Source organism: Roseovarius sp. D0-M9 (assembly GCF_037083805.1).
In the GTDB taxonomy this organism is placed as follows: Bacteria; Pseudomonadota; Alphaproteobacteria; order Rhodobacterales; family Rhodobacteraceae; genus Roseovarius.
The window spans coordinates 1-47,342 of the sequence record NZ_JBAPKZ010000030.1 but is presented as its reverse complement, the minus strand read 5'-3'; the positions used below and the strand labels follow the sequence as shown (position 1 = coordinate 47,342).

At 61.5% G+C, this 47,342-nt stretch carries 48 protein-coding genes and 1 pseudogene; 43 read left to right on the top strand and 6 right to left on the bottom strand.

Annotation, left to right across the window (positions count from 1 at the left end):
* Positions 1 to 118: 118 nt before the first annotated feature.
* The 3 genes from V8352_RS16925 to V8352_RS16915 all read left to right on the top strand — a co-directional run bounded on the left by V8352_RS16925 (position 119) and on the right by V8352_RS16915 (position 5,345).
* On the top strand, positions 119 to 2,398 hold the full coding sequence (locus V8352_RS16925; protein WP_336425482.1) for an AAA family ATPase: 2,280 nt from the start codon (positions 119 to 121) through the stop codon (positions 2,396 to 2,398).
* Positions 2,385 to 4,307 (top strand): UvrD-helicase domain-containing protein, encoded by a 1,923-nt coding sequence (locus V8352_RS16920; protein WP_336425480.1) that lies wholly within the window; start codon positions 2,385 to 2,387, stop codon positions 4,305 to 4,307. Before V8352_RS16925 ends, V8352_RS16920 begins: the two co-directional genes overlap by 14 nt.
* 438 nt (positions 4,308 to 4,745) lie before the next feature.
* On the top strand, positions 4,746 to 5,345 hold the full coding sequence (locus V8352_RS16915; protein ID WP_336425479.1) for a hypothetical protein: 600 nt from the start codon (positions 4,746 to 4,748) through the stop codon (positions 5,343 to 5,345).
* Between the two features lie 25 nt (positions 5,346 to 5,370).
* Here V8352_RS16915 and V8352_RS16910 read toward each other — a convergent pair whose 3' ends face one another.
* A complete protein-coding gene (locus V8352_RS16910) occupies positions 5,371 to 6,636 on the bottom strand; it encodes a tyrosine-type recombinase/integrase (protein ID WP_336425478.1) in 1,266 nt (421 codons plus the stop codon).
* A gap of 583 nt (positions 6,637 to 7,219) precedes the next feature.
* Here V8352_RS16910 and V8352_RS16905 point away from each other — a divergent pair.
* The 8 genes from V8352_RS16905 (at position 7,220) to V8352_RS16870 (ending at position 12,879) form a co-directional block, all read left to right on the top strand.
* On the top strand, positions 7,220 to 7,477 hold the full coding sequence (locus V8352_RS16905) for a helix-turn-helix transcriptional regulator (protein ID WP_336425477.1): 258 nt from the start codon (positions 7,220 to 7,222) through the stop codon (positions 7,475 to 7,477).
* On the top strand, positions 7,477 to 7,716 hold the full coding sequence (locus V8352_RS16900) for a hypothetical protein (RefSeq protein ID WP_336425476.1): 240 nt from the start codon (positions 7,477 to 7,479) through the stop codon (positions 7,714 to 7,716). Before V8352_RS16905 ends, V8352_RS16900 begins: the two co-directional genes overlap by 1 nt.
* Positions 7,713 to 8,108, top strand: a complete 396-nt coding sequence (locus V8352_RS16895) for a VRR-NUC domain-containing protein (RefSeq protein ID WP_336425475.1) — start codon at positions 7,713 to 7,715, stop codon at positions 8,106 to 8,108. The genes V8352_RS16900 and V8352_RS16895 overlap by 4 nt, the downstream gene beginning before the upstream one ends.
* A complete protein-coding gene (locus V8352_RS16890; protein ID WP_336425474.1) occupies positions 8,105 to 9,130 on the top strand; it encodes a helix-turn-helix domain-containing protein in 1,026 nt (341 codons plus the stop codon). The genes V8352_RS16895 and V8352_RS16890 overlap by 4 nt, the downstream gene beginning before the upstream one ends.
* The gene (locus V8352_RS16885) at positions 9,127 to 9,804 is read left to right on the top strand and encodes a hypothetical protein (protein ID WP_336425473.1); all 678 of its coding nucleotides are present in this window, start codon (positions 9,127 to 9,129) and stop codon (positions 9,802 to 9,804) included. The genes V8352_RS16890 and V8352_RS16885 overlap by 4 nt, the downstream gene beginning before the upstream one ends.
* 70 nt (positions 9,805 to 9,874) lie before the next feature.
* A complete protein-coding gene (dcm, locus tag V8352_RS16880; RefSeq protein WP_336425472.1) occupies positions 9,875 to 11,107 on the top strand; it encodes a DNA (cytosine-5-)-methyltransferase in 1,233 nt (410 codons plus the stop codon).
* Entirely contained in the window at positions 11,100 to 11,642 is a 543-nt protein-coding gene (locus tag V8352_RS16875; RefSeq protein ID WP_336425471.1) for a very short patch repair endonuclease, read from the top strand. Before dcm ends, V8352_RS16875 begins: the two co-directional genes overlap by 8 nt.
* Positions 11,554 to 12,879, top strand: a complete 1,326-nt coding sequence (locus V8352_RS16870; RefSeq protein ID WP_336425470.1) for an MvaI/BcnI family restriction endonuclease — start codon at positions 11,554 to 11,556, stop codon at positions 12,877 to 12,879. Before V8352_RS16875 ends, V8352_RS16870 begins: the two co-directional genes overlap by 89 nt.
* A 56-nt stretch (positions 12,880 to 12,935) precedes the next feature.
* On the opposite strand, the gene V8352_RS16865 is transcribed toward V8352_RS16870, so the two are convergent.
* Positions 12,936 to 14,525 carry a GmrSD restriction endonuclease domain-containing protein gene (locus V8352_RS16865; protein WP_336425469.1) on the bottom strand — a complete coding sequence of 530 codons (1,590 nt, stop codon included), beginning with the start codon at positions 14,523 to 14,525 and terminating at the stop codon, positions 12,936 to 12,938.
* Positions 14,526 to 15,229: 704 nt separating this feature from the next.
* On the opposite strand from V8352_RS16865, the gene V8352_RS16860 reads away from it, so the two are divergent.
* From V8352_RS16860 to V8352_RS16850, 3 genes and pseudogenes are all read left to right on the top strand, one after another.
* Positions 15,230 to 16,492 carry a site-specific DNA-methyltransferase gene (locus V8352_RS16860; protein ID WP_336425468.1) on the top strand — a complete coding sequence of 421 codons (1,263 nt, stop codon included), beginning with the start codon at positions 15,230 to 15,232 and terminating at the stop codon, positions 16,490 to 16,492.
* 191 nt (positions 16,493 to 16,683) lie between these two features.
* Positions 16,684 to 16,845: pseudogene (locus V8352_RS16855) on the top strand (DNA methyltransferase); the annotation flags it as partial.
* Between the two features lie 182 nt (positions 16,846 to 17,027).
* Positions 17,028 to 17,588 carry a thermonuclease family protein gene (locus tag V8352_RS16850; protein ID WP_336425467.1) on the top strand — a complete coding sequence of 187 codons (561 nt, stop codon included), beginning with the start codon at positions 17,028 to 17,030 and terminating at the stop codon, positions 17,586 to 17,588.
* 114 nt (positions 17,589 to 17,702) lie between these two features.
* On the opposite strand, the gene V8352_RS16845 is transcribed toward V8352_RS16850, so the two are convergent.
* Positions 17,703 to 18,143, bottom strand: a complete 441-nt coding sequence (locus tag V8352_RS16845; RefSeq protein WP_336425466.1) for a hypothetical protein — start codon at positions 18,141 to 18,143, stop codon at positions 17,703 to 17,705.
* Positions 18,144 to 18,245: 102 nt separating this feature from the next.
* Positions 18,246 to 18,782: a DUF3489 domain-containing protein gene (locus V8352_RS16840; protein WP_336425465.1), complete on the bottom strand. Its 537-nt coding sequence runs from the start codon at positions 18,780 to 18,782 to the stop codon at positions 18,246 to 18,248.
* Between the two features lie 117 nt (positions 18,783 to 18,899).
* On the opposite strand from V8352_RS16840, the gene V8352_RS16835 reads away from it, so the two are divergent.
* The 18 genes from V8352_RS16835 (at position 18,900) to V8352_RS16750 (ending at position 33,928) form a co-directional block, all read left to right on the top strand.
* The gene (locus V8352_RS16835; protein ID WP_336425464.1) at positions 18,900 to 19,457 is read left to right on the top strand and encodes a hypothetical protein; all 558 of its coding nucleotides are present in this window, start codon (positions 18,900 to 18,902) and stop codon (positions 19,455 to 19,457) included.
* The gene (locus V8352_RS16830) at positions 19,402 to 21,456 is read left to right on the top strand and encodes a phage terminase large subunit family protein (RefSeq protein ID WP_336425463.1); all 2,055 of its coding nucleotides are present in this window, start codon (positions 19,402 to 19,404) and stop codon (positions 21,454 to 21,456) included. Before V8352_RS16835 ends, V8352_RS16830 begins: the two co-directional genes overlap by 56 nt.
* A gap of 1 nt (position 21,457) precedes the next feature.
* Positions 21,458 to 21,673, top strand: a complete 216-nt coding sequence (locus V8352_RS16825) for a phage head-tail joining protein (RefSeq protein ID WP_336425462.1) — start codon at positions 21,458 to 21,460, stop codon at positions 21,671 to 21,673.
* A gap of 3 nt (positions 21,674 to 21,676) precedes the next feature.
* Positions 21,677 to 23,173: a phage portal protein gene (locus V8352_RS16820; RefSeq protein ID WP_336425461.1), complete on the top strand. Its 1,497-nt coding sequence runs from the start codon at positions 21,677 to 21,679 to the stop codon at positions 23,171 to 23,173.
* Complete coding sequence (locus tag V8352_RS16815; protein WP_336425460.1) at positions 23,173 to 24,516, top strand: S49 family peptidase; 1,344 nt, start codon at positions 23,173 to 23,175, stop codon at positions 24,514 to 24,516. The genes V8352_RS16820 and V8352_RS16815 overlap by 1 nt, the downstream gene beginning before the upstream one ends.
* Before the next feature lie 36 nt (positions 24,517 to 24,552).
* Positions 24,553 to 24,933 (top strand): head decoration protein, encoded by a 381-nt coding sequence (locus V8352_RS16810; RefSeq protein WP_336425459.1) that lies wholly within the window; start codon positions 24,553 to 24,555, stop codon positions 24,931 to 24,933.
* A 55-nt stretch (positions 24,934 to 24,988) separates the two neighbouring features.
* Complete coding sequence (locus V8352_RS16805; protein ID WP_336425458.1) at positions 24,989 to 26,011, top strand: major capsid protein; 1,023 nt, start codon at positions 24,989 to 24,991, stop codon at positions 26,009 to 26,011.
* Positions 26,012 to 26,021: 10 nt separating this feature from the next.
* The gene (locus tag V8352_RS16800; RefSeq protein WP_336425457.1) at positions 26,022 to 26,336 is read left to right on the top strand and encodes a head-tail joining protein; all 315 of its coding nucleotides are present in this window, start codon (positions 26,022 to 26,024) and stop codon (positions 26,334 to 26,336) included.
* On the top strand, positions 26,333 to 26,977 hold the full coding sequence (locus V8352_RS16795; RefSeq protein ID WP_336425456.1) for a DUF6441 family protein: 645 nt from the start codon (positions 26,333 to 26,335) through the stop codon (positions 26,975 to 26,977). The genes V8352_RS16800 and V8352_RS16795 overlap by 4 nt, the downstream gene beginning before the upstream one ends.
* 90 nt (positions 26,978 to 27,067) lie before the next feature.
* Positions 27,068 to 27,775: a hypothetical protein gene (locus tag V8352_RS16790; RefSeq protein ID WP_336425455.1), complete on the top strand. Its 708-nt coding sequence runs from the start codon at positions 27,068 to 27,070 to the stop codon at positions 27,773 to 27,775.
* A gap of 5 nt (positions 27,776 to 27,780) precedes the next feature.
* Positions 27,781 to 28,164, top strand: a complete 384-nt coding sequence (locus V8352_RS16785) for a hypothetical protein (RefSeq protein WP_336425481.1) — start codon at positions 27,781 to 27,783, stop codon at positions 28,162 to 28,164.
* 97 nt (positions 28,165 to 28,261) lie between these two features.
* A complete protein-coding gene (locus tag V8352_RS16780; RefSeq protein ID WP_336425454.1) occupies positions 28,262 to 28,681 on the top strand; it encodes an acyl-CoA transferase in 420 nt (139 codons plus the stop codon).
* A gap of 24 nt (positions 28,682 to 28,705) precedes the next feature.
* Complete coding sequence (locus tag V8352_RS16775; RefSeq protein ID WP_336425453.1) at positions 28,706 to 29,644, top strand: phage tail tube protein; 939 nt, start codon at positions 28,706 to 28,708, stop codon at positions 29,642 to 29,644.
* Positions 29,644 to 30,081, top strand: coding sequence for a hypothetical protein (locus tag V8352_RS16770; RefSeq protein ID WP_336425452.1), 438 nt, complete (start codon positions 29,644 to 29,646; stop codon positions 30,079 to 30,081). The genes V8352_RS16775 and V8352_RS16770 overlap by 1 nt, the downstream gene beginning before the upstream one ends.
* A 68-nt stretch (positions 30,082 to 30,149) precedes the next feature.
* Positions 30,150 to 30,308 carry a DUF7697 family protein gene (locus tag V8352_RS16765; protein ID WP_442971058.1) on the top strand — a complete coding sequence of 53 codons (159 nt, stop codon included), beginning with the start codon at positions 30,150 to 30,152 and terminating at the stop codon, positions 30,306 to 30,308.
* Positions 30,301 to 32,763 (top strand): phage tail tape measure C-terminal domain-containing protein, encoded by a 2,463-nt coding sequence (locus tag V8352_RS16760; protein WP_336425451.1) that lies wholly within the window; start codon positions 30,301 to 30,303, stop codon positions 32,761 to 32,763. The genes V8352_RS16765 and V8352_RS16760 overlap by 8 nt, the downstream gene beginning before the upstream one ends.
* Entirely contained in the window at positions 32,763 to 33,350 is a 588-nt protein-coding gene (locus V8352_RS16755) for a hypothetical protein (RefSeq protein WP_336425450.1), read from the top strand. Before V8352_RS16760 ends, V8352_RS16755 begins: the two co-directional genes overlap by 1 nt.
* A 17-nt stretch (positions 33,351 to 33,367) precedes the next feature.
* Positions 33,368 to 33,928, top strand: coding sequence for a hypothetical protein (locus V8352_RS16750; RefSeq protein WP_336425449.1), 561 nt, complete (start codon positions 33,368 to 33,370; stop codon positions 33,926 to 33,928).
* A 13-nt stretch (positions 33,929 to 33,941) separates the two neighbouring features.
* Here V8352_RS16750 and V8352_RS16745 read toward each other — a convergent pair whose 3' ends face one another.
* Positions 33,942 to 34,193: a hypothetical protein gene (locus tag V8352_RS16745; protein WP_336425448.1), complete on the bottom strand. Its 252-nt coding sequence runs from the start codon at positions 34,191 to 34,193 to the stop codon at positions 33,942 to 33,944.
* Between the two features lie 44 nt (positions 34,194 to 34,237).
* Between V8352_RS16745 and V8352_RS16740 the strand changes: the two genes are divergently transcribed.
* The 9 genes from V8352_RS16740 (at position 34,238) to V8352_RS16700 (ending at position 40,314) form a co-directional block, all read left to right on the top strand.
* On the top strand, positions 34,238 to 34,645 hold the full coding sequence (locus V8352_RS16740) for a DUF6950 family protein (protein ID WP_336425447.1): 408 nt from the start codon (positions 34,238 to 34,240) through the stop codon (positions 34,643 to 34,645).
* Between the two features lie 15 nt (positions 34,646 to 34,660).
* On the top strand, positions 34,661 to 37,210 hold the full coding sequence (locus V8352_RS16735; protein WP_336425446.1) for a phage tail protein: 2,550 nt from the start codon (positions 34,661 to 34,663) through the stop codon (positions 37,208 to 37,210).
* Positions 37,210 to 37,887 carry a tail fiber domain-containing protein gene (locus V8352_RS16730; RefSeq protein ID WP_336425445.1) on the top strand — a complete coding sequence of 226 codons (678 nt, stop codon included), beginning with the start codon at positions 37,210 to 37,212 and terminating at the stop codon, positions 37,885 to 37,887. Before V8352_RS16735 ends, V8352_RS16730 begins: the two co-directional genes overlap by 1 nt.
* Positions 37,877 to 38,275, top strand: coding sequence for a hypothetical protein (locus V8352_RS16725; RefSeq protein WP_336425444.1), 399 nt, complete (start codon positions 37,877 to 37,879; stop codon positions 38,273 to 38,275). Before V8352_RS16730 ends, V8352_RS16725 begins: the two co-directional genes overlap by 11 nt.
* A complete protein-coding gene (locus V8352_RS16720; RefSeq protein ID WP_336425443.1) occupies positions 38,275 to 38,766 on the top strand; it encodes a hypothetical protein in 492 nt (163 codons plus the stop codon). Before V8352_RS16725 ends, V8352_RS16720 begins: the two co-directional genes overlap by 1 nt.
* A gap of 105 nt (positions 38,767 to 38,871) precedes the next feature.
* Positions 38,872 to 39,162, top strand: coding sequence for a DUF6127 family protein (locus V8352_RS16715; protein ID WP_336425442.1), 291 nt, complete (start codon positions 38,872 to 38,874; stop codon positions 39,160 to 39,162).
* Between the two features lie 72 nt (positions 39,163 to 39,234).
* Positions 39,235 to 39,909: a YcbK family protein gene (locus V8352_RS16710; protein ID WP_336425441.1), complete on the top strand. Its 675-nt coding sequence runs from the start codon at positions 39,235 to 39,237 to the stop codon at positions 39,907 to 39,909.
* On the top strand, positions 39,909 to 40,160 hold the full coding sequence (locus V8352_RS16705) for a hypothetical protein (protein ID WP_336425440.1): 252 nt from the start codon (positions 39,909 to 39,911) through the stop codon (positions 40,158 to 40,160). The genes V8352_RS16710 and V8352_RS16705 overlap by 1 nt, the downstream gene beginning before the upstream one ends.
* Before the next feature lie 22 nt (positions 40,161 to 40,182).
* On the top strand, positions 40,183 to 40,314 hold the full coding sequence (locus tag V8352_RS16700; protein WP_336425439.1) for a hypothetical protein: 132 nt from the start codon (positions 40,183 to 40,185) through the stop codon (positions 40,312 to 40,314).
* Positions 40,315 to 40,493: 179 nt separating this feature from the next.
* Here V8352_RS16700 and V8352_RS16695 read toward each other — a convergent pair whose 3' ends face one another.
* Positions 40,494 to 43,229 (bottom strand): UvrD-helicase domain-containing protein, encoded by a 2,736-nt coding sequence (locus V8352_RS16695; RefSeq protein ID WP_442971057.1) that lies wholly within the window; start codon positions 43,227 to 43,229, stop codon positions 40,494 to 40,496.
* A 435-nt stretch (positions 43,230 to 43,664) separates the two neighbouring features.
* On the opposite strand from V8352_RS16695, the gene V8352_RS16690 reads away from it, so the two are divergent.
* Together V8352_RS16690 and V8352_RS16685 are read left to right on the top strand one after the other, a co-directional pair.
* Positions 43,665 to 45,455 carry an AAA family ATPase gene (locus V8352_RS16690; RefSeq protein ID WP_336425437.1) on the top strand — a complete coding sequence of 597 codons (1,791 nt, stop codon included), beginning with the start codon at positions 43,665 to 43,667 and terminating at the stop codon, positions 45,453 to 45,455.
* A complete protein-coding gene (locus V8352_RS16685; protein ID WP_336425436.1) occupies positions 45,452 to 46,777 on the top strand; it encodes a 5-methylcytosine restriction system specificity protein McrC in 1,326 nt (441 codons plus the stop codon). The genes V8352_RS16690 and V8352_RS16685 overlap by 4 nt, the downstream gene beginning before the upstream one ends.
* The last annotated feature ends 565 nt before the right edge of the window (positions 46,778 to 47,342 follow it).

The following is a 47,342-nucleotide window of genomic DNA, read 5'->3' as shown; positions in this document are numbered from 1 at the left end:
GTCGCCGGTCGGCTCAAGCACCTGCCCGCGTCACCCTACGACACAACATCTGGTGTGGTCGTGAACTGACCGGAGACCCGCACACCCACACAAACCGCGAAGAAGCCAATTTGTCGAGATCACGAATTTCCGAAAGCTGAAATCAACCCATATCGACTTCGACAAAAAGACGACGATCCTTGTTGGTGCAAACAATAGCGGCAAGACCTCTGCCATGGTGGCATTGCGGATCTTTCTCCTATCACCGAACCGCCTGGCTCTACGCGACGTTACGATCGCCAATTGGACAAAGATTGATCAGTTGGGAGAGGAGTGGGAAGCGGATACGGACCCATCCGTCGCTTTGGACCAAATCCTTCCGTCGCTCGACGTCTGGCTCGATGTTCCGCTTAGCGAAGTTCAGCACGTAGTCCACATCCTGCCAACGTTGGATTGGTCCGGCGGTATGCTCGGGGTGCGGCTCACCTATCACGTCAAAGATTTCGACAAGCTCAAGACCGAGTACCTCGCGCAGCGTAGCGCGGCTCGCGATGCGTCGATCACCGGCCCGAACGGTGAAGCGGTCAAGATCTCGGTGTGGCCGCGTAGCCTCACCGATTTCTTGGAACGTCGGTTGCGCGCACATCTTGACCTGTCAGCTTATCCGCTCGACCCGGCCGTCGTCACGCCGCCGAGCAAGGATGGTCTTGCAACACCGCAAACGCTACCGGCAAGCGCGCTGGCATTCGATCACCCGCCCTTCAAGAACTTGATCAAGATCGATGAAATCGCCGCGCAGCGCGATTTCTCCGATGCTGGAAGCAGCGATGGGAGTGAAGATAAGGGAGACGCGAGCACTCGCCGCTTCAAGCGTCGACTATCAGATCAGCTGCGTTCCTATTACGATCGCCATCTCGATCCCTCAAAAACGCCTTCAGACAAGGACTATGAAGCGCTTGGAGCGATACAAGCGGCTGAGCGCAGTTTTGACAAGCGCCTTGAAGCAGGGTTCGCCGCTGCCTTCGAAGAGCTCGAAGAGCTGGGATATCCAGGTATGAACAATCCCAAGCTTAAAATCTCAACGCTTCTCCGCGCAACAGATGGGCTGAAGCATGGCTCCTCGGTGCAATACCAGGTCGCCGATCCATCGGGCGATGGCACCAGGACGCTCAAGCTCCCCGAAGATTATTCCGGCCTCGGCTATCAGAATCTGATCGCGATGGTATTCATGCTGATGGGCTTTCGCGACGAATGGATGCGAGTCGAAAAAGCAGGCTTGCTCGAAGGCACTGACGTTTCTAGCGAGATTCAGCCTCTGCATCTCGTCCTTGTCGAGGAACCCGAGGCCCACCTCCATGCACAGGTCCAGCAGGTCTTCATCAACAAGGCCTACGACCTCCTCAGGAAACACTGCGACCTCGGGGATGGAGATTCCTTTTGCACCCAACTGATCGTAAGCACGCATTCAAGCCACGTCGCGCATGAGGTGGATTTTGCGAACCTGCGGTATTTTCGCAGACGGCCTGCGGCGAGCACGGGGGAGACCCAGACAACAACCGTCGCCAACCTATCCCATATTTTCGGTGACGGCGACGACACGAAACGCTTCGTGAAACGGTACCTCAAGGCCACACACTGCGATCTCTTCTTCGCTGATGGAGTTATCTTCGTCGAAGGACAGTCTGAGCGCATCCTCGTACCGCACTTCATCCGTCATCACTTCCCTGAGCTGTCGCGCCGCTATGTGACACTGCTCGAGCTCGGCGGCAGCCATGTTCACAATTTTCGCGACTTAGTCGACGCGCTCGGAATCGCAACCCTAATCATCGGCGATCTAGACGCGACGGTGGCGACAAAAATAGTCGACAAAAACGAAAAGGAAACAACGCGCTGGAAATCGGCTCGGCCGGAGCAAGGCAAAGCGCAGAAAACGGCAAATTCTGTGCTCAAGGAATGGCATCCTAAGAAGAAGTTGATTGACGAGTTGATTGCGCTGCCCCCCGATGATCACGCATCAGTTGGCAGCGGTTATGAGCTCTATGTCGCCTATCAGAAGCCGGTAAAAGTCGAAGGCGCGGCCGATGGAGATGCCCTCGTCATTCCCCGGACCTTCGAGGACGCGCTGATCTTGGAAAACCTCACTGCTGTGGCAAAGGTTGAGGGTTCAGTTACGTCGCGAAAGATCAGCGCCATTGTGGCCAACACGCTATCGGGCGACGAACTTGAAGATGAGCTATTCGATTTGCTCAAGACCGCTGAAAAGGCGGCTTTCGCTCTGGATTGTCTGATGCTGGAAGATCCCAAGGCTTTGAAGCCTCCTAGCTATATCGCGGCGGGTCTCAAATGGTTCGAAAGTGCGGTCAGTAAGGATATTCTGGAGAGCGAAATCAAGACGGGGAATGCAAATGGTGGTAATTGAGACCAAACCGTCAAACTTCGACGATGGCGCCGACACGCAGATCCAAGAGTGCCTTAACCCCGTGGCACCAAGAAGTTTTTTCCTCTATGCCGGTGCTGGTTCGGGAAAAACGCGCTCGCTGAAGAATGCGCTGGACCGGTTTCGCCAAACTCACGGCGCGGCGTTCCGTCACTCAGGCAAAAAGATCGCGGTAATCACCTACACCAACGCCGCAGCCGACGAGATTGCTGCTCGAGTGGGACAGGATTCGTTGTTCCCTATCTCGACGATCCACAGTTTCTGTTGGAGGCATATCGGAACCTACCATGCCGACATCCAGGCATGGCTGCTTGAAACCCTTCCAGCCACCCTCACAGAACTGCGCGATAAGCAGGCGAAGGGACGCGCCGGAACCAAGGCAGCGTTAGATCGCGAACGCGCCATCGCTTCGACAACCCGGCGCATCGAATGGCTGAACTCACCTAGGCGTTTCACCTACAATCCAAACGGCGACAATTTCGGTCAGGAGTCATTGTCGCATTCCGAGGTATTGAAGATCACCGCGGCGTTCATCGAGACCAAACCATTGATGAGGGCGGTCCTAGTCAACAAATACTCATTTTTGCTTATTGACGAGAGCCAAGATACGAACAAGGGGCTGCTCGAAGCCTTCTTTGCACTCGCCGCTGCGAACGAGGGCAAGTGCGGAGTGGGCCTTTTCGGCGACACGATGCAGCGAATTTATCTTGATGGTCATCCCGAGTTGGAGCGCTTGGTACCCGAAGGTTGGGCTCGCCCCGTAAAACGGCTGAACCACCGCTCTCCCCAGCGTGTCATAGCGCTCGGCAATATCCTACGCGCGCCAATCGATCGGCAATGCCAAGTAGCCCGAGACGATAGTGAAATCGGGATTGTCCGGCTCTTCGTCGCGTCCAGCACGATCCCCGACAAGCCAGGCGTCGAACAACGGGTGCGCGATCGCATGGCCGACCTTTGTCGCGATCCCAAGTGGGGCGACGAGGCGGAGGTCAAGGCTCTCACGCTTGAACACCATATGGCAGCATCGCGGCGCGGCTTCCTGGAAATGTTCCAAGCACTCGATCGGGACCCGCGACTCTCGACGGGGCTACGGAACGGAGAGGTTGCGGGACTGAGGCTGTTTACCGAGCGTGTTGCTCCACTCATCGCCGCGGCGCGTGCGAAAGATGGTTTCGCAACCATGGCTCATTTGCGTGCAACCTCGCCGCTTCTCAAACGCTCGGCCGTTGCCCAGACCGTGAATCCGCACGATCCGCTGCTGCCTATACGGACGGGTGTTGATGCGCTGCTGACCCTCAATGCCGATAGCGCTGAGCCCTCTTTCCTCGACGTTCTCGAATGCGTCGCCGAGCACCGGTTATTCGAAATCCCTGCCTCACTGCGCCCCTTTGTCGCTGCTGATGTCGGCACCGCAGCAACTGATGTCGAGCCAATAACTGGCGAAGAGACGGAAGAGAACTCTGACGAAGAGACGGTAGCGTCGTCTCCCGCAAGTCTCGAGGCCTGGCGCGCATTCCTGGAGACGCCCTATCGCCAAACCATTCCCTTCGCTGAATATGTCAGCGACCGGGGACCGTTCGGAACCCATCAGGGCGTCAAGGGGCTCGAATTTGAGCGGGTGCTGGTAATCCTCGACGATAGCGATGCGCGCGGTTTCCTTTTTTCATACGACAAACTATTCGAGGTCAAGCCGCTGACCGATACGGATCGTAAGCATCTCGCCGATGAAACCGACGGCGGCATTACCCGGACGCGGCGCCTCCTGTACGTCACCTGCACGCGTGCCGAGAAAAGCTTAGCTCTGATTGCCTATACCGCCGATCCGGATGCTCTTGTCGCTGCAGCGCTCCGCAACCATTGGTTTGCAGCTGATGAGGTCGAGCTACTTTGACCACGCGGATTGTCGAAAGCGGCCAAAGTGCCTCACTCTGACGACCCCGTCGAATGCAGCCCGTGTCTGAAAGCCGCCCCGAACCAGACATTAGTGCAAGGCGCAGCGAACGGCCGATTCCCGCCGATCTACAATGGCTTGATCGGCCATCGCCTGGTTGCGCGTCAGCTCCATTAAAATCACATCCACTTATCCACAGCAACTTTCTCTCCCCCCTCTTGCTCCGAATCGAACTCCCGTGCAGGTTGCGCGCGTGGGGAGAGCAGTCCTCAACCAAAGGCAAAACAGGTCTATCGGAACGGCACTTTGGACAAGGTCGCAGCGCTTTTGCGCTCTGAACGACGTTGTCTCCGATCATACTTACTCTGCGCTTTCCCGGCGCGGGCAGCAGGCGGTTTGATTGCGGCTCGTCCTCTTTCCAACGAGGATCTATCGATCATGGCCCTGCCGCCACGCGTGTTTTTCACCCTTCATGAGGCCTCGGCGCGGTGGGGCTGCAATATCGCGGATATCGCAGGCTGGGCCGATACCGGCAGATTTCGAATCCTGACCGGGATCGCGGCTGTCCGCTGTGGCGAGGAGATCATTGCGGGCAAAGTCGTGCTGTCCCCAATGGAATTGCTCCCGCTGTTTCGCCGGTGTGGCACCGGCCCCTCTGAAGGTGTCATGCGGCGCATCCAGCCTCTGGCTCGCCAGGACTGGCTGCTGATCACGGATCCCGCGGGCGGCATCCCCGTCGCAATCGCTGACATGATGATCCTGGCTGAGGATGTTCACGCGTTCGAAGAGGAAAACGACATGGTTCGGCGCGTGACATCGGGACCGGGTGCCTCAACATCCTACGATTGGGAGGGGATGATGGTTGCCTTGATCCTGCGTATTCACGACCACGGCTTTCCCCCGACCCAAGCCGAGCTGGTCGCCGAAATGCAGGAATGGTTCGCGGACCAGACGGACGGCAAGAAGATGCCCGACAGCCGCAGCATTCGGCGGCGGATCACGCCGATATGGAAAGCCGTGCGACGGGAGGAGGCGTGATAGTCCGGGTCCGTGCCGGGCCGCGTCACGCCGACTTGGCGTCGCTGTGATCACCCGCGTCGTGGACCAGCCGGGGTTTCGGCCGGAACGCAATGGCCACGGCATCGACACCGGCGCGCAGGGGCGAGTCCATCAGATGCGCATAGCGCAGGGTCGTCTGCATCTGGCTGTGGCCCAGCAGCTTGCCAATCATTTCCAGCGAGGCACCGCCGCTGACCAGCAGCGAGGCGAAGGTGTGGCGCAGGTCGTGGATGTGGACGTCAGACAGGCTGCACGTCCTCTGGATCTGCGTCCAGAACCTGCGCACCTCCTGCACTGGCTGGCCGGGCACATCGCCAGGGAACAGCCACGGGGTGCCGCGCGGCACCAGAAGCTGGCGCTGGCGCACGATGGCTGCAGTCTCGTCCGAGATCGGCACGCGATGTGCGCGCCGCTGTTTCGTCATGGCCGGCGGCTTTGACCAGCTCATGTGTTCGAGGTTGAACTGCTCAAACTTTGCCTGTCGCACCTCGCCCAGCCGGGCACCGGTCAGCATGCACATACGGATGATATCAGCGGCGCGGCGATCATCCGCAGCGTCAAGGGCTGCGGCAAGGCTGGCGATTTCTTCTTGCGACAGAAACCGCTCGCGCGGGGTTTCGACGCGCCGGTGGAAGCGCTGGGCAGGATTGTCCTCACACCAGCCCCATTGGACGGCCAGCGTGAACATCTTGCGCAGGACTTCCCCGATGCGGTTGGCGCGCACCGGCGTAGGTTTCGCGGGCTGCAATTTGCGCGCCCGGTTGTTGGGCTTTTCCTTGTGGGGGCGGGCCCGACCCGCAGCGATCATGGTCAGCAGCTTGTCAACGTCGGTCGGCGTGATTTCCGTCACCAGCTTCCGGCCCCAGACGGGTGCCACCAGCTTTCCCAGCGCGGATCGCTGGTCTGCCGCGCTGCGGTCCGACAGCTTCGGCAGATGCTCGGCGCAGTAGCGTTCGATCAGGTCGGCCACACGGGGTGCCTCTCGTTTGGTCTCGCGCTGGGCGAGCGGATCGCCTCCGGCATCAATCTCGCGGCGCAGTTCCCTGGCCCGTTCCCGTGCCGCTGAAACTGACCAGTCCGGCCAGCGCCCGAAGGTCATCCGGCGCTGTCGCCCGGCGTTCCGGTAATCGAGCGTGAAGGCGCGGCCCCCGCCGCGATAAATGCAGGCGGCAAACCCGCGTACGTCGGTATCGAAGATCTGGTAGTCGCGCCCAGCGGCGGGTTCGGCCTCACGGAGCACTTTTTCGGTCAGTTTGATGCGTTCTGGCATGCGTTGGTTCCTTCTTGCATCCGAAATGAGGCGTGGTTTCGCCGCACTATCAAGTCAAGCACGCGGGCCTGGGTGGCAGGGAGGCGGAGGGTGGCGGAAAGGTCGCCATTCTTACGCCACCTCATGTTTTCATGGCGTTTCGGCGCTGGGCGGACGGGTTGACAGGCGCGCGCATCCCAAATGAAACAGGAATCGTGGCCGAGGAACCCTCTCTCTGGGAGAAAATCCCCAACAAGCCCGGCCCCGAATTTGCGAACATCCAGGGAAATCAATGGGTGGCGGGGGTGCCATGCCGGATGCCACCCCCGCTTTACCCACCAATGCCCCTCATTGCCTGCCAATCCGGCTGTTTGCAGGTGTTTGCAGGTTTGGTGTCCATTTCGGCCCCGGGCCGCGAAGTCTCGCGCCGCGCCACACCCCACTCATCAACGTCGAAAGCCCAATTAAACAAGGGGTGGCGTAATAACGGCTTCCTTTCCGCCACTCTCCGCCTCGCCGCCACCCCTGCGGCTCTGCGCTCACTGCTCTCTGCAAACGCCCCCTGACGCGAACCGTCACCGGGCTCAGAAACAGGGAGACCCCGATGCCGCATCTCGGATCGATGCCAGACCCAAAGGACAAACCGCGCACGTTGCTGGTCGGCTGGATCAGCCGCCTTGATCTTGCGCTGGAGCTCGGCCTGTCGGTCGACACGCTGCGCCGTTGGGAGGCCCAGCGCTTTGGACCGCCCTGCGTACGCGCCGGGCGGAAGGTCTATTACCGGCGCGCCGCCGTCGAAGAGTGGCTGGAAGAGCAGGAGCAGGCCGCCCCGCGCCGCCACCGTTCAGGAGGGCGTCGGTGATGGTCGTTCAAACCCGTAGATCTGATTGGCCTGCTGATCGGCTCGTCGAGGCCCGCGCCGTCATCGCCGATGTGGCTCATCATCCCGACCACCTGATCCGGCTCGCCTGCAAGGTCCTCGCCGCCCATGGCGACACCGCCGCCGAGCGTGAAGACGCGCAAAGGCTGCTTGTGGTGATCGATGCACGGCGGCCGGTGCGGCGCGCCCAGCGCGAAGATAACGGGAGGGCCGCAGGATGACGCGCCGCCGTACACCCGAAGCTGATCTGCAGCGCGCCGTCGTGCAGGCCCTGCGCCTCGCACTGCCCCGCACGGCAATCCTCCATCACTGCGCCAACGAGGTAACCGAGGCTGGCCCCCGCGGCGCAAAACGTCAGGCGATCCTCGTCGGCATGGGCGTCCATGCGGGCTTTGCCGATCTGATGGTCCTTTGCGATGGCCGCGTGCTGTTCCTCGAGTTGAAAGCCCCAAAAGGACGACTGCGTCCGACGCAGGAGGCCTTCCGCGATGCGGTGCTGGCACAGGGCTTCGGCTGGGCACTGGCGCGCAGCCTCGACGATGCGCTGGGCGCGCTGGCCGATCACGGTTTTACGACGCGCATTGCGCCGCCTGCACGGAGGTCCGCGCCATGAGCCATGACGCCACCAACTGGGCCATCAAGCAGCGCGGGTTGAAACCCACCACCAAAATCGTGCTCTGGCATCTCTGCGACCGATTCAATCCGGACTTTGGCTGCTTTCCGTCGCAAGCTCGGCTGGCCCATGATTGCGAGATCAGCCGCTCCACGCTGAACGATCACCTCCGCCAACTGGAGGCAGGCGGTCTGTTGCGCCGTGTGCCCCGGATCGACTCGGTGACCAAGCGCCAGCTGCCCACCCGCTACATTCTGGGGTTCGAGCGCGGCTTCACTCCGGCTGTTGTGGTTCCGAGTCCGGAAATCGGACACGGAAACGCAGGCGTCGAGAAAACCCCTGATGACACTGGCACATGCGTTCTTGATGCGCCTGGCGCGGCTGATCCATGTCCGGATTTCGGACACGGGATTGACCCCGAAGCCGTGTCAGGATTTCCCCCTGACCCGTGTCCGGAAAATGGTCAAAGCCGTGTCCGGAATCCGGACACTAACCTTGTAAGAGAACCACTAAGTAAATCAGTAAAGGAGGAGGAGCACGCGGCTGCGTGCGAGGCGAATTTTGATCAGTTCTTTGCAGAGCTGCTCTCGGCACTGGGCTTCGCCGCCGATGCCAGCCTGCCCGCCTGGTGGCAGGGCGCGCCAGCCAGAACCCATGTTCGCCGCTGGATCGATGACCTCGGGCTGTCCGAGAACAGGATCATCGAGACCGCAACCGGGACCCGGCGCGATCACCCCAATCCGCCAGATGGGCCCAAAGCGCTGGATCGGTTCATGGAACGCGCTGCCCGGCGCGACGCACAGGAGGCTGCCGCAAGCGGCAGCCTCCTGATAGCCAAGCGTAGCCGCAAGGCTCAAAGTGATCCACGACCCAGCCCCGATGAGCTGGCGACGTTTTATGCGGCCAAGGTGAACTCAGACGAATACTTGCCCCAGAGCATGATCAGCGCCGCCATGTGCGGATTGATGCTCGCGCGCGGGCTGGTGACACCCGAACGCCTCCGGATGCGAGGTGTGCGATGACCTTTCAAAGACCGATCCTCAGGCGCGGAGGACGCACAAAACGTGCGCTGGGCGTGCAGGAGGCACTGGAATGGGCATTCCGGATCGAGAAGGCCCAACTGGAACTGCCTGCTCCCAAGTACGTGCCGGAAGAAGGCTCTGGCTACGGCCTGGAATATGTCCTGCTGCAGCGCGCGGCGCTGGGCTGCAAGGTTGAAGGCGGCCAGTACAAGATGGGCAGTTACACCCACCCCGACGCCGAGGTTATCGCCGCCACCGTCGCCGGACTGCCAGACAGCCTCGGTGGCATCCGCATGGCGATCCGCGTGGCCGAACTGGCCCGCGCCGGTCTGACACCGGACTGGATGCCCGGCGTGGTGCCTCGTTGCGTGCCGGTCGAGACCAAGCGCAACCAGCATGGCGAGCGGGCGACCACGGTGGTGATCGGCACAGAACGGGTGCTGACCCGCGGCAAATGGCGAACGGTGGAGGTTTTGGCCTGTCCCGTCACCTGGCGGCCGCATCCGGAACAGATCGCATCCGCTCGTCGCGGTTATGACGATTGGTGGATGGCACTGGATTGGGTGCGGGATGGCCTGGTGGCAGGAGGGATGTTGCGAGAAGTAGGGGTAACGGAGGCTATGCCGAGCCACCGCCCATGGGATCGTGATACCAGAAAAGCGGTCCGGAGTTAACGGAATGTTCTTGCTTGCAGGGATTCTCTGCGCCAAGGTGTCAAAAAAATTCCCAGGGGCTTGAGCAGATATGACTGAATTCGACGAATTGCTGATGAAGGCCGGTTACACGGTATCGGAAGCCGCAACGGCGCTGGGCTATTCCGAAGGTCATATCTACCGCTTCAAGAGAGGGGAAGATGCACCGCGTGAAAGCGTGCTGGAATTGTTGCGGATGAAGGTCGCAGCGCGTGCTGCGGAATCCACTACTCCGCCGTCTTTCACCTTCGTCGATCTCTTCGCCGGAATAGGCGGGTTACGCAAAGCGATGGAGGCCACTGGTGGCCGCTGCGTGTTCACCTCTGAGTGGGACCGCTTCGCCCAGCAGACCTATCTCGCCAATTTTCCTGACAACCGGCCGATCGCCGGAGATATCCGCGACGTGGGGGCGGGCGACATCCCGGACCACGATGTGCTGGTGGCAGGATTTCCCTGCCAGCCGTTCTCGATTGCGGGCGTCTCCAAAAAGAATGCGCTGGGCAGGCTGCACGGGTTTCTGGATGAAACGCAGGGAACCCTGTTTTTTGACGTTCTGCGTATCCTGACCGCCCATCGCCCTGCCGCATTTCTTCTGGAGAATGTGAAGAACCTGAAGAGCCACGATAAAGGCAAGACGTTCGATGTTATTCAGCGCAAGCTGACATCGGAGCTTGGCTATACGCTGCACACTATGATTATCGATGCCGCGCACTTCGTACCCCAGCACCGTGAGCGCATCGTTATGGTCGGCTTCCGCGAGCACACAGGGTTCTCATGGGACGATCTTCAGCTCCCCATCCGTGGCCACCGCCGCATGCAGGATATTCTTCACCCCGAGGATGGTTCTGAGGCACCGGAGGGACACTTCACGGTCGGAGCGGAGGCAAAGGTGAACGACAAGTATGCGCTTTCGGACAAGCTCTGGGACTATCTGCAAGGCTATGCCGCCAAGCACAAAGCAAAGGGCAACGGTTTTGGCTTCGGACTCGTTGAAGGCGACAGCATCGCGAGGACCCTGTCGGCCAGATACTACAAGGACGGATCTGAAATCCTCGTCAGCCGGGGCGCGAGAAAAACCCCGCGCCGCCTGACACCGCGCGAATGCGCACGCCTGATGGGATACAGCGAAGATTTTCGGATCCCCGTCTCCGACACCCAGGCCTATAAGCAGTTCGGCAACTCGGTCGCAGTTCCGGTCTTTGCCGAAGTTGCCCGGCTCATGCAGCCACATGTGGAGCAACTGGTCAGGCCTTCCGGCAAGGAGACGGTCCGGAAAGTTGGCTGACGTCCACGACAGGCAGACCCGCAGCCGCAATATGGCTGCGATCAGGGGTAAAGACACAAAGCCGGAACTGCTGATCCGGCACAGTCTGCATGCACGCGGGTTTCGGTATCGTCTGCATGATCGCAAGCTGCCCGGACGCCCTGATCTCGTGTTTCCGAAATACCGCGCCGTGCTGTTCGTGAACGGTTGTTTCTGGCATGGACATGACTGCGCAATGTTCCGGTGGCCGAACACCCGCCCTGAATTCTGGCGCGAAAAGATCACCGGCAATGTCAGCAGGGATATCCGGAATGAGGACGCTCTCACGGCGCTGGGCTGGCGTCTCGGGATAATCTGGGAGTGTGCCCTGAAGGGGCCAAAACGGCTTCCACCCGGCGATGTGATTGACAGCATCTGCTCATTTCTTGAGAGTTCGGAAATTCACTTTTCCGTGCAGGGGCAGCCGGTTGATCGATTCTCTGACCAGACTTCTCGATCTGATGCAGGCGCAGGGAGCGATCCGCTTCTACGCAAAACGCCTCTCCCCGAACGATAACTCAAAGAACCAAGTTTATCTCGGCGGTGGTTTCGGCGCGCTGAACGTTCTTCCGCACGCGCCCGTTACGACCGATGAGACCATGCGCGCCGGAAGTATTCGCCGCCGGGACAAAGCGGACCTGCAGTTCTTCTGGATAGATGAGGCCGGGCTGTCCCCGGCGCCCAACGCCCAGCTCATCCTGTATCCGAAATACCCTGAAGTCCGCATGTCGGGATTTCTGTTCAAGACGCAACGAGCACCGTCGGACCTGATGCGGTCCAGAGACGCAGGTCGCGTCCTGTTTCTGGGGGTGACCGCCGATGGCCGGATCTTCGGATATTCAAGTGGTGCAGAAAACCCGGTCTCTCGGGAACTTGAGGCAGCCGGGCCAATCGAACAGACCGGTGTCTTTTTGGACCTGACGCCGCTTCGCGCCGGCGCAGGCAATTCCAGAGACGCTCTGATAGCAGTTCTCCGGGCGATCCATCTGAAGGAGTGGATCCCGTCGCAGAAGCTTGGCCCGGATGGTCAGCCGCACCCCTACGCTGCCAGAAACGGCGGTGGATACACACTTGAGGCTGAGCTCGGGATTTCACCAAACGGGTATTCCGAACCCGACTATCTGGGATGGGAGGTCAAACAGTTCGGCGTCACGGATTTCACAAGCTACCGCGCAAAAAGCCCTGTGACGCTGATGACACCCGAACCCACCGGCGGCATTTACAGGGAAGAGGGCGTTGAAGCGTTTATGCGCAAGTTCGGCTATCCCGATAAGTCAGGCAAAGAGGGCCGGATTAACTTCGGAGGGGTCTATCGCACTGGCGGTGCACACCATGCCGACACTGGCCTTGCGATGCGAATTTCAGGGTATGACGCTGAAACGGGCAAGATCATCGATCTGGATGGTGGGATCGCAATGGTCGATATCAACGATCGGGTCGCCGCCTTCTGGGGACTGCGCGGCCTCATGGATCACTGGAACCGGAAACATGCAAAGGCGGTCTATGTCCCCTCCCTCGCACGGATTCCGCCGCCTGAATATCGATACGGCAGTCGGCCAAAACTCTGCGAGGGAACCGATTTTCTGCTTCTGATTCGGGCAATGGCGACCGGAGCTGTCTATCTCGATCCGGCGGTAAAGATGGAAAATGCGGACACTGCCAAACCGGCCATCAAAAGGCGCAACCAGTTCAGGGTGGCGCATGCTGCTCTAGGCGGTCTCTACCAGAGGTCTGAGCGGCACGAACTGGTATGAGCTCACTTCGCATCGCTAATAAAGTTCCAGCCATACTACCTACCGGGATGTGACAGCTAGTTCTTAAATCCAGTATTGCAGTATGGATGGCAGAGCTGACCATTTTCGGCGTCACCTCCGCCTCCATCTCCCTTACGGGTTATATGGTCGTAAGAGACGGAAATTGAGGGCTCCAGAAGTCCATCGCAGATTGGGCATTGTAGCGCGGATTTTAGCGCTTGCCGTATCATTATGGCCGACTTCCCCGCATCCGAAAAGCTCTTGCCTTCCACTTTTTCACGCAGATCGACAATGCTGCCCTTTAGTCGGGCTGCATTGGCAATGCCCTCAATGCTCAAGCCGTCTCCAGCGTGTAAAACCAGATAATCGAACATATCGGCCACACGTTCGACACGCGCCCTACTGGTGACTTGCTGTAGGATTTGCGAAATTAGCGCTTTATTAGTGTTTAAAAAAGCCTCGATCTTGGCGCGGTTGGTGGTGAATTTCTTGAAGAAACCACTATCGTTGTTCAGCAACTTGCCCTTTAATAGATATGCCATACCAAGGAATAAGTCTGGCATATATTTGCCACGGTCCGAATAGAAGTAAACCACTGGATGCAGCCCCAAACTGCTATGACCATTTCCTGACATTCGTTCGAGAGTCCCTAAAGCATTCTTTAGAGTCGCGACTGTCAGACTACCATCGCTGTCATGCTCGGCGTCTTCAAGCTTCTGCTTACGGTTCGTCTGCGTGCCGTCGGTGATGGAAAGCAGCCTTAGTAGCAGAGCTAACGCGTCCAGTGTCGAAGCGGAACCGCCAAGTGGCAACTGGAGCGTTTTGATCGGCGTGCTGATTTCCGGATGAAACAATAAAACATTAACATCGAAGGCCAGTTTTTCGATTTGTCTCCGTACGGTATCATCGAACTTCGACCAGTACTTATGGCCAGTCGCAGCACGCACCATCGATCGGGCAGCAATGGCTGGAGCGCGACTTCGGTTGCGGAGCAGGGCTTCCTCGGTCTTGTCTAGTGGGGTTCCCTGCGTATTTATCTTGAAAAAAGATGCTTCAGCGACATCAGCGTCTCCGGATACCCACTGCAACTCAAGCTGCCGCGATCCGAGATGTTTGAGTCGTTTGTTAGTTTTGGATTCATATTCCACTTCTGGATTGACAGCGCGCGCCGAAAGCTTGTCTTTCAGCGAGCGATAACTGCCAAGTTGACGCTCCACCGCCAATCGCATTGCCTTGCCAGCCCTTTTCTGCGCTTCCGGGATCTCTCCTCCGTAGAACGCGATCGAGATAAGACCGTCACCGTAATCGTCTTCAATCCAAGCTCGCAAGGTGCTCAGGCGGTGGGCTCCATCGATCGCGAAAATGAATCCGTCATCTGACTGCCAGAGAATAACAGACGGCACCAAGTCACCGTCGAGAAAACTTTGCAGGAAGATGAGTGCCTGATTGACGCTCCACTGATTAGTTTCTCTTTGAAAGTCGGGTTTGCGCAAAGAAAGGACAAAATTGGAGTCCGTACGCAGATTTTCAAAGGTAATGGAAGAAGCCGGTTTCGCACTGGCTATATTATCAGTCAAATTAGTTGCGCCCTTCTGCCAGAAATCAGCGCGGCGAATCATTGCATCGAGCACTAGTCGGGTGGCCATCAGACTTGCATCCCCTGGTGTTTATAATTCTGACAAGAAGTCTGCGAACATGAGCGTGAAATAGAGAGCCTACCACATGATTGTTTCAGTTAGTCACAGTTGAAACACAAGATGCATTGTTTGGACACATGCAATTTGCTCCGCAGGCAGCAATCAGGTCTTTACAACGTAAAACCCTATTGACTGACCTAGAACACTTCGCTCACAGAAGAACTTCGTCCTTTGGTGCGGCTCGGTGGCTTCCATACCCCCTCCCAATGGTTCCTCCCCGTCCCCGAATGTAAACGGGGGGGCGCAGCGCGGCATTTCGCTAGCGACTGGCTTCTTCACCGGGGAATCCAGGCGGAATCCACCTCGGCAATATCGCGAAATAAAATCATTATATTACAGCGCCTTACGTTGAGACGTTCGGTTCTCAGGGTGGATTTTAGTATTTTTGTCAAGAATCCAGTTTGCGGAAGCCACCGCGCCGGAAGCCAGCCAGTGGAAGCCACCCACTGAGAAGCCTTTGAATCCACTTCCGTTTTTCGTTTGACAAAGCTGCCCCCTTGACCTACCTATTGATCATCGAAGGATAGCGCCCGGAGGAAACCCCTCTCGGGCGCTTTCGTTTTTCTCCACATCGCGGATCCTTATCCTGCCGCGCGACCGGTCCGGTCGCGCGGTCACGTCTGTCCGCCTTTTGCCACAGTAAAGAACATCCCATGGACCTTGTCTTCGCACCAAGCGAGATTGAGACGTGGCCGATTGATCGGCTGCGCCCCTATGCCCGCAATGCCAAAATGCACGGCGACGACCAGGTGGCGAAGATTGCTGCCAGCATGGCGAAGTTCGGCTGGACCGTGCCCTGCATGGTGGCCGACGATGGCGAGCTGATTGCCGGGCATGGCCGGGTGCTGGCGGCCACGATGCTCGGCCTGACCGACGTACCGGTAATCCGGCTCGGCCACTTGGATGAAGCCGAGCGCCGGGCCTACCGCATCGCCGACAATAAGCTGACCGAGCTGGGCGACTGGGACGAGGCAATGCTGCGTAATGAGATCGCGGGACTGCTGGCCGAGGATTTCGATCTGTCGCTGCTGGGCATCACCGACGAGGACCTGGATGCGCTGCTGCGTGATCCCGATGCGCTGGGCAGCGATGGGCCGGTCGAGGGCGAGGATGACATTCCGGAACCGCCTGTCACGCCGGTGTCGGTTCCGGGCGATCTCTGGCAGCTGGGATCGCACCGGCTGATCTGCGGTGACAGCACGTCCGCCGATGTGGTCGGGCGGCTGCTGGGCGACGTGAAGCCACTGCTGATGGTGACCGATCCGCCCTATGGCGTGGAATATGACCCGTCCTGGCGCAATCAGGCGGGCGCGGCCAAGACCAAACGCACTGGCAAGGTGCTGAACGATGACCGGGCCGATTGGCGCGAGGCTTGGGCGCTGTTCCCCGGCGACGTCGCGTATGTCTGGCACGGTGCGCTGCACGCTGCGACCGTGGCCGAGAGCCTCGTCGCGGCTGGTTTCGCCGTGCGGTCGCAAATCATCTGGGCTAAGGATCGGTTGGTGCTCAGCCGAGGAGATTACCACTGGCAGCATGAGCCATGCTGGTATGCCGTCAAGAAGACCGGCAAGGGCCATTGGGCCGGAGACCGCAAGCAGACGACGCTCTGGCACATCTCGGGCAAGGACCAGGACGCCGCCACCGTCCATGGCACCCAGAAGCCGGTCGAATGCATGCGCCGCCCGATCCTCAACAATTCCAACCCCGGCCAAGCGGTCTTTGAGCCCTTCATGGGATCCGGCACGACCCTGATCGCCGCGGAAACCACCGATCGCGTCTGCTTCGGAATCGAATTGAACCCGGCCTACGTCGATGTGGCCATCGAGCGATGGCAGCAGTTCACCGGTGCCAATGCCGTGCTGGCCGAGACAGGCCAGACCTTTGCCGATCTAAAGGCAAAGAGGCTCGCGGCATGAACGCGCCCCTTCGGCCTGGCCAGATCGAACACTGGTCCCCTACTGGATCAAAGTGCGGGCTTAGCGAGCTTGCACGCATCGCTGTTATTCAGGAATGCCACGGCACGCTTCATCTCCCGGCTTTGCAAGCCATCGTGATCCAGCACATCCTGCTTGCAATCAGAGAACCGAGGCTCCTGCTTGCAAACACTGAGCCCTTCATGGAATCCGGCACAACGCTGATCGCGGCGGAGACAACCGGGCGCGTCTGCTACGGGATCGAACTGAACCCGGCCTACGTTGATGTTGCCGTGCAGCGCTGGCAGCAGTTTACCGGAGAAATGGCTGTTCTCGAGAAAACCGGCGGGACATAGGCCGGACTTCGGCAAGAGCGTACAGGCAAAAGCGACCCGTTTCCGGATCCAAGGTTAGTCACACGAGGGTAAAATTATGGCCATCTTTCTGTGCGAGATCGACGCTCGATATGTCACAATTTCGGATCAACCGCAGCAGGCGACTGAACTCTCCTATGACGTCCCAGCGTGCCTGGCGGCGCATGGCGAAAGAGCACAGGAAGGCGCGAAACCGGAACCGACCGTGGCCGAAGCACTGGCTCAAAGGAGCAGGGCGGCGCTACCCGCTGAGAATCCTCGTGATCCCGGCTGCAGCGCTGATGCTCTGGATGGCGGCTCTTGCATCGGAACGGTATCCGGATCTGTTTCCAGGATTCCTGCAGGAAGTCCGGACCGACGACCCTACCTCCTTGCCGCGCGTGCTTCGGGGCGGCGGCGCACTTAACAGCCGGACGACAAGTGCACCACAATCCGCCATCGGCCACGCCATGTCCGGCAAAGTCAGTCATGTGCGGGACGGCGATACAATCGAGGTCGCCGGCACACCCATCCGCATCGCGGCGCTCGATTGCGCCGAGAAGGGAACCGCGCAGGGCAATGCGGCGACGCGTAGGATGAGACAGCTGGTCTTCGGAGAACGATTGACCTGCACCCTAAGCGGGCGACGCAGCTATGATCGCGAGGTTGGATCCTGCCGACTGCAAGATGGCCGTGACATTGCCGCCATCATGATTACTGAAGGCGCCTGCAGGCGCTGGCGCTGAGTCAGACAGCGACCGCGTCCTGTACTGTACTGTATCGAGCTGGTCCCGGCCTGTGCAGATATCTGCTTACAGTATTGGCCGCGACGTTCCAGCGAGGATCCGGTTCTACTCCGGTTAAATTCTGGCTCCGACCTTCTTCCCAACCTCGTTCAGGGTCGCCATCAGCCGGTTGCTTTCGGAAAGCGTTCCGGAGAGTTCCGGCCCGTAGCGCGAAATAAGATACTCGCGGTCATCCGTCATCTTCACGAGATGAGCCAGCGTCAGTTTTCGCAGGATGAGCCCCTTGTTGACTGCCAATCGGGCCCTTCTGCCAAGGTCGTGAAAATGGGCCCTCACGCGTTCGGGCGGATCTCCTGCTGCAAGGAGAAAGGCATTCAGATAGAGTTCGATCGCATGGATGGCGCATAGCCTTGTTGGAGCTCTCGAAACCGGCTCGCGCTTGCGACAGCTTGCAACAAGAGCTTCAGCCGCCGAATGATATTCAACGGCGAGGGAATAGATTTCTAAGGGAGTGGCACTTGCTCCCGGGTAGAGGTTGGGTACTTCGTCCTTCATCAAGACGTCTTTGGCACTCGAAGTAGGCAATATTTAGGCGATGGCTGGCGGGAAAAAACGCCACCCACCACAGGTACGCAGATTTGTTGTTGTATTGCGACGTCAGGCAACAGGGAGTTTGTAAACCCGCCCCCTGCAATCAACCTTTTCGGAGGTGACGGCCAGCCCGAGGTTTTTCTTCAGCTGACCCGATATCGCGCCGCGTACGGTATGCGCCTGCCAGCCAGTCGCCGCGGTGATCTCTGTAATGCTGGCGCCATCCGGTGCCTGAAGCAGCGTGATCAGTTCGGCCTGTTTGGTGCCCTTGCGCAGCGTCACGGGATTAGTTTCTGCTTTCGGTTTCGGTTTGCGCAGACCGGCCATGGCCTGTGCCACGACGGGTTCGATGCCGATGGTGTCCAGCCCGGCCTCTGTGGCGATCAGCGTCGTGCCGTGGCCATCGCCGGTTTCGCGCCAGAGCGGCTCCTTTCGGCGGATATCAGCATCGACCTCTTCGATTAGGCCACGCTCGACCATCATGGTGACGACCTTCTTTGCAGCGGCGCCATGCAGACCTTCGGGCAGTGGCATCGCCAGAGTGCCGGGGCGCGTGGACGCGGCGGTGAGGATCAGGGTCTGGGTATCGGTCAGATGGGTCATGATTGTCTCCGGGGTGAGTTGCATTGTTCTGGTGCAAGCAGACTCGCTCTGCGGTCGACTTCAATCAACGGAAACCAGAGCAATATCATCGCTTTATAATCGAATCAGGTGTCAGCATTGGACGGCATGAGCGAACGCGACTACGCCGCCCATTCCGGTCTGTCGCGCGGGGCGATCCAGAAGGCGCGCAAGGCCGGTCGGCTGGTGGTGTATGGCGACGGGTCGATCAACGCCGCCGCATCCGATGTACGCCGCGCTGAAATGACCGATCCCGATCAGCAGCGGCGCAGCACTGGCGGCGACAGTGGCTTCTCTGGGCCAGCTGACAGTTCGTCCTACCTCAAGGCCCGCACCGCGCTGACCGTTTATCAGGCGCAGGAACGCCAACTGGCGATCCAGAAAAAGAAGGGCACGCTGGTGGATCGCGCCCGGGCGGAAACGCTCGTGTTTCGCCTGGCACGCCAGGAACGCGACGCCTGGGTGACCTGGCCCGGCAGAGTGGCCGCGTTGATGGCCGCCGATGTCGCAGCGGAGGTGGAAAAGCAAACCGGCAATCCGGTGCAACCGGGGCGCCCGGTGATGATCGAGGCCGCGGTCCTGCAGAGGGTGCTGGAAACCCATGTCAGAGCGCAACTCGACGCCCTCGCCGATCTCCGGGTCAGCCTCGGACAGTGACAACACGGCAAGCGACGACCTGACGGCAGACCTCGATCTCGCCTTTGATGGCGCCGAGGACATCCTGCGGTCCTGGCGGCGCGGCATGCGGCCCGATCCGGACCTGACGGTATCGGAATGGGCAGACCAACACCGCAAGCTGTCGTCGCGGGCCTCGGCCGAACCGGGGCAATACCGCACCGCGCGTACGCCATATCTGCGCGAGATCATGGATGCGCTGTCGCCGCGCCACACCGCGCAACGCGTCAGCTTCATGAAGGCGGCACAGGTCGGGGCGACGGAGGCGGGCAACAACTGGATCGGGTTTGTCATCCACCACGCGCCGGGACCAATGCTGGCCGTGCTGCCGACAGTAGAGATGGCCAAACGGACCTCGCGCGGGCGGTTGGACCCATTGATTGCGGAAAGTCCCGCTCTTCGCGAGCGTGTGAACCCGGCGCGGTCGCGCGATGCGGGCAATTCGATGCTGTCCAAGGAATTCCCCGGCGGCATTCTGGTGCTGACCGGTGCGAACTCGGCCACCGGCCTGCGGTCGATGCCCGCGCGCTACATCTTTCTCGATGAGGTCGATGCTTATCCGGCTTCCGCCGACGAGGAAGGCGATCCGGTCACACTGGCCGAAGCGCGGACCACCACCTTCTCGCACCGGCGCAAGGTGTTCATGGTCTCGACGCCCACCATCCGGGGCATCAGCCGCATCGAGCGCGAGTTCGAGGCCAGCGACCAGCGCCGCTATTTCGTGCCCTGCCCACATTGCGGCCACATGCAATGGCTGCAGTTTGAACGGCTGCGCTGGGACAAGGGCCGTCCTGACACCGCGGCCTATCATTGCGAGGGCTGCGAACGCGCCATCGCCGAGCATCACAAGACGCAGATGTTGGAAAAGGGCGAATGGCGGTCAACTGCCGTGTCCGCCGATCCGCACTCCATCGGCTTCCACCTCTCGGCACTCTATTCGCCGCTGGGCTGGAAAAGCTGGCAGCAGATCGCGCGGGACTGGCTGGCGGCGCAAGGCTCGGAGGAGATGCTGCGCGCGGCGCGCAACACCCTGCTGGGCGAGACATGGGTCGAGTCTGGCGATGCGCCGGAATGGCAGCGGCTGGCGGAGCGGCGCGAGGCTTACGCAAACGCGCAGATTCCCGTCGGTGGTCTGTTCCTGACGGCTGGCGTCGATGTGCAGAAGGACCGGATCGAGGTCGACGTCTGGGCCTGGGGGCGTGGCCTCGAAAGCTGGCTCATCGATCACATCTTCATTGCCGGTGGTCCGGATGATCCGACCTGCTGGGACAACCTGACAGCGCTGCTCGGTCGGACGTGGGTCTGCGCCAATGGGGCGGCGATGGTGATCGGCAAGCTGGCCATCGATACCGGTTACGAGTCCGCTGCCGTTTATGCCTGGGCACGCGCGCAGGGGTTCGATCAGGTCGCTCCCGTCAAAGGTCTGGAAGGGTTCAACCGGGCGACGCCGGTGTCTGGCCCGACCTTCGTCGACGCCACCATTGGCGGCAAACGCCTGCGCCGCGGTGCCCGGCTTTGGTCGGTCGCCACCGCCACCTTCAAGACCGAGACCTATCGCTTTCTGCGACTCGAACGCCCCTCGGATGAAGACCGGGCGTTGGGCGTCCTCAATGCCCCCGGTGCCGTGCACCTGCCCGACTGGATCGACACCGAATGGCTGAAGCAGCTGGTGGCGGAACAGCTGGTCACGGTGCGCAACAAGCGCGGCTATGCCCACCCCGAATGGCAGAAGATGCGCGAGCGCAACGAGGCGCTCGACTGCCGGGTCTATGCCCGGGCGGCGGCGTGGATCCTCGGGGCGGATCGCTGGGACGAGGCCACGTGGCGGCGGCTTGAAGAACAGGCCGGGGTGGAAACGCGCCCGGCCCTGCAACTGGCGGCACCGACCGAACAGACAGCACCGACTGCGCCCAAGGCCGGAACACCGACAACGCCACGACGCAAACGCCGGGCCTACACACCGAACTTCATGAGGGATTGAGATGGATCTGGAACGGATGCGCGCGCTGCTGGCCGCGTTGCAAGAAGCCCGCTACGCGGGCGTCCGCTCGGTCAGCTATGACGGCAAGACCATCACCTATGGCTCGGACGTCGAACTGGCGAATGCAATCAGCGATCTGGAAACCCGCATCGCCACAGCGACTTCCGGCACCCCGCGTCGTCGGCGCTGGGGCACCGTCGCCACGAAGGGCCTGTGATCCATGGCGTTTGAAGCCTTCCGCCAACGCATCGGCAGTATCATCGGCGGGTTTGACGCGGCGCAGGCCCACCGGCGTCTGCGGGGGTTCCGGGCGTCCCGCGCCCATGTGAACACGCTGATCGCGGCCTCGGGCGACACGATCACGGCCCGTGCGCGCTGGCTGGTGCGCAACAATGGCTATGCGGCCAATGCCGTGGAATCCTTTGCCAGCAACGTCGTGGGTGATGGCATCAAGCCGTCCAGTTCCATAGCCGATGCCGCAAAGAAGGAAGAAATGCAGGCGCTGTGGCTGGCCTGGACCGATGATGCGGACGCCGAAGGGCTGACCGATTTCTACGGGCTGCAGCGCCGCGCCGCGCGCGAGGTCTATCTCGCGGGCGAGGTGTTCATCCGCATCCGGTCGCGCCGGGCCGAGGATGGCCTGACCGTGCCCCTACAATTGCAGATGCTGCCTGCAGAAATGCTGCCGCTCGACATGAACCGCGAATTGCCCGGCGTCGGCCTGATCCGTCAGGGCATTGAGTTCGACGGCATCGGCCGCCGCGTCGCCTACCACTTCTTGCGCCGCCACCCCGGTGACATGACCGATCCGGGGCTTGCGGGCGAGACGACACGGGTGCCCGCCTCAGAGGTGATCCATGTCCTCGACCCGGTCGAGGCCGGCCAGCTGCGCGGCGTGTCGCGCTTTTCCGCTGCGATCGTCAAGCTGTTCACGCTGGACCTCTACGACGATGCCGAACTGGAGCGAAAGAAGATTGCGGCGATGTTCGCGATGTTCATCACCTCGCCGGCCCCAGAAACCCCGCTGGAACCGACCGAGGAGGATCTGGAGGTTGAACCCGGCCAGGTGGTGCGACTCGATCCCGGCGAGGATGTCTCGACCCCGGCGACGCCAGATTCGGGTGGCACCTACGAGCCGTTCCAGTACCGCACCTTGCTGCAAATCGCGGCAGCGCTGGGCATCCCCTATGGTTATCTGACCGGCGATACGGCCAAGGGCAATTTTTCCAACACCCGAATATCGTTGGTGGACTTTCGGCGCCGCATCTCGGCCTTCCAGCACAGTGTGATGGTCTATCAGATGGGCCGCGCGGTCTGGACCCGCTGGATGGATGTGGCCGTTCTGTCGGGAGCCATCGATCTGCCCGGTTATGGCGGCCAGCGCCGCCAGTACCAAGCCTGCGCCTGGCTGCCGACGAAATGGGACTGGATCGACCCGATGAAGGATGCCTCGGCCGAGATCCTGCAGATCGAAGCGGGCCTTAAATCCCGCACGCAGGCAATTTCCGAGCGCGGCTATGACGCCGAACAGGTCGACCGCGAGATTGCCGCCGAGCGTAAACGCGAATTGGCGCTGGGCCTCGACTTCCGCCGTCCGGGATCCCCGGCGCAGGGGCCGGGTAACGGGGCCACGAAGGATGGCGATCCGGCTTCGAATGATGCCGACGAGATAGACAATAGTGCCGAGGGCAAACCCGACCCGAAGGATGAACCGTGATGCACCACGCCCAGATCGCCCAGCGCGCCTTCAACACGCCGCTGATGGTGGATCCAGCCAAGGCACTGGCCTTCTTGTCAGGGCTGGGTCCGCGCATCACCGGGCAGGAAATCACCTTTGAGAGCGTGGAGGCGGATGCCGCTGACCAGGCGGCCGCCGCCTTGTCTGCCCGCATTTCCCTGTTCGGCACTGACCTTGCCCAGCGCCACCAACGGAATGGAAGCCAGCCCTACGCGGTGGTCGACGGCATCGCGGTGATCGAAATCGCCGGAACGCTGGTGCATCGCGGGGCATGGATCGGACAATCCTCTGGCCTGACCTCCTATGAGGGCATTGCTGCCCAGATCGACGCGGCATCGGCCGATCCTGAGGCGCATGGGATTGCGCTGGACATAGACAGCTTCGGTGGCGAGGTCGCCGGGGCCTTCGATCTGGCCGATCGCATCCGCGCCGCGCGGGCGCAAAAGCCGGTCCATGCTTTCGTGGCGGAACATGCGCTGTCCGCTGGTTACGTTCTGGCATCCCAGGCCGATCGGATCATCCTCCCGCGCACCGGGGCGGTCGGCAGCATCGGCGTCGTGGCGCTGCACACTGATATGAGCGGCGCGCTGGAACAGAAGGGCATCGCTGTCACGCTGATCCATGCCGGGGTCCACAAGATCGACGCCAACCCTTACGAGCCACTGCCCGAGGCGGTACACGACCAAATGCAGCGCGAGCTGGAGGTCGTGCGCTTCTTGTTCGCGGAGACCGTCGCTGCCGGTCGCGGGGATCGTCTGCCCCATGCCGCCGCGCTTGCGACGGAGGCGGCCGTGTTCCGCGGCGCTGATGCCGTTGCCGCCGGTCTTGCCGACGAATTGGCCGATCCCGTCAATGCCTTCCGCGCCTTCGCCGCCGCCCCAGGGGGCATCAATCCCACCAGCAGAAAGGGTCCACAGATGACCACCAATTCTACCGACACTCCGAATTCGGATCAGGTTGCCACTCCGCCCACGACGCGGCCCACAGCGACGACTGCCGAGACTGCACCCGAACCGCCCGTTGAAGGAGCCGCACCCACGCCCACGCCTGACGCAGCGACCTTGAGCGCCGACGCCACCCGCGCCGAGGCGGCCGAAGTGGCGCAGGTCTGCGCGCAGGCCGCCCGGCTGGGTGTGGACATCGACGCCGCCGACGCTGTTGCGCGCGGGCTGAAACCCGAAGCCCTGCGCGCCCGCGTGCTGGCCGATCTTGCCTCGCGCGGCGATGCGGCGGGCATCATTGCCACTGCCCCGGCTGCCGCTTCCGTTAAAGACAGCCCGATCATCGCCGCCGCAAAGAAGGCCGCCACAGCCTCGCGCTGATCCCGCGCCCAACCCCCAAAACATGGAGACTGACCAATGCCCGTCCTGACGGAACCGCCCAGCATGGGCGATGTCCTCAAATATGAGGTCAACCCGAACTACACCCGCGAAGTGGTCACGCTGCTGCAAGGCATGCCCTATCCGGTCGGCTCGGTGCTCGGCCAGATCACCGCCAGCGGCAAGTATAAGCTGGCGACCAGCGGCGGCGCTGATGGTGCGCAGACCGCCACGGCCGTCTTGCTCCACGCCGTCGACGCCACCCTTGCTGATGCCAGCGGCATTGTGATCGCGCGCGGGCCCTCGATCGTGTCGCGGGCAGGCCTCGCTTACGACGTCACCGTCGATGACAGCGCCAAGATCACCACCAAGATCGGCCAGCTTGCCGCCGTCGGCATTATCGCCCGCGACGGCGTCTGATCCCGAACCAGCCCAGCGCATCCACATCTATCCCTTTTTCCCTCCGGAGCCCCCAATGACCCTTGTCCGCAATCCCTTTGACGCTGGCGGCTATTCGCTGGCCGAGATGACGCAGGCCATCAATATCCTGCCCAACCTCTACACCCGCCTTGGCCGGATCGGCCTCTTCCGCTTCGAAGGCGTCAGCCAGCGGTCGGTGATCATCGAGCAATACGAGGGTGTGCTGAACCTGCTGCCCTCGGTACCGCTGGGCGGCCCCGCCACGGTCGGCACCCGCGAAGGGCGTGCCATGCGCAGCTTTGCCCTGCCATGGATCCCGCATGACGACGTGATCCTGCCGGGCGACATCCAGGGAAGCCCGGCGCTGGGCGTCTTCGATGCGGCCGATCCACTGGTTGAGGTGATGAACCGCAAGCTGCAGCTGATGCGCCGCAAGCACGCCCAGACCCGCGAGTACATGGAGATGAATGCGCTGCGCGGGATCGTCAAAGACGGGGCCGGGACAACACTCTACGATTACTTCACCGAGTTCGGGCTTGCGCAAATCTCGGTGGACTTCCTGCTCGGCACTGCGGGCACCAATGTGCAGGGCAAGGTCCGCGAGGTGCTGCGCGCGGTGGAAGACAACCTGCTGGGCGAGGCGATGTCCTCGGTCCATGCGCTGGTCAGCCGCGAGTTCTTCGACAAGCTCATCTCGCACCCGAAGACCGAGGAGGCCTACAAGTTCTACGCGGCCACCGGAGCCCAGCCGCTGCGCGAGGATATGCGCCGCAACTTCCCCTTCGCAGGCATCGTGTTCGAGGAGTATTCGGGCACCGTCACGCTTTCAACCAACGCCAGCGAACGGCTGGTTCCGGCCAGCGAAGGCATCGCGTTCCCGCTTGGCACGATGGACACCTTCACCACCTATGGCGGCCCGGCCAACCTGCTGGAAGCGGCCAACACCATGGGCCTGCCGCTCTACGCCCGCCAGCATCTGGACGAGAAAGGCCGCTGGATCGATCTCATGACAGAAGCCTCGATCCTGCCGGTGAACAAACGGCCGCGCATCGCGATCCGCCTGCACACCTCGAACTGACCGGCGCGTCATGAATGTCTTTGCCGCCGCTATGGACCGGATCTTCGCCAACCCGTCCATGGCGGTGGTCGCATTGTGGATGTCCGCCGTCACCTCAGACGAACGCACGATCCGGGTGATCCGCCGCGCCCCGGATCGTATCACCGAGTTTGGCGCGGCCCAGTTTCTCAGTGACACGATGGTGCTGGATGTACGGGTTTCCGACCTGCCTGATCCCCGCCCGGGCGATCTGATCGTGATCGGCACTGACAGTTTCACGATCCAGGGAGAGCCTGTGCGTGACAGCGACCGCCTGATCTGGACGCTGGACCTGCGGCCGTCATGAAGCTGAAGCTCGACATTGATCCGGACATCGTGGCGATGATGGCAGCGGAGGTTGCGGCAGGCGAACGCGCTGTGTCTGCTGCTATGCGCGAGGCCGGGACCGGGCTGAAATCCGACTGGCGGTTGCAGATCACCGGTGCGGGAATGGGGCGACGGCTTGCGAACTCGATCCGGAACCAGAATTTTCCGAGGGCGGGCGAAAGCCTCGACGCAGCCGCTCTGGTCTGGTCCAAGGCGCCGGTCATCGTGGGAGCGCACGACACTGGCCCGCTGATCCGCTCGAAGGACGGGTTCTGGCTGGCGATCCCAACGCCCGCTGCTGGGAAAAGCCGCAAAGGCGGGCGCATCACGCCCCTTGAGTGGGAGCGCCGCACCGGTCTGCGCCTGCGCTATGTCTATCGTCGAAGAGGGCCGAGCCTGCTCGTGGCCGAAGGACGGTTGAACACCAAGGGCCGGGCCGTGGCGTCCAGGTCCAAGACCGGGCGCGGCGTGGCAACGGTGCCGATCTTTCTATTGGTGCCGCAGGTGAAGCTGCCCAAGCGGCTCGATCTGGCGCGGGATGCAGCGCGGGCGCATGACGCCGTGCCGGGGTTGATCGTGGCGAATTGGGTGGCGGCGGGTCGACAAGGGCGCAAAACTTAGCCGCGGTCTGGCTTCTGGTCCAGTTAGCAGGATTGCCCGGTCCCAGCATTCCAGTTGCTTTCGGCGACAGCCTCGCTACAAACTGAAACGATGAACCAACAGACGCCCATCCACGAGTTCGTTGGGGTTGGCCTATATTCTGTGGCCGATGCTGCGAAGCTTTTGAAGGCACCTCCGCGGAACTTGCGGCGGTGGTTGGACGGTTACGACTACAAGAACAAGAAAAATGACGAAGTTCGGCATGTTCCTCCGCTTTGGAAGCCGGATATTCCCAAGATCGACGATGACATCGAGCTGAGCTTTCGCGACCTGATTGAGCTTCGCTTTGTGCGGGCTTTTCTTGAGAAGGGAATCGGACTGAAGGCCGTTCGGAACTGCATGGACTATGCTCAACAGTGCATCCAAACGGATAGACCTTTTTCGTCTGGTCGTTTCCGGACCGATGGACGAACAATTTTCTTGGAGAGCCTAGAGGCCGCAGGCGAGCCGAAATTACTTGACCTCAAGCAGAAACAGTACGTTTTCAAGCAAGTGGTCGAGCAAAGTTTCAAAGATCTGGATCTGGAGGGCGACATTGTCGCGCGCTGGCGGCCCTATCGAAGCAAAGACAGTATCGTGGTGGACCCAACCCGATCCTTTGGTCAGCCAGTAGCCTCCGCTTCAGGAGTGCCGACGATTGTGTTGGCCGAAGCCGTGAAGGCCGAGGGCTCAATTTCCCGCGTCGCAGCAATGTATGAAGTCGACAAGTCCGTTGTACAGGATGCGGTCCGGTTCCATGAGGAGCTTTTGGCCGCTTGAAGGTGATGGTTGATGAAAACCTCCCCCCAGCAATGGCGAAGGCACTCGCGGCCCTTTTCGCTGGCAAGCACGAAATAATTCACTTGAGACAAAAGTTTGGCCCTGGGGTAAAAGACACCGAATGGATCGCCTCTTTGAATTCAGAGGGCCACTGGATCATTATTTCTGCTGACCGGCGGATTGCCAAGAACAAGGCCGAACAACAAGCGTTCAAAGGGTCGAAGTTGGTTGGCTTCTTCCTTGCGCCAGGCCTTCAGAGGGCCAAGCTGACCAAGCAAATGGAGCGGCTGATGGCGCTCTGGGAAACTATCGAGAAACAGGCAGAGCTGGTTGGTGGCGGTGCAATGTTCGAAATTCCGATGAAAAGCACCAAGCTCAACCAGATCTGATAGACCAGATAGATCAGACCACACTCTTTGTTCCGCTCTGATGGGCCTAGCACACCGAGACCCAGTGCGGCGGTGATTTTGCGTGGAGAAAGCTAGAATGCCCACACCTCGCGAAACCATCCTCACCGCGTTGCGCGCGCGGCTCTCGGCGCTGCCTGCTACGGCCCTGCGCGGCGAGGTGCTGCCCGAGCGCGTGCCGAGCGATGGCCTGCTGATCCTGCGCGATGGCGAGCCGGGGGAGCCCGAAGTCACGCTCTCGCCGTTGCGCTACCACTACCAGCACCGTGCCGAGATCGAAGCGGTCGTGCAGGGCACGGACCGTGACGCCGCCTTCGACACGCTGACCGCCAGTATTGGGCTAGCAATTGCAGCGGACCGCACGCTGGGCGGCCTCTGCGACTGGGTCGAGGCGGAGGCACCGCGCCCGGTCGATCTGCCAATCGAGGGCGCGGCCAGTCTGAAGGCTGCCGTCATTTCGGTGGTGCTGCATTATTCAACGGCCGACCCGCTGGCCTGATCCCGACAATCCAAGGAGAACACAATGGCACGAGCCCAAGGGGCGCGGGCGCAGATGGCGCTTGCGTTCGAGACGAGTTATGGAACGCCGCCGGTGGGCGGGTTCACCAAGATGCCCTTTGCCAGCACCTCGCTCGGCGCGGAGCAACCGCTGCTGAACTCGGAACTGCTTGGCTACGGCCGCGATCCGCTGGCCCCGATCAAGGATGCGGTGACGGCCGATGGCGATGTCGTTGTGCCGCTCGATGCCGAGGCGTTCGGCTTCTGGCTGAAGGCAGCCTTCGGCGATCCTGATACAACCGGCACCGGCCCCTGGACCCATGAGTTTCAGTCGGGGGCGTGGACGCTACCCAGCATGTCCATCGAGACCGGCATGCCAGAGGTGCCGCGCTATGCGGTGTATTCCGGATGCGTTCTCGACCAGATCAACTGGCAGATGCAGCGTTCAGGGCTGCTCACTGCGACGGCCCGGCTGGTGGCGCAGGGCGAGACCGTGGGCACGACGACGATCGCAGGCACGCCAGCCGCTCTCGAACTGAAGCGCTTCGGCCATTTCAACGGAGCGATCACCCGGAACGGCACCGCGCTCGGCAATGTGGTCTCGGCCGACATCACCTATGCCAACAACCTCGACCGGATCGAGACCATCCGCTCGGACGGGCGCATTGATGGGGCAGACCCATCCATCGCGGCTTTGACTGGCTCGATCGAGGTTCGGTTCTCAGACCAGATGCTGGTGACGCAGGCGGTCAATGGCGATCCCTGCGAGCTTGAGTTCGCCTGGGGGCTGCCCTCTGGCGCGAGCTTTACCTTCACGGTGCATGCAGTCTACCTGCCGCGCCCGCGGATCGAGATTTCCGGGCCGCAGGGCGTTCAGGCAACCTTCGACTGGCAGGCGGCGCGCAACAGCACAGTTGGCCGGATGTGCACCGCAACCCTTGTGAATGATGTGGAGACGTACTGATGCTCACGCTCGATCTGACGAACGCACCGCGCTGGCATGATCTGGCGCCCGGGGTGCAAGTACAGCTTCGCCCGCTGACCACGGCGCTGATGGTGGCGACGCGCAGCGATCCCGTTGTGGAGGCAGTGCCCGAGGACGCTACCGACGAGGAGCGCGCCGTCGCCTTCGCCAAGGCGCTGGCGCGGCGGGCCATTATCTCATGGGAGGGCATCGGCGACGCAGACGGCAATCCTATCGAGCCGGGTCCGGACGCAATCGAGGCACTTCTCGACCTCTGGCCGATCTTCGAGGCCTTCCAGCTGAGCTACGTGTCCAAGGGTCTGCTGCTGGAACAGGAAAAAAACGTCTCCGCGCTCTCGCCGAATGGTCCTTCGGCGGGGGCGAGCGCTACTGCCAAGCGTGCGAATCGACCTGCGAAGACTGCCCGGCGCGGCTGAACCAGCCACTCACGCATGACGGTTGGCAGGTCTGGGACCTAGTAGGCCGCCTCGGCGGTCAGTTGCGCGTGCTGCCCGGCGCGGTGATCGGCTGGGATCTGAACGCGGCACTCGCGCTCGGCGACGCGCTGGGCATCCCGCCCGTCGCAATGGCCGAATTGCTGCCCGTCATCGAGGCGGTGATGGTGGCCAAACTCAACGAACAGATGGAACATTCCCATGGCTGAAAAACGCGTTTCTGTCCGCCTTGCTGCGGTCGGCGGACGGCAGGTGCGCGCCGAGCTGGAAGGCGTCGGCGAAGCGGGGTCGCGCGGCTTCGGGCGGCTCAGCCGCGAGATGGAAGCGGCCAACGCCCGGCTCGCGGCCTTCTCGCGGCGGGTCAAAGTCGCTGCCGCCGCGGCCGTTGCCGCCGCTGCGGCTGCCGGCGTCGCGATGGTTCGCTCCGGGCTTCAAACCGTCGATGCGCAGGCCAAGCTTGCGCAATCTCTGGGCACAACGGTCGCCTCGATCCAGGCCCTCGAGCGCGCGGGAGAGCTTGCGGGCGTGTCAATGTCCGGCATTGAGCAGGCGACGAAGGACCTGACGCGCCGTCTCAGTCAGGCAGCCGCCGGGACCGGGCCCGCCGCAGACGCGCTGGACCGGCTTGGCCTGTCTGCCACCGATCTGATTGCCCTGCCGCTGGATCAGCGCGTCGGCGCCATCAATGCCGCTATCGAGAGCTTCGTGCCAGCCGCCGAACGTGCCGCGGTCGCCGGCCAGCTCTTCGGCGAGGAAGGCTCCATCGCCATGAGCCGGATCGACACCGCAGCGCTGCGTCAGGCAACAGAGGATGTGCGCGCCTTCGGGGTGGTCGTGTCGGAGCAAGACGCGGATCAGATCGAGCGCAGCAATGATGCGATCTCACGGCTTGGCCTGATCTGGCGGGGTCTCTCGAACCAGCTGGCGGTTGCGGCAGCCCCCGCGCTCGAAGCGGTCGCGAATGCCATGGCCGCCATGGCCAGTCGGACAGGCCCTCTCGGCAGCGCCATTCGCGGCCTTTTCGACAATATAGGTCGCCTGACCACCTACGCGGCCACGTTTGCGGCCTTCCTGGCCGGACGTTGGGTGGCCAGCATGGCGGCTGCAGCCCTTTCCGTGCGCGGGCTCGCCACGGCCCTGGTGGTCATGCGCGGTGCGCTCATTCGCACCGGGATCGGCGCCCTGATCGTGGGCGCGGGCGAGCTCGTCTATTGGTTTACCCGGCTGGCCTCCGGTGCTGGCGACTTCGGCGAGGCCATGCGGCTTCTACGGGACGTCGCCGTCGAGGTCTGGGACCGGATCAGAATGGGGGCATCTGCGGCCGGGGCCAGTGCCACGGCGATGTTCCATGACCTCAAGGCCGATGCCGCGTCGAGCATGGCCAACGCAATCCAGAGCGTGGTGGGCTTTGGGAATACAGTCGCCAATACCTTCGAGGGCGCGCTTCTTGCCATCAAAGAGATCTGGTCACGCTTGCCGGACGTGATCGGGGATCTGGTATTCTCCGCCGCCAACCGCATGCTGGGCGGGATCGAGGCCATGCTGAATGGCGCGATCCGGCGGATCGATGCCTTCACCGGCAAGCTTCGGGGCGCGCTGGCCGCTGTCGGGATCGAGACCACCTTCGGAGAGATTGGCGATATCAGCCTCGGCGATATTGCAAATCCCTTTGCAGGGGCCTCGGCTGATGCAGGCACGGCAGCGGCCGAGGCTTTCCGCAAGGCGTTCGAGGAGAGTCCGCTCACGGCGCCGGATCTTGGGCTGGAGGCGATCGCGGCCAAAGCGCTTGGCACCGCCAACACCTACCGGCAGGCGGCAACGGATCTGGCCACCGCGGCCAAGGCCCCGCTTTCGTCCTGGGCTGCGTTGCGCGATGCCGTTGCGGCAGCTGGTAATGAGGGTGCCGCCGCGCTGGAGGCAACAAGCGTCTCTGCGGATCGCGTGAGCGCAGCACTTGCGCAAACCAGCAACCAGGCCGCCAACACGGGCGGCGCCGCGCGCCAGGCCGGAGCTCAGGCTGCCGCAGGCGCAGAAGAAGCCGCAACCGGCTGGCGCGCCGTTGCCGAGGCGCTCTCGGGCTATGCCCGCACTGCGATGGAGTGGGGCAAGGGTCTCGGCGAGACCCTCACGGCCTCCTTCCGCGGCGCTGAAACCGCCTTTCGCAGCTTCGTCGAGACCGGCAAGTTCGACTTCAAGGGGCTGGTGCGCTCGATACTGGCCGATCTTGCCGTGCTCTCGTTCAAACGCGCCGTTCTCGGCCCGCTTACAACAGCGCTATCGGGCATCTTTGGCGGTGGGTCCGTAACCGCGGCCGTGTCACATGCAGGTGGCATTGTCGGAATGTCCGGCCACCCGCGGCGGGTTCCGGCGCTCGCCTTCGCCGGGGCGCCGCGCATGCATGCCGGCGGTTGGGCCGGTCTTCGCCCGGATGAGGTGCCAACCATCCTGCAGCGGGGTGAGCGGGTGCTGAACCGGCGCGAGGCGGCACACTACAGCGGGGCGGGCACGGCTGCACCCGGCATCACACTCAACATTGACGCGCGCGGCGCGCAGGCGGGCGTGGCCGAGCAGATCGATGCCCGGCTTCGGGCTGCGATGCCGGAGATCGCACGGATCGCGAAGGAAAGCGTCGCGGATGGCCGGCGCAGGGGGCAAGTGATCTGATGACGATCCCGGTTCTGCCACTGACGCTCGTGTCTTCGCTCGAGCGACGCCTTGTCACGTCCGTTGCTGAGGCGCGGTCCCCCTTTACCGGAACATCCCAGATCCAGGACTGGGGCGCGTCCTGGTGGGAGTACCAGATCGAGATGGCCATAACGCAGGGCGCCAATGCGCGCCGTCTCTCGGCCTTCTTCACAGCCCTCGGCGGTTTGCGCGGCCGGTTCCTCTTTCCGGACCCGTCGATCGAAGTGCCGCCTGGCTCGGGCGATCCTTATGTCACCGAAGCGCAGGGCTCAGGGGCGTCGACATTGCAAACGGCCGGCTGGACACTGGCTTTGCGTGCTGGTGATTTCTTCCAGCTGGGCTCGGGCGTCACGACGCGGCTCTATCAATTGACGGAGGATGTCGCGCCGCTGGGCAGTGAGGCAACTCTGCAGTTCGTGCCGTCCCTGCGCGCGGCCGTTCAGCTTGGCACGCCCATCGGGCTGGACGCCCCATCGGTCCTGCTGCGGCTGACAGCCCCGGTGCCGACCGTCATCAGCCGAGCCGACCAGCACCGGTTCACGATCTCCGCCCGAGAAGCTCTTTAACCGCAAGGTCCTCTGACATGAGCCGCGACATTACTGCTTCCTTTGCCACGGCGCTGGCGGATCAGAGCCTGCGCCCGGTGATCTTCTTCGAGGGTCAGTTCGCCAGTGGCTGGGTGCGGATCTGGTCCGGGCTGGGCGAGGTCAGCTGGAACAGCCAGAGCTGGGCTGGCGCCGGATCGCTCTTAGGCCTCGGCTCCTTGGAGGAAACCGGCGAGGTTGTGGCGGGCGGCACGGCCGTGTCGCTGTCGGGCGTGCCGCTGGATCTCGTGCAGATGGCGATAGAGGAGGCGCGGCAAGGGCTGCCCGGCCGGATCTGGCTGGGGCTTCTGGGCGAGGACGGCAGCATTATCGCCGATCCGGTCCAGGCCTTCTCCGGCCGCCTCGATGTGCCCGAGATCAAGGACGATGCCGAGACCTGCACGATCACGATCAGCTACGAGAGCCGGCTCATCGATCTGACCGTGGCGCGCACCTGGCGCTATACGCATGAAAGTCAGCAGGTGCTTTATCCGGGCGATCTTGGGTTCGAATACGTGACCGCGATCCAGGACAGGGAAGTTACCTGGGGGCGGGGATGACCGGCCTTTTAAATCAGGACTGATGGGTGTTTTTGATCGAGTTCATCCTCAAAAGCTGAGGATATTGAGCCCGGCACCTTCCCTGCATGTTCGCAATGCTGGGCCGATCCTCCGAACAATCCTTGGCGATGATGTCGAGCGCCGTCGGCAGCGCCGTGTTCGCACCGACGAGTTCGACGAACCGCTGCTTTGAGTATCGTCCAAACCGACCGCAAACGGGGCAACTGATCTCGACCGTCTCGAATGGAAAATCAAAAGCGCGCATGCCGAAGGATTGGCCCGCCGCGAGTCTCCAGACAAGGATAAAAGATGCATCGCATCGAGCACTGGGAACGCCGCCTTGTAGCGGCGATCGATACTGCACGTGCCACCCCCTTTGCCTGGGGCATTCATGACTGCCCGACCTTCGCGTTTCAAACGCGGGCAATCCTGACTGGTGGGGAGGATGTGGCCGCGCTCTGGCGCGGGCGCTACGCCACGGCGCTCGGTGGCCAGCGCGTCATGCGCCGCCTCGGCTGGGGCTCGCTCGAGGACATGGGCCGGGCCTTGCTCGGCACGCCCCGCCCAGCAGTGCTCCTGGCACAGCGCGGCGACATTGTTCTAGCTGACACCGGCCTTGGCTTCGGTATCTGCACCGGGGCCTCGGCCGTTGGCATGGCGCCAGAGGGTCTCGTGGCTGTGCCGCTCACCTCCTGCTGGCTTGGCTGGCCAATCTGATACTGGAACCTATCGATGCCCTTCATCGTCACAGCCGTCACCGCGATCGCGGGGGCGATCAGCGGCGTGCTGGCCGCAGGCGGGATTGGCGCGGCGCTGATCAGGATCGGCGGCACGCTCCTTCTGTCCTACGCCTCGCAAGCCCTGATGCCCAAGCCGAAGGCCACGCTGCAGCCCCGCACGGTCACGATCCGCGAGCCCGTCGTGCCACGCGATCTTGTCTATGGCCGCACGCGCAAGGGTGGGGTCATCGTCTTTCTGCATTCCTCGGGAGCAGGCAACACATTCCTCGATCTGGTGATCGTGCTGGCGACACATCGCGTCAAATCCATCGGCGCCGTTTACTTCGAGGGGGAAATGGCCCTCGATGCTGCCGGGGTGGCCCAGGGCCGCTGGACCGGCAAGGTCCTCAACGAGAAGCAAACGGGCGATGCCGACCAGGCGGCCTTCCCTGGGCTGAAGGCTGCGCTTCCGGACAAATGGACGGAAGACCACCGGCTCCGGGGCTGTGCGGCCATCCGGCTGAGGCTCACCTATGACCAGAATGCCTTTCCGGGCGGCATTCCGAACATCACGGTCGATATCGAGGGCAAGAACGATATCCGGGATCCGCGCACGCAAAAAGCGGGCTATTCCGAAAACCCCGCGCTCTGCCTTGCCGACTACATGGCGAACAGCACCTGGGGCATCGGGGCCGGGATCGGAGCCCCTGACGGGATCGATGAGCCGGCGCTCGTCGAGGCCGCCAATATCTGCGACGAGACCGTGCCGCTGGCGGGTGGCGGGACGGAGCCACGCTATGCCTGCAACGGGGTGATCTCACTTTCCGAGGCCCCGAAAACGGTCATCGAAGGGATGCTCTCATCCTTTGCCGGGCGCTGTGCCTTCTCGGGCGGGTCCTGGCGGATCCATGCCGGGGCCTGGCGCGCGCCTGATGTGGCGCTCACGTCGGATCATGTCCGGGTCGGCGGCCTGACGCTGGCCACGCGGGTGACCATGTCGATGAGCTTCAATGGCGTGCGGGGCCAGTTCGTCAGCCCCGAGAACAACTGGCAACCCGATGACTTTCCGGCCTATGCCTCGGACGTCTATCTTGCGGAGGATGGCGGCGAGCAGAAATGGCGCGACATCTCGCTGCCCTTCACGATCTCGGCTGCGATGGCGCAGCGGCTTGCCAAGATAGAGCTGGAACGCGCGCGGCGGCAAATGACGGTGCGGCTTTCGGGCAAGCTCTCGGCCTGGGCTGCCACCGTCGGCGATGTGGTCACGCTCTCTTACGCCCGCTGGGGTTTTGACGCCAAACCCTTCGAGGTCCATGGCGTCAGCCTGGATATCACCGCTTCGAATGATACGGCGCAGCTCCTGCCAGAGCTGGTGCTGCGCGAGACCTCGCCGCTGGTTTATGACTGGTCGGCCTCGGAGGAGCAGGTATATGCGGCCGCCCCCAGAACATCCCTGCCGAATGCGCATGATATCCCTGCGCCGGGCGCGCCGCAGATCGCGGAGGATCTCTATATCACGCGGGATGGCGGCGGCCTCAAGGTTCTGGCGCGGATCTCCTGGGAGCCGGCTCCCTCGGGCATCGTTGCCGATTACCGGCTCGAGGCCCGGCAGGTCGGCGAGGCTGCCTGGAGGGATTACGGGCGCACCGACGGGCTGAGCCTCGAGATCCGCGACATCGCGCCGGGGGATTGGGAGTTCCGCGTCAAGGCCGTCTCGGTTCTGGGCGTGTCCTCCTCCTGGCAGGAAAGGACTGCGGAGATCCTGGGACTGGCGTCGCCGCCGGCGCAGCTCGGCAATGTCACGCTGCAGACGGCCGGAGGCCTTGCGATCCTCAAATGGACGCGGTCAGCCGATCCCGATGTTCGGGTGGGCGGCAATATCGTGATCCGGCACTCCAAAGAGGCGACGGCCACCTGGGCGGACAGCTATTCGATGGACCGGGTCTCGGGTGGCGAGGCCATCGCGGTGGTTCCGCTGAAGCCGGGCACTTACCTTCTGCGCGCCGAGGACAGTGGTGGGCGCGCGGGTCCCGAGACGCGGGTATCGACCAAGGGCGCGCAGGTAATTGCCTTCTCCACCCTGGCGTATCTGCAGGCCGATCCAGGATTTATGGGCGAAAAGAGCGGTCTGCAGGTGGCGGGCTCGAGCCTCACACTGGCAACGGCCACGGATGCAAGCGGCGCCGCGCAGGTCACGGCGATGGAGGGGCAGTACGACTTTGCCGCGGGGCTCGATCTCGGGGCGGTGAAGCGCGTCCGGCTGCGCTCCGAGATCGGTGTTGCCGCGCTCGCGCTCAACGACCTGATCGATGCGCGCACGGGGCTGATGGACACATGGGCCGACTTTGACGGCGCTGCCGGAGCCGAGATCGATGTGCTCTTCGAGATCCGAGAAACCGATGACGACCCCGGCACCAGCCCCAGCTGGGGGACATGGGGCCGACTCGACAATCATGAAGTCGAAGCGCGCGCGATTGAGGCGCGGGCATATCTGACGACGAAGGATGCGTCCTACACGCCCATCGTCTCACAATTGCGGCTCTATGCCGACGAGGTGGCTTAATGTCCCAAACACCCAGTTTTGTCATCGCGAACGATGCAGGCGCGGCCGTTCGCGCCCGGATCAACGAGGTAATCGAAGCGCTGCACTCAACGAACGCGGGAGCGTCGCCGCCCGCGGCCACGGTGGCCGGTATGCTCTGGGCCGACCTCTCCGTCTCGCCGCCGGTGCTGCGGCGGCGCAATGCCACCAATACCGGCTGGGATGCGCTGCTAGATACGTCAGGCAACCTCGCGGGGCTGGCGAATGTAGCCGTGGCGCGCAGCAATCTCGGGCTCGGCAGCATGGCCACCAAATCGGCGGCGACCTATGATGCCACGATCGCGGAAAAGGCGGCTCTGGCGGGGGCCACCTTTACCGGCGTGGTGACCGCGCCGAACTTCGTCTCCTCCTCGGACGCGCGGCTGAAATCTGACGTCGAGACCATCGCGGATGCGCTTGCGCTGGTCTCAGGCCTGCGCGGCGTGCGCTTTACCATGGATGGCGCACGGCAGATCGGGGTCGTCGCCCAGGAGATTGAAGCGGTTCTGCCGGAGGTCGTGCACGAAGATGCGGGCGGCCAGCTCTCCGTCGCCTATGGCAATATCACCGGCCTTCTGATCGAGGCCATCAAGGAACTCGCCGACGAGGTCGAGCACCTGAAACGCGATCGCTCCGCAGGAGGGTCTCATGGCCTATAAGGTTGGAAGCACCACAATCATCGACGACAGCGGACAGATCGACTGGTCGCGGATCGTCAATGCGCCGGCCTCCGACACTCTGGCTGTCATTGCGGCGGCAAGCGCGGGCGGCGTCGGGACCTATGTCTTTGCCACGAGCACGTCTGCCTCGGATGCCGCTTTTGGTGCGACACGCGCCGGCAGCGCGCTGACCCCCACCAGCGCCGCCAGCAGGTTCGCCGATAGCGGCGCCCCGGCACAGGCCTTCACCCCGGGTGCGGCCCTTTCGGGGACATGGCGCTGCATGGGCCTCTACGATCACGTGGTCCAGGTATCCCAGAGCATGGGCGGCGGACAATTTGCCACCTACACGATGTATGGGGCCACTCTCTGGCTGAGGATCGCATGATGGATATCCGAAACCCCGTCTACACGGCGACCAGCGCCATCGACTGCGAGGTCGCGCACCCAGAGCTGGGCTGGATCCCCTTCACCGCATCGCCGCAGGATATCGAAGCACACGGGCGCGATATCTATGCCGCCGCCCGGCAGATGGGTCCGGCCGACCATGTCGCGCCAAAGGGCCCTTCGCCCGAAGACATTCTGGCCGCCGAGCGCGCCGGGATGCGTCTGAGCTTCAGCCAGTTGCTGATCGGGCTGGTGGCAGAGGGTTGGCTCAGCGAGCCGGAAGGCGAGGCCTGGCTCGCAGGCCAGCTTCCAGCGGCCGTCAGCGCCCTCATCGAGACCTTGCCGGCAGAGCAGCGGTTCGCGGCTCGGGCGCGCGCGCTCAGACCATCGGTGGTCGAACGGATGGATCCACTCGTGATCCTGCTCGCCAGCGCGCAGCAAAGAGGCGCAGATGAGCTCGACGTCTTCTTCCGCAGCTATGCGCTCATATGAACACCGGAGGCCTCGGGCAAACCACGGGTGCGGCTGGCTGTATCGCATCCCATCAAACGCGCTTCCGGATCCCTTGCGACCGTTGGAAAGGAGAAGGAGCCTCTGATGACACCACCGCGCTCTGATCAGGAGTTCGTGCGCATGCCGGATGCGGAGTTCGAGGCGATCCTGGCACGCGCGGCCGAGGAAGGCGCCAGGCGCGCGCTGGCCGATGTCGGGCTCGACGGCGACGAGGCCGCGCTCGACATCCGTGATTTGCGGTCGCTGCTCGACTGCATTCGGCTGGTGCGGCGCACCGCCATGCAGACCGCCGTGCGCATGATCACCACTGGCGTGATGCTGGCCCTGCTGGCCGGGATCGCCCTGAAGCTCAAGATCTTCGGCGGCAGTCCATAGCGGCACCTCATCCCAATTCATCTGCCCAACCGCACCCGCCCATGTGGCGGTTTTTTTTGTTTTGGAGGACCCATGACCACGACCTTCTATCGCCATTGGCGAGATGTGCCGGATGGCACCTGGCGCTGGCCCAACTTCTCGCCCGCCGAAATTGCCTGCCGCGGCACGGGCAAGCTGCTGATCAACGAACCTGCGCTGGACACGCTGCAGGCGCTGCGCGACCGGTTGGGCAAGCCGTTGATCGTCCGCTCCGCCTATCGCAGCCCGGAGCATAACCGTGCTGTCGGTGGCGCTACGCGCTCGAAGCATATGGATGGGTCCGCCTTCGACATCGCCATGTCGAATCACGATCCGGTCGCGTTCGAGGCGGCGGCGCGGGAGGTCGGGTTCCTCGGCTTTGGCTTCTATCCGCGCTCAGGTTTCATGCATGTTGATACCGGGCCCGCGCGTTTCTGGGGCGAGCCATTCCCCGCACGCGCCAATTCCTTCGTGGCCGAGGTGCCGCCCGCACGTGAGGTCCTGGCGGAAAGCCGCACCCTGAAAGGCGGCGGTGCGGCTGGGGTGGCGACCATCGGCGCGGCAGGGGTGGAAGTGGCGCAGGATGTCCTCACTGAGACCCAGTCTGCCATCCTGCCGCTGGTGCCCTACCTCGACACCCTGCGCTGGGTGTTCATCGCGCTGGCGCTCGGTGGGATCGCTGTAGCGATCCACGCGAGGGTCGACGACTGGAAACGGGGACAGAGGTGATGGGCTTCATCACCGCGATCCTCGCCAGCGGCCCGGCGCGCAAGGCGCTGGGCCTGCTTTTGGCCGCCATCACCATCGCCCTGTTCCTGCTCAGCTTCCGCCGCACCGGTGAGCGCACGGGACGGCTGGTGGAACGCTTGCAGACATCGGAGAAGACCCATGAAATCCACCGCCAGATGCTCGACGCTGCCAGCCGTCGCCCTGCTGACCGCGATGCTCTGGCTCGGCGCCTGCGCGATGGACGGCTCTAGCGGGCCGTCATCCTGCCCGCCCGTGGTAGACTACAGCGCTGCCGAACAGTCGCGCGCCGCTGCCGACGTGGATGCGCTACCCGAAGGCGCAATGATCGTTCGGATGCTGAGTGATTACGCCGTCCTGCGTGATCAGGCGCGGGCGTGCGGGTGAAGATCGGGCCTGGCAAGTGCCCAGCGGGAAGCGCCTGACGCCTCGACCGCAATGTCACGCCCGGCCCGTTTCACGGATTCACGGTTTCAAAGAACGGCAGCGAGTCGCTGCTTGGACATGATGGCATGCGACCTCGCCCTCTGTCGCGCACGGAAAAGGGCACAATTGTGCACTCGATGTCAGGGCCGTTTTCGGCGCCTCGACTTGACGGCGGCGGGCCGTTCTGTGGTCGAAATCTTCGCTTTACCAATACAGGTTGGATAGCGAACGCAGCCGAGGAACCCCCCGTATCTACCGCTGCGCTCGACCAGCCAGCCATCTTTGCATTCAGGACAGGTCGGATAACTGGCAGCGCAACCACATCGCACCTCGTTCGTTTCCTCCGCTTGGCGTGGTAGAGCGGTGCTGCAGGACGGGCATGCAGGAAGCAGGTTTCCGCAATGCTGGACATGCTCACAACGATACCAGATGCGACTGTCCTTCCCCGTCACTCCCAGCAACCGTCCGCCACATTCTCCGCAAACATGGACTTCCGGTTCCGCATCGGGCACCGCAACTATGCCGTAGGCGGGATCCTTCCTGAGTTCGGTGACAAAGGACGATGGGCGCACGTGCGAGGCGAGAAACGTCAGGGTATGGCGGGCTCGTGTCATTGCGACATACATGACGCGCCGTTCTTCCGCGTTCTGAAATGCCTCTTCTTCCGGTGAGACCAAGGAAAGAAGGGGGTCGTCAACGATCTCCGAAGGAAATCCGATCCGACCGCTGTCGGCATTCAAGAGGATCACGTGATCGGCTTGCAGGCCTTTCGACGCGTGAATGGTCTTGAAGGTGATATGCAGCTGCGGGAATCGGCGCCGCAACTCGTGCATGCGAGGTTCATTGAAACGGTACCGACCAAGCAGCAGCACACTTGCTGGCTTGGGGTCCTTGTTCGGCCGTTCCGACAATGCGGCGAGGACGTCAGACAGCTTTCGCTCTTCCTCGGCGCGCGGCACGGCCACGATACTGATGGACGGTTCTGTTGCTGTTCCGGCCGGAATGACCTGCTTCTCAATCTGGGCAGGGTTGCGAAGCACGAAGGTTCTTGCCGCGAAAGCGATCTGGTCGACAGAACGAAAGGTTCGACCGAGATCAACTGTTCTGTGCACGCCCGACTCGTCGCCGAAGCTGCCACCGAATTCGGCCCCAAAATAGCGCATCAGATGAATGTCGGACCCGGCAAAGCGAAAGATCGACTGCCAGTCATCGCCGACGGCGAAGATGCGCACGTCCGAATGCTGGGACTTCAGCGCCTTTACCAGCCTCGCACGGCTTTGCGAGATGTCCTGGAATTCGTCGATCAGAATGTGGCGGAACGGGCTGAGGTAGCGGCCGGTCTCGGCGTATTGCGCGGCGCGAAGGATCATGTCCTCAAAGTCGATCCGGCCCTCGAGTCGCTTCTGGTATTCCTCGAAGACCGGCGCGAACACGTCCAGGAACGCCTTGGCCCGCTTGCCAAGCTTCATCCGTTCGGATTTGGTTTCGCAGTCGGCGAGGCTGTAACCACCACTTTTGAACTTGCGAAGGAAGGTCCCCAGCAGCTTCGAGAAGTCATCGACCTGTTTGAGCTCGACGATCTGGTCATAGATAGTATCGGCCGGGCGGGGCTTAAGGGTCACATGCGGGGCCAGCTTTTCCGCAAGGCCTGTCAGCAAACGCCCCTCCTGCCGCTCGTAGCTGTATGTCTCGATCAGGGTGGTCTCATGATCGGCGTGGACCTGACGCTTCCATTCCATGCCAGCCAAATATGCGTCGCGCTCGACAAACGGTGCCGTGACCAGCCGTTCGCTGCCACCAGCCGCTTTCTGGCGGCGCACACCGAAATGCTCGATGTATATGCCGCTTTCAGTCAGGCGGAAATCCGGCTGGTAGTCGCGCCTGCCGGTTTCGGGAATCTTGTGCTCGTAGACAGGTTCGTACTCGTATTCGACGCCATTTTCATAAAGCCAGTTGGCGATCTGGAGCTCTTCGTAGCTTTTAACCTTTTCGCCCTGCAGCGTTCGCAGGTCCTGGCTTTCCATGTGGGTGTAGAACTCGTGCTTGGTCTGGAAATCCCATTCGGTCTTCGGTTCGACCAGGAAATGCGCGAAAAACTGGATGATCGCCTTCGATACGTCTGACAGCCTGTGGACCAAGTCCCTCAGGATCTGCTTGATCAGATTGCTAAAGGCCATGTCGTCGGTGGCATGATCGGCTAGAGCGGGCTTTGACCCTTCAACGATGCCGATGATGTCATAGGCAATGGCATGGAACGTCCGCGCGACGATTGGCACGCCTGACCGTGCCTCGACCCGTTCCGACATCTCCTCCGCCGCGTTCTTCGCGAATGCCAACAGCAGGATCTCCTCCGGCTCGCGAATGCCCGCCTTAACCAAATATGCGGCCTTTGCCGTGATGACGCTAGTCTTGCCCGAACCCGCTCCAGCCAGCACCAACGTCGCATCTTCATCCACGACGACCGACAGCCGCTGTTCTGGCGAGAGCGGTTTTGTTTCAATAGTATCAAAGAATGCCCCCCATCGAACCAGTTCCGCATCCACAAATGTGCGGATCGCCGTCTCTCTCGCAGACTTGGGATCTGCTACAAAGTCTCTGATCGCCTGAACCCTGCTGCGGTTGGCGACCCCAAGGGCCTCTGGTCGAAGTTTCGACAAGAGAGAGCCATCAAGTGCTCTTGCATCCGTGAATATCGGCGACAGGCGGCACGCCGAAGGATAGCGGCGGGGCGCTTTCAATTCTTCGATTGCTGAAAGCAAACGGTGGACCCGGGCGGTTTCGCCTTCCAAAGCGCGGATGTTGAAATGGATCCAAGCATCCTGAACGGCTTTCGCAAACGCAGTTGTTTCGGAAAACCGAGCCCCACGCAGGATCATCTCGAACTGCCCGCTGGTTTTGATCGTGATCGTTGTGCCTAGGAGGCCTTTGCGCACTGTCGGCGGCGTAATAACCGAGCCAAGCGAAACGACGGTGCCACGCCCAGCCGCATGCAGATCATCGCCGCGGAGCTCAAGTCCGCGCGCAGTCGAGCCCCAAGGGTTCAAGATTAATCCCAATAAGGGCATTTGTTGCAAACGAATCAATGAGGTAACCTGCGTTCATGGAGCTAGCCCAGTTGCGCCTCTCCTCTGCAGATGGGCAACCCATAGAAATTACAGCTTATGTGCGCGCAATGGCGGGCAGGAATCTAACATGCTAGCTGTTCCAAGATTACCACTACGCAGAACGGGTTGTGGGCGCATGCCATAAGGCGGGATGCCGAATGGGAAAGGTTGGGTGTTATGCTCAGCAAACTGATGGGAGCAGAATAGATGGCGCGATACACAGGAGACCACACTAGCAAGATATATGAAGCTGCAGTCTTATTTCGCGCCGACTGTCTTTTGCGCAATGGCTCTCTGCTGTTCGGCGACGCATCTGTGTGGCGTCCCGACGTTCTGGAACAAATTCACAAAGCCTTCGTCGCGACCCCGGACGAAGGCGACCGGACGTTTACCGACAAATTCAAAGACCAAGTCGGCAAAGCAGGGCAGGATGTGTCACGTTTAGCTGGCGAAATCTTGAGTGTGTACTTCCTCTTTCCGTCCAGTGTTGGTGGCATTCGCAAGCGACAGCTCGTGAACGAAGTTCTCAGCTGGGGCGACGATACTTTACCGGAATCCCACCTTGTATCGGGCGCTTTCACCAATGGCATTGGCAGTGGGGGCCAAGGCTACAACACCCGTCGGCCGTTTGAGATCGCATTTCTGATTGAACTCGCCATCGCATGGAAGAAGCTTCCAAAGGATCGACAGGCAGTGGTGGCGACTGATCCGTGGCTCTTCCAAGAGCTCGTGGATAGCATTGATGAGGCCGATTCAAGGCAACTCCGGCACATGCTTCTTCACCTTTTCTTCCCTGATCACTTCGAGCGCATTGCCAGCGGCAATCACAAGCGCAGGGTCATCAGGGCTTTCTCCGGGTTAGTCACTACCGAACCCGATAATGATGATCGGGAAATCTTGGCAATACGGCAAGAGCTCGAAAAACTGCTGCCCAAAAAGTCGCTCGACTTTTACCGGTCGCCACTTGTCGAGGCTTGGTACGATGAAAGCGAGGGCGCAACTGACGCTGCACCGCTGGAAATCATCCAGCATAAGAAACAAATCGTCCTCTACGGCCCACCAGGGACTGGCAAAACATTCCGCGCCAAGAAGCTTGCTGAGCGCGTCATCCGATCTGCAGCATTGAACCAAATGGGCCCCGCCAGGTATTTCCAGTCGCAATCAGCCATAGACGTGGCCATCCGCGACAACGTGCATCGACTACAGCTGCACCCGGCTTACAGCTACGAAGAATTCATTCGCGCCCTCCACATTTCAAGTGATGGTGGTACAGAATATCGAGCTGGCTACCTTCCAAAACTGATCGAGAACATTGAGCAGCAACCTAGTTCGCAGCGACTTCCCCACGTCCTGATTCTCGACGAAATGAACCGCACGGATCTGAGTCGGATGCTTGGCGAATGCTTCTCCCTGCTTGAGGATCGCAATCAGACGATTGAACTTCCAGCACACAACAGGGATGGGTCTGCAATGAAGCTGAGCATCCCTGACGATTTGTTCGTGATCGGCACAATGAACCTAATTGACCAATCTATTGAGCAAATTGACTTCGCGCTACGCCGCCGCTTCCTGTGGCTGCTGTGCCCGTTCGACACCGAAGCACTGCTCAATGCCGCTGAAACAAATTGGGGAAACTTGAAGTCTGGCTTGGACTGGAAACGCATCGAACCAGATTTCCGCAAATTGGCTGCAGCAGCAGCGGCTCTGAATCAGGAGATCCACGACAGCCCGTTGCTCGGCGCACAATACGAGATTGGGCACACTTATTTGCTCGATTCAGTCGTGTTCTTGCGCAATTTCCTCGGCGCCCGGCCGACACGCAAACAGAACTACCTTTGGAATAAAAAGGGCGATGCTTTGGAGCCAGTTCTACAGATATGGAACCTTTCCCTTCGCCCATTGCTCGAGCAGTACCTCGCCGGACTGGATGCGTCCGCACGAAATGCTGAGCTAGACCGACTGTCGAAGATTCTCCTCAAGCCATCGGTGACCGTGTGAAGCTTGTAGCGCGCGACTGTTCGCCACTCACCCCCCAACCAAATGCTGCCGAAGCCAATTGGCTCCGTAAGCTAGCAACCAATGTCGAAGCCTCTGATTTCGTTATTCCCATTTCTGGTGACCGGGACGAGGATGAGCCCGTTGTTTACTCCTCTTGGGACGGGACTTGGTGGGCCGGACGATACGTCGGGTCGATCTCCTTTGAGGGGCATAGCCTAAATATTGAACCCCGTTTTGGGATGGCTGCTCTGAGGAGCTGGCTTTTCGAGGCAACGTCGGTCGTTCTGACCGAAACACCGGGTAAACTACGCGAAGACGAGTCATTTATCGCTCAACTTTTGGCATCTGTTTGGGCTCACGGGTTCGTCGATGCTGCGCGACATGGGCTGCCGGCACTTCGCCGAGAAGTTTCCACAAAAGGCACGACGATCAGGGGTCGGCTTGATATTTCTGCGTCATTGCGCTTGATCGCTACGGGCAGCGGGCAAGTGGTTTCCATACAGTCAGAGAGGTCGTTGGATCACGCAGCGTCCGATGCGATTGTCGCCGCATACGAGGTTCTACGACGCTGGCTCGGGGTTCCTGATGAAATGTGGCTACCAGCGCGTGCAAAGGAACTCCTTATCCACCTCATGTCTGTCACCGGGTCTAGACCACGCGTCCCTACGAAGGCTGAACTCGAACGGATACGCTATACGCCAATTACGGCTGGCTTTGCGCCTATTGCTGAGTTGTCGCGGCAAATTGCAAATCGAAGGGGCCTAGCCGCAGACATTGATGCGATAGGCGAAACCAAAGGGGTTCTGCTTGACGTTGCGGAATTGTGGGAGATGTACGTCCTCAGCGTGTTGCGGAAGGCGTCCACACCACTGACCGTTGCTCACGGCACCCGCGAGAAGCTAACAACCAAGAAGCTGCTCTCCAGCGATGTCTCAGGCCAAGGTATGAGCACGCTGATACCCGACGCCATCCTTTTCGCAGGCCCTGTGATAAGGGGTGTGGTTGATGCCAAGTACAAATCACTTCACCCGACTGCAAATTCGCCAAATGGTCCGCAGCGCGAAGACTTGTACCAGATGGCGGCTTACTTAGGTCGTTTTCAAGCGCCGGTCGGAATGAATACTTGGGGTCTCTTGGCCTATCCTTTCGATCCATCAAGGCCAGTCGTGCCCCATGCCGAGCAGAACAGCCCATGGAGCCTCGAAGATGGGAAAAGGATCGGCTTCGCCACGTTGCCCCACTACCCTGCCGACGCTGTAGCAAAGTTACGTGGCTTGCTCACACAAGTTGTAAGGCCCGCCACGGAAACTGCGACAGCCTAGTATTCCCATTTGCACTTGCTGATCCGCATCGCCGTCGCCTTCCGCCTGGATCGGTGACTGGAAACGGGGGGCAAAGGTGATGGGCTGGATCGCCGCGATCCTCGCCAGCGGCCCGGCGCGCAAGGCGCTGGATCTGCTTTTTGCCGCCACTGCCTTCACCCCTGTTCATCCTGAATGCGCAAGATCGGGATGGTCATCGGAAAAGGGGCGGAAGGTGATCATAGCACGATGCTGCCACGGGATTTTTGGCGGGGCCAGTTGTAAAGCGATGGGCGGTCTAATCCGGTCACGTGCTCTGGCTGATAATGAGTCGCGCTTCTTTGCACGCGAATGCAGGCCACTGCGTGCTGGTGCGGTTTTTCTGGTACGGTGTTGATGTGGCGTTGATGTAGATTGCAAACGCAAAAGCCCGACTGATTAGGTCTGGCTTTAAGCGTTTGATATCGCGTAGTTTTTTGGTTGCGGGAGTAGGATTTGAACCTACGACCTTCAGGTTATGAGCCAAAGTTTCAGCGATCCCAATAACTTATTAAATTCCATCACTTACGCGTTAAGTCTTTGATTT

What these genes read in the sequence shown, in the direction of transcription:
- V8352_RS16710 (WP_336425441.1), top strand. Translation starts at nt 39,235, where the DNA reads ATGACCACGACCTTCTATCGCCATTGGCGAGATGTGCCGGATGGCACC.
- V8352_RS16915 (WP_336425479.1), top strand. Translation starts at nt 4,746, where the DNA reads ATGGCCCTGCCGCCACGCGTGTTTTTCACCCTTCATGAGGCCTCGGCG.
- V8352_RS16760 (WP_336425451.1), top strand. Translation starts at nt 30,301, where the DNA reads ATGGCTGAAAAACGCGTTTCTGTCCGCCTTGCTGCGGTCGGCGGACGG.
- V8352_RS16690 (WP_336425437.1), top strand. Translation starts at nt 43,665, where the DNA reads ATGGCGCGATACACAGGAGACCACACTAGCAAGATATATGAAGCTGCA.
- V8352_RS16775 (WP_336425453.1), top strand. Translation starts at nt 28,706, where the DNA reads ATGGCACGAGCCCAAGGGGCGCGGGCGCAGATGGCGCTTGCGTTCGAG.
- V8352_RS16905 (WP_336425477.1), top strand. Translation starts at nt 7,220, where the DNA reads ATGCCGCATCTCGGATCGATGCCAGACCCAAAGGACAAACCGCGCACG.
- V8352_RS16900 (WP_336425476.1), top strand. Translation starts at nt 7,477, where the DNA reads ATGGTCGTTCAAACCCGTAGATCTGATTGGCCTGCTGATCGGCTCGTC.
- V8352_RS16800 (WP_336425457.1), top strand. Translation starts at nt 26,022, where the DNA reads ATGAATGTCTTTGCCGCCGCTATGGACCGGATCTTCGCCAACCCGTCC.
- V8352_RS16850 (WP_336425467.1), top strand. Translation starts at nt 17,028, where the DNA reads ATGGCGAAAGAGCACAGGAAGGCGCGAAACCGGAACCGACCGTGGCCG.
- V8352_RS16695 (WP_442971057.1), bottom strand. Translation starts at nt 43,229, where the DNA reads ATGATCCTGCGTGGGGCTCGGTTTTCCGAAACAACTGCGTTTGCGAAA.
- V8352_RS16820 (WP_336425461.1), top strand. Translation starts at nt 21,677, where the DNA reads ATGGCGTTTGAAGCCTTCCGCCAACGCATCGGCAGTATCATCGGCGGG.
- V8352_RS16910 (WP_336425478.1), bottom strand. Translation starts at nt 6,636, where the DNA reads ATGCCAGAACGCATCAAACTGACCGAAAAAGTGCTCCGTGAGGCCGAA.
- V8352_RS16830 (WP_336425463.1), top strand. Translation starts at nt 19,402, where the DNA reads ATGTCAGAGCGCAACTCGACGCCCTCGCCGATCTCCGGGTCAGCCTCG.
- V8352_RS16735 (WP_336425446.1), top strand. Translation starts at nt 34,661, where the DNA reads ATGCCCTTCATCGTCACAGCCGTCACCGCGATCGCGGGGGCGATCAGC.
- V8352_RS16770 (WP_336425452.1), top strand. Translation starts at nt 29,644, where the DNA reads ATGCTCACGCTCGATCTGACGAACGCACCGCGCTGGCATGATCTGGCG.
- V8352_RS16715 (WP_336425442.1), top strand. Translation starts at nt 38,872, where the DNA reads ATGACACCACCGCGCTCTGATCAGGAGTTCGTGCGCATGCCGGATGCG.
- V8352_RS16755 (WP_336425450.1), top strand. Translation starts at nt 32,763, where the DNA reads ATGACGATCCCGGTTCTGCCACTGACGCTCGTGTCTTCGCTCGAGCGA.
- V8352_RS16890 (WP_336425474.1), top strand. Translation starts at nt 8,105, where the DNA reads ATGAGCCATGACGCCACCAACTGGGCCATCAAGCAGCGCGGGTTGAAA.
- V8352_RS16885 (WP_336425473.1), top strand. Translation starts at nt 9,127, where the DNA reads ATGACCTTTCAAAGACCGATCCTCAGGCGCGGAGGACGCACAAAACGT.
- V8352_RS16860 (WP_336425468.1), top strand. Translation starts at nt 15,230, where the DNA reads ATGGACCTTGTCTTCGCACCAAGCGAGATTGAGACGTGGCCGATTGAT.
- V8352_RS16725 (WP_336425444.1), top strand. Translation starts at nt 37,877, where the DNA reads ATGGCCTATAAGGTTGGAAGCACCACAATCATCGACGACAGCGGACAG.
- V8352_RS16825 (WP_336425462.1), top strand. Translation starts at nt 21,458, where the DNA reads ATGGATCTGGAACGGATGCGCGCGCTGCTGGCCGCGTTGCAAGAAGCC.
- V8352_RS16815 (WP_336425460.1), top strand. Translation starts at nt 23,173, where the DNA reads ATGCACCACGCCCAGATCGCCCAGCGCGCCTTCAACACGCCGCTGATG.
- V8352_RS16805 (WP_336425458.1), top strand. Translation starts at nt 24,989, where the DNA reads ATGACCCTTGTCCGCAATCCCTTTGACGCTGGCGGCTATTCGCTGGCC.
- V8352_RS16810 (WP_336425459.1), top strand. Translation starts at nt 24,553, where the DNA reads ATGCCCGTCCTGACGGAACCGCCCAGCATGGGCGATGTCCTCAAATAT.
- V8352_RS16750 (WP_336425449.1), top strand. Translation starts at nt 33,368, where the DNA reads ATGAGCCGCGACATTACTGCTTCCTTTGCCACGGCGCTGGCGGATCAG.
- V8352_RS16845 (WP_336425466.1), bottom strand. Translation starts at nt 18,143, where the DNA reads ATGAAGGACGAAGTACCCAACCTCTACCCGGGAGCAAGTGCCACTCCC.
- V8352_RS16795 (WP_336425456.1), top strand. Translation starts at nt 26,333, where the DNA reads ATGAAGCTGAAGCTCGACATTGATCCGGACATCGTGGCGATGATGGCA.
- V8352_RS16705 (WP_336425440.1), top strand. Translation starts at nt 39,909, where the DNA reads ATGGGCTTCATCACCGCGATCCTCGCCAGCGGCCCGGCGCGCAAGGCG.
- dcm (WP_336425472.1), top strand. Translation starts at nt 9,875, where the DNA reads ATGACTGAATTCGACGAATTGCTGATGAAGGCCGGTTACACGGTATCG.
- V8352_RS16740 (WP_336425447.1), top strand. Translation starts at nt 34,238, where the DNA reads ATGCATCGCATCGAGCACTGGGAACGCCGCCTTGTAGCGGCGATCGAT.
- V8352_RS16895 (WP_336425475.1), top strand. Translation starts at nt 7,713, where the DNA reads ATGACGCGCCGCCGTACACCCGAAGCTGATCTGCAGCGCGCCGTCGTG.
- V8352_RS16865 (WP_336425469.1), bottom strand. Translation starts at nt 14,525, where the DNA reads ATGGCCACCCGACTAGTGCTCGATGCAATGATTCGCCGCGCTGATTTC.
- V8352_RS16720 (WP_336425443.1), top strand. Translation starts at nt 38,275, where the DNA reads ATGGATATCCGAAACCCCGTCTACACGGCGACCAGCGCCATCGACTGC.
- V8352_RS16745 (WP_336425448.1), bottom strand. Translation starts at nt 34,193, where the DNA reads ATGCGCGCTTTTGATTTTCCATTCGAGACGGTCGAGATCAGTTGCCCC.
- V8352_RS16920 (WP_336425480.1), top strand. Translation starts at nt 2,385, where the DNA reads ATGGTGGTAATTGAGACCAAACCGTCAAACTTCGACGATGGCGCCGAC.
- V8352_RS16840 (WP_336425465.1), bottom strand. Translation starts at nt 18,782, where the DNA reads ATGACCCATCTGACCGATACCCAGACCCTGATCCTCACCGCCGCGTCC.
- V8352_RS16790 (WP_336425455.1), top strand. Translation starts at nt 27,068, where the DNA reads ATGAACCAACAGACGCCCATCCACGAGTTCGTTGGGGTTGGCCTATAT.
- V8352_RS16780 (WP_336425454.1), top strand. Translation starts at nt 28,262, where the DNA reads ATGCCCACACCTCGCGAAACCATCCTCACCGCGTTGCGCGCGCGGCTC.
- V8352_RS16785 (WP_336425481.1), top strand. Translation starts at nt 27,781, where the DNA reads ATGGTTGATGAAAACCTCCCCCCAGCAATGGCGAAGGCACTCGCGGCC.
- V8352_RS16730 (WP_336425445.1), top strand. Translation starts at nt 37,210, where the DNA reads ATGTCCCAAACACCCAGTTTTGTCATCGCGAACGATGCAGGCGCGGCC.